This is a genomic window from Pedobacter sp. PACM 27299, from assembly GCF_001412655.1.
In the GTDB taxonomy this organism is placed as follows: Bacteria; Bacteroidota; Bacteroidia; order Sphingobacteriales; family Sphingobacteriaceae; genus Pedobacter.
The window spans coordinates 3,806,319-3,863,989 of record NZ_CP012996.1; the positions used below are offsets into that span (position 1 = coordinate 3,806,319).

The following is a 57,671-nucleotide window of genomic DNA, read 5'->3' on the forward strand; positions in this document are numbered from 1 at the left end:
ATCGGACTACCATAATCTACTGAAGAGCGTCCAAACTCAGATGTTGCACGTAAAGAATGGGCTACAGGAACACCATCTACCACAAAAAGCGGCTGGTTATCGGTTGCAATAGAAGATTGACCACGGATGGTAATGAAAGCAGAAGAACCAGGATCGGAACCTGTGCTCACTACATTTACTCCAGCCACTTTTCCGGCCAGCGAGTTGATGACATTTACTTCCGGAGCAGTGCTTACATCAGCACCTTTAACCGTTGCAATGGAGTAACCCAGCGCTTTTTCGGAACGCTTTATCCCTAGTGCCGTAACCACGACCTCTGAAAGCGCAGTTTGATCCGGTACCAGCTTAATATTAATCGGCAATTGCCCTTTAACTGCTATTTCCTGAGTCTGATAACCCATCATTTTAAATAACAGTACTGAGGATGCATCCTGTACATTTAAACTATACTCCCCGTTAAAATCAGTAACAGCGGTATTGCCTACTCCCTTTTCAATGATGTTCACACCAGGAACCGGCAGGCCCTTTTCGTCGGTTACCCTTCCTTTTACCCGGATTGCTTTCTTAATAATGACTTGGTTGTTTTGAACCTGGTAAGTCAGCTGCATCGGGGTTAATATCCGCTGAAGCAAGGTGCTGACCATTTCATTATCAACATTAACAGTTGGTACGTACCGGTTTAAGACGGCATCTTTATTCGTGTAAACGAATGAGAGATTGGTTTTCTTTTCGATGTTTTTAAGTAATTCGGTTAAGGTGCCGTGTTTAAAGCTGAAACTGATTCTGCTGTTGAGCTCCTGCGCTTTTAAAGGCGAGGCCTGCCCTGCGAAGAGCATTACAGAAAGAAAAATGTAGATCAGGGTAAAAAAACGCATTACTTTAAAAATTAATTGATTAGTCACTGCGGACTTTTTCATAACTTTGAGTGTTTTAATCGTGATGGGTTAAAATAAAATTGAATTCTTAGCCGAAAGCGTGCGTCAACATGCTTCGGCTATTTTTTTGTACATAGTCTAATTACATTTACCTCCTTTTATATAAATTGTCTGTTTGTTAATGGTGTAATGGATGTCTAATGTCATTTGAATGGTTTGTAAAACTTCCTTGATATTGACGTTGCCAAATTTGGCGGTCAGCTTGCAGTCTTTAAATGATCGGTCTGCAAGGACCTGTACTCCATAACGACGCGCTATGGTGGCAAAAACTTCTTCCATTGGGCTCTGATCAAATGACATTTTCCCTTCAGTCCAGCCAATTGCGGTACGGGCATCTTCCAGTTGCTTGCGATAAAGCAGTCCGGATTTCAAATCAACACCTGCTTTTTGATTGGGCAGCAACTGTATGGCTGTCGACTGTATTCCCGCAGAATCCCTGGATACCGCAACTTTACCAGTCAGCACAGTTACTTCAGGATTGGATTTCCCCCATGCAGCGATGTTAAAGCTGGTTCCCAAAACCAGGGTCTGGATGTTTGAGCTGCGTACCACAAAAGGATGATTTGGATCACGCTTTACTTTAAAGTAAGCCTCTCCTACCAGTTTCACCGTTCTCATGGAAGCTTGTCTGAAGTTATTTGGAAAGCTGATGCTGCTTCCTGCGTTTAATAGGATCTCCGTACTATCGGGTAGTATGATATTGGTGATTTGCCCTGGCGACGAAGTTTTAGTAGTCCAGGCCGTCTGAACCACTTCAGTCAGTACTGGTCTATTTTTATTAAATAAGATAAAGATGGACATGGCTGCAACTACAGCTGCTGCTGCGCCCAGCCAAATTTTAAATGTAGGTTTCTTCTGTACAGGTTTTTCAGTTTCCAGCGAATTTTGAATCGCTGCAAACCCAGATTTCCAGGCATCCGATTGCGGGACCACCGCCGTACTTTCCCAAAGCCAGATTGCCTGATCCAGTTCCTGCTGGTGCAATGGATCTTTACGAAGCCAGTCCTGTAAACGCTCCTCTAAATTTGCCGCCTCCTTCCATTCCCCCCGCTCTTTCGCAGCTAAATATTCGAGTACCAGTTTCCAGATTTCTTGTTCCATTGTGATGCTTTTTATAACTAGAAGACAAGATTCGAAGAAGGATTACGGGCCCAAAAACGTTAAGTATCCATTAAGAAATTGTTAACTGCAATTTATTGGAATTCGGCCCTGTTTTTCAAGACTTTTTCCTGTAAAAACTGAAAGCCTTTAACTAAATGATCTTCTACTGTACGAACAGAAATATCCAGCAGGGCTGCAATTTCTTTATAACTGAAACCCTCAATTCTATACATATAAAAGATCAGGCGTCTGCGCTCCGGCATTTGATCGATCAGGTCGTAAAGCATCCGTACTTTGTCTTTATGCTCATACGTTTGAAAAGGATCCGCTTTTAGATCTACAATTCCCTGGACTTCGTCTTCCTCAATTTGCTGATAGCTTAATTTCGAAGCTTTATGATAATTGCTGGCGCCATTTTTTACTGCCCGGAACAGATAAGCTTTTTCATTGACAAGCAGCACTTTGTTTTTCCAGATGGCGATAAACACATCATTTAAAATCAGCTGTGCATCTTCCACATCTTTGACCAGATATATCGCATACTTTTTAAGCGTAGGAAACATCCGACGGTAAAGATCCTCGAACGCTTTTCCATCGAAGTCATTGATAAGGTCCCCATTAAATCCGACAGTAGTGTTTTCGCCCATAGAATATGAAGCGAAATTAGACTAAGCAAATGACGCGGATATTAACAAAGTGTTAAATGAAACAGAGAAAAGTAATTGAAAAGATACCCGCATACTTTAAAAAAAACCGTTATTTTACGTCCGAATGGAACAAATCATCAATCAAATAAACGACCTGATCTGGTCAAACGCCCTTATTCTCCTATGTATGGGAGCAGGTATTTATTTTTCAGTAGTCACCCGTTTTGTACAGCTCCGCTACCTGAAAGAAATGATTGCACTCCTTTTTGGAGGCAGCAGTTCCGATAAAGGTGTGAGTTCTTTCCAGGCCTTTGCCATCGCTATTTCCGGTCGTATAGGAACTGGAAATATCGCCGGAGTGGCCACTGCCATTGCTATGGGAGGTCCTGGTGCCGTGTTTTGGATGTGGCTGATTGCTTTCTTAGGCAGTGCATCCGCTTTTATTGAAGCCACATTAGGTCAGATCTATAAACAGGTAAATAACGGACAATACCGTGGAGGCCCTGCTTTCTATATTGAAAAAGGATTAGGGGTAAAATGGTATGCCACCATCTTTGCTGTAGCAACCATATTGAGTACCGCCTTATTTTTACCAGGTGTTCAAAGCAATAGCATCGCCCTGAGTATCAACAATGCCTTTGATGTACCTGTTGCTTATACTGGTATCGGCGTTGCGGTATTATTGGGCCTGATCATTTTTGGTGGTGTAAAGCGAATTGGGAAAGTAGCAGAAATTGTCGTCCCTTTTATGGCTGGTGCCTATATTTTAATGGCGATTGTGATCATGGCCATGCACATTCAAGAGATTCCATCAGTGATGATGCTGATTGTAAAATCCGCATTTAAACTTGAACCTGCCTTTGCCGGTGTATTTGGGATGGCTATCGCCTGGGGCGTAAAACGAGGGATTTACTCCAATGAGGCTGGTCAGGGAACTGCACCGCATGCAGCCGCAGCAGCAGAAGTAAGTCACCCGGTGAAACAAGGTCTGGTACAAGCTTTTTCTGTATATGTAGATACCCTGTTTGTTTGTACCGCAACTGCTTTCATGATCCTCTTTACCGGAAAATACAACGTGATCAATCCTGATGGCGGCTTTATCGTAGAAAACTTACCAGGAGCCAAAATTGGCGCTGAATATACCCAGCATGCAGTAAATGCGCATTTCCCTAGTTTAGGCTCTGGATTTGTCGCGATCTCCCTTTTATTTTTCGCCTTTACCACCATCATGGCCTATTATTATATCGCAGAAACTAACTTAAGTTACCTGGACAAAAAAGGTCGGAAATGGGCTGTATGGACCTTGCGTATATTGATTCTTGTGGCTACATTTTATGGATCTATTAAAACTGCAGAAGCAGCCTGGACATTGGGCGATATTGGTGTAGGTGTGATGGCCTGGTTAAATGTTGTGGCCATACTTTTACTGAGAAAACCAGCTATGATCGCTTTTAAAGACTATCAGCAGCAGCGTAAAGCAGGTAAAGATCCGGTATTTAATGCCAAAGAATTGGGCATCAAAAACACTACTGAATGGTAAAAGCCCCCCAGATTGTATTATCTTGCAGACGTTTTTATTTACCCGGATGAATGCCAACCAAAACTCCAAAAAAAAGCGTTAAATAAGATGTCCAAAAAATGGGATTATACCAGTTCTGCACGAAAATTCACCGCTAAGTTTCCAGTCTTAAGTTATCTGGGCATACAAATTAACTTCTGGATCATTGCCAATGTTTTTCTGTGTGTGCTCATGCATTTACAGTCACTGTCCATCAGTGAAACTTATCAGATCCATAGGCCTGGTGGACTGGGCACCACCTTAATACTGGCGGTACTTTTCGGATTTCTTTATGGGGTGATCCTTGGCTTAACCGATCATTATCTGGATAAGAACATCCAGGAAAGACAATCTATGGGCAGGATAATTTTGATCAAATCCATCCTGTCCCTCGTACTGATTGTCTCGATGCTGGTTTTCATCAAGCGCATTTTCTTTGATCTATTTGTAGATCCAAGCCTATATGCGCCCAACTTTATGGTCAAAGATAAATCATGGGAGTACATCTTCTTTATCCTGGTGATCTACTATTTCTTCATGACACTCATCTTCAGTTTTATCAACCAGGTGAACAGGAAATATGGCCCCGGTGTATTGATTCCACTATTGCTTGGCAAGTATAAAACGCCAAAAGAAGAAGAACGGATTTTCATGTTTATGGACTTAAAATCCTCCACGGCTATCGCAGAAAAGCTGGGACACTTCAAATACAGTTCATTTATCAGAGATAGTTTTTTAGACATCAACAAGATTCTTTTATCTTTCAATGCAGACGTTTACCAATATGTAGGAGATGAAATTGTCGTCACCTGGAGGGTAGCTGATGGAGAGAGAGACCTCTCCTGCATTCGCTTCTTTTTTGGCTGTGAAAAACAGTTTCAAGACAATGCCGATTATTACCTTTCCAATTATGGAGTTTTACCGCATTTCAAAGCAGGTCTACACATGGGGAAAGTGACCGCTGTAGAGATTGGCGACATCAAAAGAGACATCGCTTATCACGGCGACACCTTAAATACAGCGGCAAGAATTCAAAGCGTCTGCAATGACTACCATAAAAACTTTCTAATCTCAGAATATGCTTTAGCCTCCTTAGATCCGCACCATCAACTGAAAACAGAAGCTATAGGGATGATTTTGCTCCGAGGTAAGTCCGTTGAGGTGGGGATTTTTAGTGTGGAGGGTATGGAATCAACTTAATCGTTTCTGTCTGACAAAACCGGCTCCATCCTTCTGATTCCTTTCTTCTGCAGCATTTCTGCAATTTCATTGACCATAAAGATCGATGCTTCAATCTCGTCTTTTCGGATCGCTACACTTTCAATATTGAATCCGAAAGGGACACAGCGTTCCGCACAAAATGCAGTAAGTTCAGCGGCAATATCCAGGCAGACATTCACTGATCTTTCCAGCATATTATCCGCAAGCTTAAGCTCTTCCTTTAGTGAAGCCGGAATGTGAATCCCCAGCCATTCCATAAAACACAAGGTTTTAGTAGATCCGCAGGCAGTCAGCGTAAAAATGATGGTGGGTGCAGTCTTTTGCTGCTCCAGACAAGTCCTGCAGAGGTCTTCTACCACTTTTTTCGCATAACTGACATCAAACACACATTGCGAGATAAAATAGCTCACCCCACAGCTGGCCTTGTCCAGAATCCGTTGGTCTTCGTCCTTTAATACCTCATGCCTTTCAGGAATGGTGACCGCTCCCATAACAGAAGTGTAGTTATATTTATTCCAAATCCCATAAGCCTCCGGCAAACTGATTTTAACCGGGAAATCTGGTGCGGGTACCCCCACAAAAACCGGGTAGAAATCATGCCGATGAAGGTCTTCCAGCCAATCCGACAGCTCTTCTCCAGAAAATTTCCCCGCAGGGCGATAGATAATCTTAGGAAGATCAAGCTGCTGAAGATAGCCTGCTGCAAAACTAAAAGGATCATGAGCTTTCAAAAAAGGAAATGGCCTTTCTTCACAGGTACGGGCAGATTCATCCTGGACATCGTACACAATTAAGGCATCAATATCCAAAGGGATTAATCTGGCAATCGTCTTTTCCGCGATTTCTGCAATTCGCTCCGCTGTAGTCTCTGATTTTGGAGGGGTAATTCCGTAGGTTAAAATTCCGGATGCTCCGGATTTGATTTTATTTAAGAACATTAATAACGAACGTTATGATTTATATAATGGGTTTTCTTCCATCATCCGTTCTACCTGCTCACGTACTTTCTTTAGTCCAACTTCATCTTCCGGATGGTTAATTACTTTATCAATTAGGGCTACAATCTCTTCCATATGGTTTTCTTTTAACCCACGGGTCGTGATGGCAGCAGTGCCAATTCTGATTCCTGAGGTCACAAATGGCGATTTATCATCGAAAGGCACCATGTTTTTATTCACCGTGATCCCTGCTGCGCCTAAGGCATTTTCGGCAGCTTTGCCACTAATATTTTTATTTCTCAAATCAATCAGCATCAGATGGTTGTCTGTCCCACCCGATATGATTTTATAATCCAGGTTCACAAAGGCCTGTGCCATGACCGCAGCATTCTTTTTCACCTGAATAATATAGTTCAGATAAGTATCGCTGAGCGCTTCCCCAAAGGCGATTGCTTTTGCGGCGATGATGTGCTCCAATGGCCCGCCCTGTGTACCAGGAAATACCGCCATATCCAGCAATGCCGACATCTTTTTAAGTTCACCTTTTGGTGTTTTCTGGCCAAATGGATTGTCAAAATCCTTAGCCATCATAATCAGTCCACCTCTAGGCCCTCTTAATGTCTTATGCGTGGTAGTGGTTACTACGTGGCAATGCGGCAAAGGATTGGCCAATAAACCTCTGGCAATAAGACCCGCAGGATGTGAAATATCAGCAACCACCAATGCAGCAATCTCATCGGCAACTGCCCTTATAAATTGATAATCCCAATCTCTGGAATAGGCCGAAGCTCCACAGATGATTACTTTTGGCTTTTCTCTCAAGGCTACTTCCTTCAATTGCTGATAATCGATCAAGCCCGTTTCGCGGTCTACACCATAAAAAAACGGCTGATAGATCTTTCCTGAAAAGTTTACCGGAGAACCATGCGTCAGGTGTCCACCATGGGAAAGGTCAAAACCAAGGATCTTATCTCCAGGCTGCAGCAAGGCCAGAAAAACCGCAGCATTTGCCTGCGCTCCTGAATGTGGCTGAACGTTTACCCATTCGGCACCAAACAATTCTTTTGCTCTGGCAATGGCTATCTTTTCAATCTCATCTACCACTTCACAACCACCATAATAACGCTTTCCAGGCAAGCCCTCCGCGTATTTATTGGTCAGTGCAGAGCCTGCAGCTTCCATCACCTGTATGCTGACAAAGTTTTCGGAAGCGATCAATTCAATTCCATTTTCCTGACGTTCCTGTTCTTCAGAGATCAGCTTAAAAATCAGTTCATCTCTTTCTATTGTTGCTTTCATTAAAATAATATAACCCGGTTTAACTATCGGATGGAGTAGGTAAAAATACTACGGGCTTTAACGCCCGTAGTGCTATGAATTAAAGTACACTTTCTACACTGATCTGTACCCTCGCCTGTTTAGCGGCGGCTACCATATTGATCAATGCAGCTTTAGTTTCCGGCCATTTACGTGTTTTAAGTCCGCAATCCGGGTTTACCCAAAGGTTGCGCGCTGGCAGCAAATCTGCTGCTTTTGCCAACAGGGAAGCCATTTCTTCTGTACTTGGTACTCGTGGAGAATGGATATCATATACCCCTGGGCCAATCTCATTTGGATATTCAAAGTTGGCAAAGGCTGCTAATAGCTCCATTTGTGAACGCGAAGTCTCAATGGTGATCACATCAGCATCCATAGCTGCAATGTGTTCAATGATGTTATTGAACTCGCTATAGCACATGTGCGTATGGATCTGCGTTTGATCCTGTACACCGCTTGCAGTGATGCGGAAAGCTTTCACTGCCCAGTCCAGGTAATGCGGGTGTCTGGCTTTTCTTAATGGCAATCCTTCACGAATCGCTGCTTCATCAATCTGAACAATTCCGATACCTGCTTTTTCAAGCGCGACCACTTCATCACGGATGGCAAAAGCAATCTGGTTGGTCGTCACATCTCTAGGCTGATCGTCACGCACGAATGACCATTGCAAAATGGTGACCGGGCCAGTCAGCATCCCTTTCATTGGTTTATCGGTTTGCGCAGCAGCAAATTCGCTCCAGCGTACCGTCATGTTTCCTGGGCGGCTTACATCACCATAAATTACAGGCGGCTTAACGCAGCGACTGCCATAACTCTGTACCCAGCCATTTTTAGTAAACAGGAAGCCATCCAGCTGCTCGCCGAAATATTCCACCATGTCATTACGCTCAAATTCGCCATGTACCAACACATCCAGGCCAATTTCTTCCTGCCAGCGGATGGTCTCTACAGTGGCTTGTTCAATCGCGGTTTCATACTGTTCAAGTGTTAAATCACCCTTTTTAAACCTTGCACGCAATTGTCTAATGTCGTCAGTCTGCGGAAAGGAACCAATGGTAGTTGTAGGGAAGAAAGGCAATTGGAAGCGATCATTGTGCAATTTCTGGCGTACAGGGAAAGCACTTATACGTGTGGCATCAGCTTCAGTGATCCCAGCAACGCGGTCTTTAACAGCTTGTTTGTGCACTTTTTGCGAAGATCTTCTGCTTTCAATCGCTGCCTGATTAGTGCTCAATAAGTCCTCATCTCCTGCGGCAATCTGTTTCAATTCTGCGACTTCAGTCAATTTCTGTTTGGCAAAAGCCATCCAGTTCTTGATTTCAGGATCGATAGCAGTTTCCAGATCCAGGTCAATTGGACTGTGCAGCAATGAGCAGGAAGCTGAAATAATGACCCTATCCTCCCCCAATTTCTCCACCGCTTTATAGATCAGGGCCAATGATTTATTATAATCATTTTTCCATACGTTACGGCCATCTACCACACCCAGGGAAAGTTGAAGTCCATCAGGAATCAAGGCCAGTACTTCCTCCAGCTGTTCCGGAGCACGTACCAGATCAATGTGCAACGCAGCAACAGGAAGGCTTACTGCCAGCTGTGTATTGTCTAACAAGGCATCAAAATACGTAGCTACTACGATTTTAATACCGCTCACACGGTTTGAAATCGCGCGATAAGCATAATCAAATGCTTCTTTCTCTTTTTTCGAAAGGTCAAGTACCAGGCAAGGCTCATCCAGCTGAATCCATTTCGCACCCTGCTGCCTCAGGCGATTGATGATGTCGACATATACCGGCACTAATTTTTTAATCAGGTCGATGCGCTCAAATCCCTGTTCTTTTTCTTTACCCTGCAAAAGGTAACTTACCGGACCTAAAAGTACAGGTTTAGCTTTTTCGCCAAGCTGCTGTTTTGCCGTATGGTATTCGCTAAAAATATGCTCATTAAAAATTCTGAACTCCTGATTGGCGGTAAATTCAGGTACGATATAATGGTAATTGGTGTCCAGCCATTTGGTCATTTCCATGGCGGTGATGTCCAATCCATCTTTTTGATAACCACGAGCCATCGCAAAATAAAGGTCAATTTCTTGGTTTGATTTCACTTGCGAAAGTACCGGCGAATAGCGCTGAGGGATTACGCCCAACAATAAGCTGGTATCCAATACCTGATCATAAAAGCTAAAATCATTGCAAGGGATCAGGTCAATTCCAGCATCCAATTGGGTCTGCCAATTTTCTTCCTTGATCTTGCGGGCCACCGCATTCAGTTCATCCTTACCTATTTTACCTGCCCAATATTGTTCAGAGGCTTTTTTTAGTTGTCTTTGGTTACCAATTCGCGGGTAGCCGAGGTTTTGTGTTAACATTTCTTAAAAAGATTTAATTAGAAAAACTTTTAAATTGCTTTTGCCAGACTTCAAAATGCTTCACAAAAAAAGGGCATACTGTGTCCTCCAAACCGGCTGATGGCCAGTCTTAAAAAATCATCAGATCATTTACTTTAATTCGCGAAAGCATTGTCTTTCCAGAATGGGTAGGTCTCCTGACTTATAACATTTCAGCCGCCCTTCCCATCTCTTTAGAAGACAGTGGACCTATTTTGGCAGAAACTTTTTGGTTACTTACAGTTGCGCGACAGTCCGTGATTTTAACACGGTTCCCTTTTAATTCCGATTTTCATCGAAAACCTTTTCCGGTAGATAAAGTATAGAAAAGAACTATTGTTTAGCATTCAGGCCCGCAGCGGGACTAAATGCTAAACAAATGTACATACGAAGATTATATATCTTTATAACTCCCATTAAATAAGCATAATCAGCTTTTTTGTAGAAACTTTAAAGCATAATATCCTTTTTAGTTACTATTTTTACTGTCCTAAAGGGAAAATATGCTATGGAAGAATTGGATGAAACAGATTTACTGCTACTAAAGATATTAGGCGACAACTCAAATTACACGGTAAAAGAGCTCGCCGCTAAGGTAAACCTCTCCACCTCACCAGTTTTTGAGCGCATAAAAAGGCTGGAAAGTACAGGGTTTATTAAAAAATATATTGCAGTATTGGATGCGGAGAAATTCAACCAGGGCTTTATTGTTTTCTGCAACATCAAACTCAAACAGCACGATAGAAAGATAGGTCACCGCTTTGTAGAAGACATTCTAAAGATTGATGAAGTGGTAGAGTGTTATAATATCTCTGGGGATTATGACTTTATATTAAAAGTCTATGCAAGAGATATGAAGCATTACCAGGATTTTGTTTTTAACAAATTGGGATCTGTTAAAAGTATAGGAAGTACGCACAGTACCTTCGCCATGGCAGAGATCAAGAACTCTTATAATATTAATTTTTAAACTTACAGCCCGGTATAAAAACCGGGCTGTAAGTTCTATGACAACTGGCCGTCAATCAACAAAACCGACTTAATCGACTGTTATTTAGTTAAATAACACCAACCTAACGTTTACCTGGTTCAGTATTCTTTAACGGATTGGAACTGGTTGCTGATCCTCTCCAATGGCGACTAAAGTAAAAGCGCCGCTCACTACTTTTTCCCTGAACTCTTCGCTCATTTTTTCCAAATAAACCTCCACCTGAATCGTAATACTGGTATTCCCGATTCGTTGAACCCGTCCAACCAATTCTACCAGCGTACCGGCAGGAATGGGTTTGCTGAAATCGATCTGACCACTGCTCACCAATACAAAGTTTTTCCGGCTAAATCGCGTCGCCGTCATGAAGGCAGTTTCAGTCATCATCATTAATATACGTCCGCCAAACATCGTATTGTGGTGGTTGGTCGTATCAGGAAACACAACTTTAAAAACATGTGTTTCCGATTTATTGATCTTTTCCGCTATCGTCATTTTAATTTCTGTTATTATTGATCTGCACCCTGCCATTTTCCATCCGCCACTTATCCCTATCATTACTGAATCAGACCAGTCCAGGTATTCCAATGTATAGGCTCCAGTATGGTTCAATATTAATGACTTACTTATAAAAATTTAAATCTCTCGTTTCTTCATAGTTGCAGGTCAGCAAATCTAAAGCACCGACAGCACCCATTGTAGGAACATATACTTTTACAAAATCGATGCCTGGTAAATGAACTTTTTTACCGTTCGCATCCACAGCCCAGCTGATGTCGATTGATGAATCCTTAATCCCGCCATAACCCCAGTCGAAAGTAGCTACGTTAAAGCTGGTGCCTGCGCCATCACTTACATCTTTAACCGGCACATACACTTTCGTTCCTTTCAAAGTATACGAATCCCCAAGCCACTGCGGGTAATAATTCCATCGTCTAAACTTTGTAGTCTTCGTAATGGCACCTGATCCGTTTTTATTGTCGGTATACTTAAGATAGCTCGTATCAAACTCCCATGCAGCCTTTCCCGCTACAGCAGGTTTAACCGGATCTGGTTTGTAATAAGTCATTTCATAATTTTTGACGGTAGTAGATTTATGGTATTCACTACCAGCGATCTCATACCATTCATTCTCATCGGCAATACCATTTTTATTCGCATCATAGGCCACAAATATGCCCGCAGGAGAAAATTTAATATTGTTATTAGTCTTACTCATCTGCACTATAAAATCACGTGCAGCATAAGCATTGATCACCGTGTGATCAAATTTAGTCACTACATAACCTCCAAAAGTTCCTAGAGTAATCGCATCTCCATTATCAAGATTCAATTGCATTTCTGATAAAACTGCTGATTTGTCCGTAAATTCCAGACCATCATTACTAAATCCTGGAGCAGGGAAAAAATCTACCAGTAATAATGCCTTTGAATTGTACGTTTTATTCGTTTCTGAAACCTTAACTTTCGTAGCAGCCTGCTTCGTCACTTTACCTGATGTTACCGTAAAATTTACCGCATAATTATTCGCCGTTGGTGCAATAAACTGTAAAGTCTTGGTATCGCAGATCACAGAATCCTTAACTACCCCGTCCTTACCCGTTACTTTTACCGTCCATTTATATTGCGGAACTAGGCCATTGCTATTTTCAATGGTCACTTCAGGATCGATCAGGACCACATTATACCTGGCTACGGCAAAATCTGCGGCTAATTTGATGGCAATAGTCTGTTCAGGATCATTAATTGCCTCTGGCTTTACCACATCTTTACTGCAGGAATATAGCGCTCCAAAAGCCGAAATACACAGGATATGTTTGATATATTTTTTCATCTTCTATACTTATCTTAAATTGTACTTTTTTAATAGGTGAAGGTCTCCGGCTCCAGAGAATTTAGTCGCCATAGCAGATTGCTGCTGACAAAGGCCCATAGGCTCAGACACACAGTTGACCACTTTGATAAAATCTACACCCGGAAGATTTGCCTTGTTTCCGTTTTTATCCACTGCCCAGTCGATGTCAATATCAGGATCTACCGAATTCACATAGCCCCATTGCGGTGCTGTAAAATTCCAAAGGGTAGTCTGTCCTGCACGTGCAGGCCCAAAACTCACATTTAACTTCATACCTTCAAAAACAGCGGTATTCTGAGTAGCCCAAAGTGGAAAATAGTCTTTTCTGGTCTTAGCTCTTGACAGATAGTAAGTTTCCGCTTGATTGTTTTCGCAGAAGATGTGCTCACGATCGGTAAAAGGATCGTTAGGACCAGCCACCACTACCGGTAATCCTGCTGCTTTTTTATGATAAGTAACCTTAAAATTCTTAATGGTATTTTCTTTTACATGCTGACTTCCGATAATTTCATACCATTCATCTTCATCAGGCTGACCGTTTTTATTTTTATCATAAGCCACATAGATCAATCCAGGTGCTGGCGGATCCAATCTATCGCTTAAATCACCTCCATAAACCCTGAAATCTTTTTGTCCAGCAACATTCACCACCGTATGGTCAAATCCGATGACAATCGAACCTCCAAATCCACCTAAATCCAAGGCATAACCCACACTGGTTTCATTTATCCTGCCCAATGCTCTGCGCACTACATCTGCCTTTACATTGCCTGCCACATACAAATCATTGGCAAACATTCCCGGTGCAGGGTTGAAGTCAAAAATACTGGTCACATAAGGATTGTAGTTTTTGGCCTCATTGATCACGTTAATGGTTGTTTTCTTCAGGCCTTTTTTACCGCCAGAAACCACATTTAAACTCAATTCATAGGTACCAGGATATACCGCGATAAATCGTAGGTCTTTGGTTTTTCCAACGATAGAATCTGTAACCTGGTTCACTGGATTTTTTGTCATCACCCACTCGTAAGCTGGGTTGGCAGTATTGGCATCAGCGGAAATGTTCAATACCGTAAATGTATTTACCTCATATTTTTCCTGAAGCGTAATGTCTTTTGGATTTAAAACCTCCTCCGGTTTCACATCATTTTTACTGCATCCCGCAAATACGCATGCGAGTAACAACAAATGAGTAAAGTTATTCTTCATAATTTATTTTAACATTTTAGTTTAGTTCACTATTTGGTTTCTTTCCTGGTCAGGATATTCTCCCCTAAAAGGTGTAAATCTGTGGCACCCATCACTTCTGTAGAAGTTTCGCCCAGCCATCCTGCCTGTTGGTTCAGACCGTTATAAATCTTCACAAAGTTGATTCCTGGAAGCTTTACTTTGTTTCCGTTTTTATCGATTGCCCAATCAATATCTATCGCAGAATCATCGTCGTTGTTAGGTGCATTATCCGCATAGCCATACAGAAAGGCATACTGCACGAAATAACTGCCGGTACCACTTTCATCAACCGCATTATCAGGCAATCTGGTCCCTTTAAAAGTGATCTTAGCCTGATCTTTCAGCCATTTTGGCCAGTAGTCTAAAGAATGGTTGAAGGCATTATTCTGTACCAGATAACCGTCCTTACCCTGGTTGTCTTTCCAGTATATATATTCCATATCTGTAAAGAGAACACTTCCTGTACCGCCACCTGGAACCGGCTTTTTATTTGGATCTGGCCTGTGATAGGTAATTTCATAGTTGCGGATGGTTTTTTCCATCTTATGGCCCGCTCCTTCTATTTCATACCATTCATCATCAGGCAATCCGTTTTTATTGGCATCATAAGAAACCATGATCACGCCTGCTTCACTGCTGCCACCACGCATGGTCACATCTGGATTAGGATTTGCTTCTGCCCAGAAAGCATTGCCCAATACCCTGAAATCACGTTTCCCTTTTACATTTAAAATGGTGTGGTCGAATCCGAAAACAATGTATCCGCCGAATGCGCCAAGCGAGATCAGGTCGCCGTTTTTCTTGGTCAGGTAAGAATTGGCCCTGCTTAAAATCCGGTCCGTGGTTTCTCCATCATTAGCGGCCGGCAAGTCATTGATAAACTGTCCGGGAGCAGGTTTAAATTCAAATACTTTATCGATAAAAGTTTTGTATTCCTTCGCTTCTTTAGTGACATATACTTTCACCTTTTGTGTGTGCACATTGCCCTTGTCATTGATCAATACGGCGAGTTCATAGGTGCCAACTTCTGCAGCGGCAAATAAGGCGTCTTTTGCTTCGGTATTGGACAAAGAATAATTGTCTGATGGCGCAGTGCTGACTGTCCAGCTATAAGTTGAACCTGCAGCACCCCCTACATAAGGAGCGATCGAAACAATTGTCGACCTGCTGACGCTGTATTCATTATTTTCAATCCTCCCTCCCTCAGGTTCAGTATTGTTTTTCTTGGAACAATGCAGCAATAAAACCGCCGAGAGCAGTAGCAATATGGAGCGGAAATACGTTAAAGATTTGTCATACATATTTTTAATCATTTAATTTTTATAGATAAAGGCAAAATGCGCAGGTATATTCCCCGCAGTGGTTTTCCATTTTAATTTGCCATCAGGCGTAAAGCAATAGATATAGCCAGTAACGACATAATTCTGTGCATCAGTGATATAGATCTCTTTTGTCTCCAGGTTTACCTGAAGCCCATAAGGAATCATGATTTTTTTATCGGTGCCATCGGTAATGATTTGATCACTGATGATTTTTTTAGTCCTGGTATCCAGTATGCCATAAGTGATTTTATTGCTATTGGTCAGGTAACTCCAGGCAACACTATAGAAATAAAGGGCATCATCCACCAGGCACATTCCTAAAACCGGAATGTCCAACTGCATTTTTTTCTCATCTGTATTGGTGTCAATCACGAAAAGGTTGGATGGAGTGCTGTAATAATCGCCTCTTGAGCTGACATAAATATCTCCCCTGCTGTCGACCTGCATACTGTAGAGGTTGATGCCTACATCTATCTTTTTTATTTCCCGAAAGGTTTCCAGGTCTATTACAGATACGGTTCTGTCGTAATTTGGCACTCTATACCCCCCGGAATTTGCCACATAAAGTTTCCCATTGCTAACCACCATCTGCTCCGGCTGATACCCCACAGTTACCTTTCTTTTGATTTCCAAAGTGGCCGTATCAATCTCTGCAACAAAGCCCAGCTCAGCATTAGGATCAATCGCTACCGGCCCTGAATAAGAGCTCACATAAGCCTTTCCCTTGTAAAAGGTAACATACCTGCAATTTGGAATGTCTATTTTCTTGATGCGTTTGGCAGTCCATTTGTCGATGACTTCCACCTTGTTAGAGCAGTTGATTACCGCATAAACTTTGTTGCCATAGATCTTGATGTCGTTGCCCACATCTCCCAGCTCTTTGACCACAGTAGGATTACGTTCTGAATAAATATCAGTAGTATAATTTCCTGTTCGATAATTGAACAGATCTATACTTGCCCTGTTCATCCCCATATTCCCCTCATTCAGCAGATAAAAACCTTCTATATTACCTTCAACCCTTGGCTGAGCCACGTTTTTAATCGATGATAGGAATATCGTCTCCTCCTTCCGGCAGGAAAGAAAAGTCAGGACTATAAATAAACTCCATACTAATTTTGCAGTTCCTTTTTTCATAGCTCCATACTGATTATAAATTTTAACGTCCGCCCCGGCATAGGATAATTGTAGACCACCTCGTACTGCTGATTGAGCACATTATTCAGTTCTACTGTTCCCTTTATTTTATAATGATTAACTGTAAAGCCTTTTTGAACAGATAAATCATGGGTATACCAGGGCTGTACTTCATTCACCTTAATGTTGTTCACATTCCCATTGTATCGCTTGCCTACATAGACAAAACTGTAGTTGAAATTCCAGGATTCATAACCGGCGTTTAGAATAGCGGATCCACTATGCCAAGGTGTATAAGGGATCTGATCGCCATAAGAAGACAATTCCAGACCTGCAAATTTCGTGTAATCCCTGCTTTCAGCATAAGTATAAGCCAGGTTTGCCGACAGGTTTAATTGGTTCAGATGTCCGGCTATATTGACCACAGACGCAATTCCTTTTCCCCGCACCTGACCCATATTCGTCATCATCCAACGGAATAAATTCCCTGTAGGTGCCGCCAGGATTTTGTCTTTTGTATGGGTATAATAAGCATCCGCCTGAAGTGAAAACTTGTCTAAAAACCCTTTTCCTACCGGCAGATTATAGGTAAAACCGACATCATACTGATTCATATATTCAGGCTTCAAAGTACTGGAACCCACCATCGTATAATACAAATCATTAAAAGTCGGCATCCTGAAGATGCGCTTGGCAAATGCCCTTAAATTGAAATCATAGGCTTTAAATGGTTTATACCCTAAAAATAATGCAGGTGTAAATTCTGTTTTATCAGGTGCCTTTGCATTGTAACGCACTTCTTCTTTCACATGCGTGCCCAATACATTGCCCATCACTTTAAATTCTCCAACTTTGAATGAACTGGCCAGGGAAACCAATGCTGTATAGCGCTGAGGATAGGAAAATTGTGTCTGGATTCCTTTTCTGATGGCGTCCAGCCTGTTGTACTGTAAATCTGTAGCCAGCGAGATATCCCAGTCAGGTAATATACTGTACATGTTTACTGCCGAAAAGTACAGCTCCTGCTGGTGGTAACTATCGTCTGATTGTGCCCCCTCAGTTACGGTTTCCCCCAATAGGCTGGTCGTATCTCTGGCCAGATAATGCGTACGATCGTCGGCATACTTTACCCTGACCTGGAATTTATATTTTGAACTCAGCTGTTTTACAAGAAAAGCCTGAGCGAAAAAATTCTTATCATTTTGTCGGAATCCATCTGCGAACTTGTTTTCTACAATAGCTCCCGGTGCGCCCCTTCTGGAATCATAATAATAAACTTTGGCATCCCAGGAACCATTATTCAGTTTTCCATAAAGTCCGGTCTCAATTCTTAAGGCCTGAATGTCACTGTTCCTGCGGATCGCTGTAGTATCGTAAGCCAGCGTTCCATCCTGGTTATTTCTTTTATAACGGAATTGATATTGACCGTTGGATTTGATGTACTCAGAGCTGAGGCTCATGCTCACCTTATCTGTTAACCGCTGTTCCCACCTAAAAGAAGGATCATGATAATTGATCGACATGGTTTTATAGCGCAGCAATAGATTTGAGCTTCTATTCTTCTCAAAAACCGGTCGTTTTGTTCTCATGTAAATGGCAGAAGCAGCAGCGAAATCCCTGGCCGACTGGAAGATCTCACTCTTTTGTCCATTGTACAAGGTTAAAGCTTCCATATCGTCCAGGGAATACTTCCCTAAATCCGTCACGCCATTCTGCGCATTACCCAGCTGGATGCCATCATAAAAAACACCCACATGGTGCGTCCCCATATTGCGAACATCCACCGTTTTTAAACCGCCAAGTCCACCATAATCTTTAATTTGAACTCCGGCAAAATACCGAAGCGCATCAGCAACCGTATGACTGGACAAGTTTTCTAATTGTTTTCCGGAAAGGCTTTGGACTGGGATGACTTCCTGGAAAGGCTTCGCTTTTATCGTGACACCCTTGAGTACTTTTGCAGTATCAGCTGCTGCAGTATCAATAACTGTCTGGGCGGAAAGCCAAAATGGGACAACGATCAGGAAGAGGAGGAAAAGCGTTTTTTTCTTATTATACATCACAAAATTAATTGTAAAAACTCCCTGAGGTGTAATAATAAAAAACGCGAAGAACCCCAATTATAAAATAACCGGGCAATTTTCTTGTTGTTCAACTTTATTCCTCGAAAGTCTTTAACTAATTAATCTTGGCAGGTATCCTGACTCGTTCCATCTTTAAACAACCTTCCCATTTCTTATCGAAACAGTGGTAAAATACCGTCTAAAGACTCAATAGAACTTACAGTAGCGGGCCTGTTCAGGATTTACACCTGATTCCCTTTTAACTATTTTCCTTTAAAATTAGAAAAACAGACCAAAATTTTTCCTAAATATAGGATCTATTTTCATAAAAAAAACAAATGTTATTGGAAAGGGAGTTAAACACGGCTCTTGAGGTGCTAAGAAAATGGCCTTTGGAAAATTAAAATCAAGCCGAAGGCACATTTTTAATGCAATTTTAGGCCAAGGTAAGGAGATCTCGAATCCCCCCTATACCTTGGCTACTGAATTAAATCAAAGTTCAACCTGCTGAAACCACAAGCGATTATAGCGCAGTTGCTGAGTAATTCTTTGTGTCATGACTATCCCTGAACATTAGGAAATCTTCCAGGGTATATTCAGGACAAGCGCCCTCACGTGCCGTAATAAAAGCGCCTAATGAAACTGCCTGCTGCATGATTTGCTGGGCAGAAGCACCCTTTACAAATCTTTTAGACAGGAATCCAGCCAGAAAGGAATCGCCGCTGCCTACGGTATCTTTGACCTCAATCGCTATCGCCGGACATAAATAGAAGTCAGTTCCATTGGCATAAAGCGCACCTTTACTCCCTTTAGAAATGATGATCTCCCGCAAATCAAAAGTATCTTGCAAATATTGAACAGCATCGCTTTCCGTGCTGTAGCTTTTGCCTAGAAAATCTAACATCATGCGCAATTCTGCTTTATTGAACTTGGCCAATTGAGTTTTATGCAATAAATCTTTGATCACATTTACATCGTAATGAGGTGGTCGCAGGTTGATGTCAAATACATTGTAAGCACTGGCCTCCATCAATTCAAATAAGGTATTCCTCGACTTTTCATTTCTAGTCACCAAACTTCCAAAAACCAGGGCATCTGCACTGCTTAGCATTTGCTGATCTTCCGGGCGGACTTTAATGAAGTCCCAGGCCACGTTTTCTACGATCTCATAATTTGCATCATTATTTTCGTCCAAAGAAGCAATCACCGTACTAGTCGGATGCAGGGGATCAACCTGAATCCCCTCCGTTGAAATGTTCCAGTTTTTAATTTTATGCAATAACTCCTCAGCAAGTGCATCCTGCCCAACACTACTGATCATGTTGACTTCAACGCCCATTTTGAAAAGGTGATACGCCACGTTAAATGGTGCTCCTCCTGCCCTGCGCTGACCTCCGGGAAAGATATCCCAAAGCACTTCTCCAAAACAAGCTATTTTTATTTTCTTTATTTCCATTTGATGATAGATTAATTGATAAGGTCTTTAGCTCTGATCCGGGATCCAAATAAAGCATAAGATAGCATTAACAACTCACAAATTACAGTGAGTGTCCAGGTCCACCTCCAGGAGCCAAAAGCATCGGCCAGGCCTCCTTGAACAAGGGTAAATACAGCACCACCAAACACTGCAGAGATAAATACGCCGGAAGCTTTTGAGGTGTACTTATTGAGTCCTTTTATAGCCAGTGAAAAAATACAGCTCCACATGGTAGAATGTAACAGCCCGATGGCCACCAGGAACCAGAGATTTTGTGTCATCATGGCTACAATAGCCAATATTGCAGATAAAATAGCGGTGGTCGCCAGCTGTGTTTTTGCGGAAATATTGCTGAAGAAACTGGAGATCGCCCGTCCGACAAGAAATCCACCCCAGTATAAAGTAGACAGCAAGGCATGGATTCCCAGATCTACCCCGCCAATAATGATGTCTGTTTTACCAAAAAAGGTGATTGGATGGCCAGAATCCATCAGTTCAAAAGCATGGAGGTTGATGTTGGCGCCAATAGACACTTCAGTGCCTACATAAAAGAAAATCGCCAGTACGCCCAGGGCAAAATGCCTGAAGGACCAGATACTTCTTTCCAGCTTTTCGCCAGCAGCAGCCCTGGTATTGGCAATATCCGGCAGATGAAGTTTTCTGGTGATCAAGGCCACCAGCACTACACAGCCGATCAAGGCTATCAGCGGCCACATCAGTTGTTTGATTTCAATGTCGGCGATGGAAATGCCGCTAAACATCACCACCGTAACAAAAAATGGCGCAGAGGTTGTTCCGATAGAATTGATCGCCGTAGTGATGTTTAAGCGCTGTACAGGCTGGGTTCCGGGCAATTCATAAGAAGCTACGTAAGGATTAACCACCACTTGGATGACCGCCGCAGCAGTACCCATTAAATAAGAACCGAGCACAAAAATCACAAAACCATAAGGCAGCACTGCTTTTCCAAAATGCATGGCCAGGTGTGGATATTGATCGCCAAACCAGGAAGAACATAAATACATCAGCAGCCCGGAAATCATAAACAGCAGACCGCGTATGATCGTGTTTTTATAACCAATCGCATTGACCCATTTACTGGCTAAAGTGCCATTTAATAAATAGCCAAGGAAGAAAAAGAAAGAAATTAAAGTGGTAAATGTATTCTTAAAACTTCCGGCTTCTGCTAAAAAAACAAACTTTAAAGGCGCCTGTAATTGTTCATTTATTGTCGTTAAGAAACCTACAATAAAGTAGATAAAAGTAACTATTGCAAATGGCAGAATGCCATTACGAATTTTTGTTTCCATAGTTTAGAGATGAGGTCAAATGAGCCAGATAGCTTTAAGCTACAACAGATTGCAATACTGCTTTAACCCCTTTGCTTTTAATACTGGCAGCAAATTGCGTGTATAATTCCACAAATCTGGCAGCAGCTTTCAGCTGGGTACTTTTAAAGGGAGATAAGCCTAGAAAGTCAATAGGGTCATCGCTGTCGATCAGCTGTTGATCTTCTGCCGTTAACCAGGGTTCTGCAATCTGATAAGTCACACCTTTATCGTCGATCTGATATTTTAGGTAATGTCGGTAAGCAGCAAACATAAAGGACACGCGAATAGGGTCCTGATCTGCCTGGATCATTTTAATCAGGTTCGGCATCAGGTATACTGGAAATTTTGAAACCCCATCGAAACATAATCGGCTAATCTGATCACTTACGGAGCGGTTGGCAAAACGTTCCAGGAGTGTATGTTTGTATCGCTCTAAATCCTGTCCTTCAGGAGCAGGCACGTGAGGTGTGATGTCCATATCCATAAAATCACGCAGGTATTTAACGACATCTTCGTCCTGCATGGCATCGTCTACTTTACGGTAACCTTTCAGAAATGAAGGATAAGACAGCATCACATGCGCCGCATTTAAAAGACTCAGTTTCATGTTTTCAAAATCGGTTACATCATCTGTAAATTCTACGCCTACGCGCTCCCATGCTGGTCTGCCGGCAATAAAATTATCTTCTATGACCCATTGGGCAAAATCTTCACAATAGACTGGTGCCAGGTCAGCGATTCCGCTTTCCTTATTCAGTCGCTGCAGATCATCAGCAGTGGTTGCTGGCGTAATTCTATCTACCATACTATTTGGGAAGCTCACATTTGTTTCCACCCAGTTGGCCAGTTCTTTATCCTGAGCCGCAATAAACGTACTGAAAGCAGTTTTAGCCGTGTTGCCATTGTGCTGCAGGTTATCACAGGAAAGAATGGTGATGGGACCATTGCCGTTATCCCTTCTCTGACGAAGTCCTTGGGCAATAAAGCCAAAAACAGTACCCGGCAGAGCAGGGTGTTTCAGGTCATGCTGCACCTTTTCATCTTCCAAAATAAACTTGTTTGTGGTTTTATCGAGGTTATACCCTCCCTCTGTAATGGTGAGGCTGATGATTTTAATCGCGCTATCTGCAATTTTATCCAACACTGCCTCTGGATTTTCTACTGCCCAAAGCAATTCCTGTATTGCACCGATCCGATATATTTTATCCTGACCAGCTCTTCCGCATACGGTCAAGGTATAATCGAGATTTTGGGATTTCAGGTTCTTGAAAATCTTTTCGTCAGATGGCAATAAGCATACCCCGCAAATGCCCCATTTGCTTTGGTCCTGCGCTGCTAATAATTGATCCGTGTAAAAGGCCTGATGTGCACGGTGAAAGTTCCCTACACCAATATGTAAAATACCCGACTGGATAGCTTTACGCGCGTAACTGTATTGCTCTACATTCATGTTTAATCTCCTATTTGGTGAATCAAATTTATACGACTAGCTCATCGTTACCGCATTTGTGCCCAGAAATCGTTCATGGGAACGTTACCAAAATTTTGGTAACGTTCCCATTTAGGTTTGTTTTCTTAATTTTGCCCCTCTAATCCAGCTAATCCTATGAAACGTATCACCATTAAAGATCTTGCCAAACATTTATTACTCTCCACCTCGACGATTTCCAGGGCTTTATTGAATGATACAAATATCCACCCGGATACTAAAAAGAAAGTGCTGGATGCAGCGGAGCAACTTGGATACCGGCCAAATCCTACCGCATTAAACTTAAAATACGGCCGATCTAAAAATATAGGTTTTGTTGTCCCAGAAATGATCACCCCCTTTGCTTCAAAAGTCCTGAGGGGGATACAAAGCATTTTATACCCTTTAGGATATCGGATCATCATCACAGAATCCGATGAAAACCCATTGATAGAAAGAAAAAACCTCTTGCTGCTGGAAGAGTTTAATGTGGATGGCATCATCATTAACCTCTGCCATGAAAGCCATAATCATGATTTATACCAGGAAATTATGGACCGGGGAACTCCCCTTGTTTTCTTTGACCGGATTCCTGATCCTTCATTAGCTGCGTCGAAAGTAATGGTGAACGATCAGATCAAGAGCTCTCTCATGATGGAGCATTTGCTGGATACCGGGCGAAAAAGAATTGCCCATATTATGGGACCTTCCAGCATCCGGAATTCGGCGGAGCGCGCAGCTGGCTATCAAAGGATTTTGACGAAGTATGGCATTTTTGATCCTGAGCTGATGATCAAGACTGAAGGCACCACCTTTGAGCATGGTAAAATTGCAGTTCAACAGCTGTTAGACAAAAAGATCTCATTTGATGGTATTTTCGCCTTCACCGATACGCTGGCCATTGGCGCAATGAATTATCTCCTGGAACAGCACATCAAAATCCCTGAAGAAGTTGCCATTGCAAGTTTCTCAGGAACTGAATTGGCAACCATTGTACACCCTCAACTAACGAGCGTAGAACAGCCACTGGTTCAAATGGGCGAAATTGCTGCCGGCTTGATTCTAGAAAAAATCAAAGACAGCGAAGCCCTAAGCAGAACAGTGGTGATGGATGCAGCATTAATTTATAGAGCCTCTACCAGGAAAATGATCTAGTGTTTTTTTTATAAACGATAACGAAGTTTAATGTTTCTTCCGATCGCTTTAAGTAGTCCAGGATGATTGTTTACAGTCTCATCAACCACATCCCAATCCCCTTTTGGATTGCAAACCAATTGATATTCCGTATCATTCAGGTTAATCTGGATGGCATTAGTTTCTTTCGTTATTCCCTTCGTTAACACAACGTAGGTATAGTCTCTTTCATCAAAAGTGATGCGCATTGGTAAATTCATAGTGCAATTATAGCGTAAGAAATGCGCTTTTATTGTGTTTACGGTCATTTACCTGAACATATTTCCTCTATTTTATTTCCGCAGAATCTTTTCCATAACTTTTCCCTTTGCCAATTCATTCACCAGCTTATCCAGATAACGGATCTTTTGCATCAGTGGATCCTCAATTTCCTCTACGCGGTAACCACAGATGACACCCCTGATTTTTGAAACATTCGGTTTTAATTGCGGTGCCTCGGCAAAAAAAGTTTCAAAGTCTGTTTTATTGTCGATGATCTGCTGGAGGCCTTGCTGATCATAGCCAGTCAGCCAAAATATGACCTGATCTAATTCCACCTTTGTGCGCCCCTTCTTCTCCGCTTTTTGAATATAATGAGGGTAAACACCCGCAAAAGACATTTTAAAAACTTTTGTATTGTTCATTTTGACTGGCTCTATAAATGATGACTGAATTTGATGCTGATGTTCCTATGTATTGCAAATGCTGCTTTACCCATTTAAAGATCATTATACCAATTTAATGACCATATTCCTTGAGCAACATTTCCCATTCCTGCTCTAATGACACCTCTGGCCTTTTCTTCCCTGCTCTTTTATACCAATAATCTGCGTTCCAAATGTCGCCCTCCTTGCGGTGCAGATAGGCATGAATATGCGCAAACCGAGGGTCTGTTAACTGGTCGATCAAATCGTGTGCAGTTTTCCAATCTCCAGTTCCGTCGTACCAAAGCGCCTTCAAATACGAGGGTAAATCGTCAGGTAAACGCTGATCAATTACCGACTGTTTGAAATTTATTATATCCATCATATCTCAAATATAAGGACAAAGCGTTAAAAACTTATGGAATCTAAAAAAGGATCTCCGCCACTCCTGCTATAGTTCAAAGCAGGAATACGTATATTTAACACTATGGATTCAAGCATTAGCATCATCAATCATGATCAGGGCGAAACGTTAGGAATAGCTGGGGGAAATTACAGAATCATTATCTCTGGAGATCAGACCAATGGCAGCTATGCAGTAATAGAAATGACTGTACCTCCCGGTGGTGGCCCTCCTCCTCACGCCCATCCTGATACTCAGGAAATGTTCCATGTACTGGAAGGAGCAGTAACGTTTAAAACGGAACAAGGACAGCATATCGTCGGTAAAGATGGTTTTGTAAACATCCCTCTTGGCGGAGCTATACATTGTTTTAAGAACAATTCTGAAAACTATGCACGCCTACTTTGTACCGTTGTCCCGGCAGGATTAGAAAATCTATTTAGGGAATTAGGCGAGCCCCTGGAACCTGGACAGATGCTTCCTATTCCTGAAATGACGGAGCAGCGGAAAGTCTTTTTAAAAGAAATAGACCTGAAATACAACCAAAAGACTTACCCTCCTGACTTTCTTGACTGAGGATGGGCTGAAAGTTGGCTCAAGATAGGCTGAAGATTGCTGGGTAAATATTTTATCGAAAAATAGTTATAGACCCCATTTCCCCCTGTTAATCAGCTAAAAGCCTGACGAAATTCCAGCGGCGATAAACTCGTCTTCTTTTAAAAAGCGTGCTGAAGGACTGCGCATGCTCAAAGCCCAGAGCGTAGGCGATCTCGCTGACCGAAAGACTGGTTGTAGAAAGTTTTTCTTTCGCTTTCGCGATCAGTTTTTCATGAATATGCTGCTGTGTGTTCTGCCCGGTATGCACCCGAAGCAAGTCACTCAGGTAATTCGGCGACAAGTTCATCTGCAAAGCAATATATTGTACCGTGAGCAAACCCTGAACGTCGTTTTTAAAGTAGTCATCGATCAACTGCTCAAACCTGGTCAGCAGTGCTGAATTGTTATTCTTACGGGTCAAAAACTGCCGCTCATAAAAACGGTTGGAATATTTTAGCAGGCTCTCAATCTGTGTCAAAATGATATCCTGGGTATGTTTATCAATATGCTGGCACTCCTTATCAATTTTATGGAGAATAGCGATCAGGTCATCTTCTTCCTCGGCCGACAGGTGCAGCGCTTCGTTAACCGCATAATCGAAAAAACCGTAATGATGGATGCTATTCGCCAAAGCATGCTGTAACAGGAAGTCCGGGTGAAAGATCAGGAGATAACCGGACCCGCATTCCATATTTTGCAGGTCCAGTTGCTGCACCTGGTTCGGCGCGGTAAAACTCAATACTCCTTTATCGTAATCATAATGCTGCTGTCCATACCTGATCTTGCCTTTGGCCTCGCGTTTGAGCGCCACGCAATAAAAGCGGTTAACAAAACCTTTCCAGACCTCATCTTCCAAGAAAACACTTTCTGCCAGATTGATCACGCTCACTAAGGGGTGGCGAGGTTCAGTTAAGGACAGCAAACGGTGAAATTCCGATATAGAGTTAATTGCGTTCATAAACAAAATTAATCAATTAAGCCCATACTAAACTCATCATAAGGCGCACCGGTATCTGTGCCTAAAGGAACGATACTTTCCAGCTGCATTAAATCCGCCTGACTGAACACAATTGTTGCTGCCGCAATGTTTTGCTCAAGGTACTTCCTGCGTTTCGTTCCCGGGATCGGCAGGATGCCTTTGATCATGATCCAGGCCAAAGCCAGCTGCGAAGAACTAACCTGTTTCGCTTCAGCCATTACTTCGATAGCTTTCACCAATTCAATATTCTTGTCGAACTGTACGCCCTGGAAACGAGGGATAGCCCTGCGAAAATCGTTTTCAGGCAGGTCGTCAATACTTTTGATTTGTCCAGATAAGAATCCACGGCCCAGCGGTGAATAAGCCACAAAACCAATACCCAGTTCCTTTAAGGTTGTCAAAACCCCACGTTCTTCTACACTGCGCTCGAATAAAGAATATTCGCTTTGTACGGCAGTGATTGGATGCACAGCATGTGCCCGCTTCACCGTTTCAGACGAAACTTCCGACAAGCCGAGGTATCCCACTTTACCTTCTTTAACAAGCTCAGCCATCGCCTCAACGGTTTCCTCGATCGGCGTATTTTTATCCAATCGGTGCAGGTAATACAGATCAATGTAATCCGTATTCAAGTTTTTAAGCGAACGCTCCAAAGATTTCTTTACGTAGTCTTTCTTCCCATTAATGGCCCAGGTTACCTTGTTGTCATCATCGATTTCCCAGCCAAACTTGCTTGCCAAAATATACTGATCACGCTTACCACTGATCGCTTTAGCGATCAACTGCTCATTCTTCAGCGGTCCGTACAGATCGGCAGTATCTAGAAAATTACCGCCCAACTCCAGCGAACGCTGGATCGTTGCAATGGCTTCCTGCTCATCAGCAGGGCCATACATGTGCGCCTTTTCAAAACCCGTCATGCCCATACATCCCAGGCCGATCACAGGTACAACCAAACCCTGGCTGCCCAATGCTATTTGTTTTATTTCCATAATCCAAAGGTCGGTAAGACAAATCGCGCAGATGTATGCAAAGCCCTGAAGCTTGTAAGCAAATCAAGGAAAGCTGGCAACAATAAAAAAAGAGGCTGATCATGATTATGATACAGCCTCCTCATCGGCTTTACAGCCTTTATGTTAGACAACTAGGGATTCAATAATTATTGAACTACTTTACCATCTTCTGCGATCTTGATAGAAGCCGCTTCTGCGTCTTTTTTCACATCGATTTGGTAATATTTAGTTTTGTCTGCATTCGTTACCAGGAAAGCGGCTACCGGAGTCCATGCTTTAACTGGTTCACTTTGCAATGTAGTTTTTACTGCTTCTGGAAGATCTTTCAATTCAACCGGAACTTTAGTGGTACTATCTTGTTTCAGGGTAATAGCTACTGGATTTTTTACTTCTGATGCGTTTACTGCTGTGATGGATGCGAATGCTAAAAATGCTGCTGATAAAATGATCTTTTTCATAACTTATATATTAGTGTTAATATTCTTGTGAATTATACTAACACTAAGGTTCATAATGGTGCCACGAATCACCATCTTTAGCACAGCACTGAAAAAGAGGTAGTTATGAAATCAGCTCAAATTTTAACTGTAGAGATCCGACACAGTTTGCGGAGTAAAGAAGCAACCTACAGCTATTTTCCTAAAAGCAACCTCGCCTGTGTTCCCCATTGGCCAATAAAAAGATCAGCTATGCCATCCCCATTGACATCGCCAACAGCAATTCCCCAGCTCCTTCCTACCGTAACTCCTGGAATCACTTGTTTGGTGACCAGTTTAAAATTCCCTTTACCATCGTTCTGCAAGGCCTGAACCTGCATCGCTTCAAAAGGGGGAGTTTTAATGGCACTTAAGATGAGGTCTGGATGTCCGTCATGGTTGAAATCTACCACTGCACCAGCGTAAGTGGAATACTCCTGTTTAGGAATTCTTTTAGCCGTTTCGTCTTTGAAATTCCCTTTGCCATCATTGATCAGTAAACGTGCCGTAGGATCTTTTTCAAATGCACCGCCATTGCTCGTTAAGTTAAGAAACAAAATATCCGGATGCTGGTCTCCATTGGCATCAAAGGTCAACACTTCCCGGGTATGCAGCGGAACTTTTAATTCCAGCCTTTCCGACTGTTCGGTAAAATGTCCCTTTCCATCATTAAAGAACAAACGATTTGGAGGAACTTCATTTCCGGTAATCAGATCCACAATTCCATCATTGTTTAAATCAACCAATTTTACCGATTGTGTTTCCAATCTGAGTGCCGGCAATCCTTCTTTGGTGTAATCAATAAAATGTCCCGGTTTTTGCGGGTTGTTGAGCCATAAAAAACTCTGCGGTGTAAGCCCCGTATTCCCAACAATAATATCCAGTAAACCATCTCCGTTTACATCACCAATATCAAGACCATTCGCTTCGCTTTTTGCAGGTAAGCGATCACTGACATTTCTAAAAGTTCCATCCCCATTCCCTAAATAGAACTCATGGTTCCTATCGTCTTCCGCAACAAAAATGGCATCTAAGTATCCATCATTGTCAAAATCTCCTATGCACACATGTTCAGTATCATAAGAAGCTGCTAAAAACACGTCTTTCTTCCAATTGAATTTACCAGTGCCGTCGTTAAGATACAATCGATTAGGAGCTTTTTCTACAGCCAATATGGCGTCTAAATGCCCATCTCCATTCACATCGGCCAATGCCACATCTAATATATGTGCATTCGCATCTATGGGTAAATGACTGCCCGTTACATCTTTGAAATATTGAGTTTCTATGCTTTGCGGAGCGGAATAATGTGCTGAGCTGAAGATCATTACTGGGATCATCAGATAAGATTTTCCATTGGGAGATAGCTGCATCATATCACTTGATTAGGTTTTGAAAAATATGAATCTATAAGATAAGCGCTTCGCTTAGAAATCACAAGAAAAACACTAATCACCTACCTATTAACACATTATCTTTACACAGCAACAAAAAAAAAACCATTCCAAAACTAAGAAATGAGTCTGTCTGAGGTTCAACATGAATGAGCAAGCGAGGCGAAAAGTGCTTTTCCAACCGCAATGCCGACTGTAGATTTTGTCCAGGTTCCATCAGCTGATCTGCCAATAAGTTTTACTTGTGCCGGCAAGAAACAAAACATCCTGGTCATTTCTCTACTTACGATGGTGCTGGAAGAGGTTCTGTTGCTTTATTCCTTAAAAGTCAGCACAAACTTCACCCCTTCATTCACCTTACTTTCGACTTCAATATGGCCTCCTAAACTATTAATATGGTTATAGATCAAGAAAAGACCCACACCTTTACTCTCTGCGTGACTGTGAAATGTCTGATGCAGGCCAAACACCTTATGTTTAACGCTTTCCATGTCAAAACCCAGCCCCTGATCAGTAAAAATCAATTGCCGGTTGCCATCTGCTCTTTTTGTCGCAATAGAAATATCAGGATAGGCACCTGGCTTCGCATACTTGATTGAATTAGTGATCAAATTCAGGAATATACTGTCCATGTAAACCTTATTAAAATTGATAGTATCGAATTCAGAAAAATCAACATTAATGAGCGCCTTCGAGTCTGATATTAATGAATTAATAGAATAAAAAACACCTTTCAATGAGTGGTGAAGATTCAAATTTTCTGTCGGCACATGCACACTCTTTTTTGAGAGGCCGCATCCAGATAATAATTTAAACGGCCCTTCAGGTCCTCTGTTGTTGATTTTAATACATTGATGAGCTCGACGGTCTCCATATCTTCAACTTTAGAAACATCTAAAAGATGGAATAAGGAAATCAAATTATTTACAGGTGCCCTCAAATCATGCGAGGCCATTTGTGTCAAATGCTGCAGCTCTTCATTGATCTTGGAAAGACTGATCAAAAGGTGGTTGCGTTCTTCTTCAATTTTCTTTTTGTGCGTTATATTCTTAGCAACTGCATAGACCAGCTTAGATTCCGTAACAGGAATTGATGTCCAGGATAACCATATCACTTCCCCCTTCTTGGTGACATAACGATTTTCGAAATTTAATAATGGAATATTTTCCCTGAGATCGGTTCGATGGTCTTCTGTCCTATGCCGATCTTCCACATAGACAAAATCATTAATTGGTCTTGAAAATAACTCTTCATCTGAGTAGCCCAGCAGTTTAGATACTGCAGGATTAATTCTCCTAAAGTAGCCATCAAAGCCGGCAATGCACATCAAATCCTGGCAAACTTCAAAAAAAGGCTCAGTATCAAACCTTTCTTCAAAAGCTCCATTTTGATGATTTACTTTAGATGTCATACCCTATTGTGCTTGCTTATTTGCGATTTATTACGCTCCCTAGCACTAAATTTACTAAAGTTTGGTCACTTATTCATTTTGTTCAGTGCATAATTAATCATTCCTCCCACTATTCCTAGAGAAATTGTGCTTATACAACTGATGACCAATTGGCTTTAATTTGAAAAGCTCTTTTATAATTAAACCGAACGCTGTTCCTCTTTTTCCAATTTATCCTAAATCGAAAGATCGGCAGCGTCCGGCTTTAAAAATGGACTAAAGACATCGTTATTTTATCGTGTCTTTTTTCATGGAAGGTTTCATTGATTTTTTCATCTTCATAGGCATCATTTTGCCCATCATGTTTATTGAATTACCATTTTTCATCATCATGGTATTTCCGTCCTTCATTTTCACTGTACCATCAGTCATGACCATCGTTCCATTGTCCAGGGTCATTGGTTCCTTCATTTCGGTATGCGTACCATTTTTCATCACCCACATCTTACCGTCTTTCATCATGATGTGGTCTTTAGGAGGACTCATTTTATGAGTTTTCATTTTTTTGTGCATGGTAGTATCCTGTGCCACCACAGCACTGCAGGTCAACATGCCCAACGCTGTAATCATTAAAAATAACTTTTTCATAATCTTGGTTTTGATATGTTTTGTTTGAAGCAACCAACCAACACCTTAAATTTCAGCCGATTACTCAACTACAAAAACAACGCAGCAATCATTATTGTTCTAATCTAAATACTAAAAAACATGAGAAAAGTGATTTATGGTATCAACCTGACTGCAGATGGCTGCTGCGACCATACCAAATTTAGTGGCAGTGAAGAGATCCAGGAGTATTTTGCGGATTTAATGAAAGATGTTGACCTCATCGTTTACGGTCGTAAAACTTATCAGCTGATGGGTCCGTATTGGCCTGAAATTGCAAAAGATCAGTCGGCCACAAAATCAGAACAAGATTTTGCACAAACATTCAATGCCATTCACAAGGTGGTTTTTTCCAGATCATTAGCGCAGGTGGAAGAAAATACGACGCTTATTTCTGCGAACCTTAGGGAGGAATTCTTAAAACTGAAGCAGGCCACAGGAAAAAACATATCAGTTGGCGGGCTAAACTTGCCTGCCCAATTGATCGCCCTTGGCCTGGTAGATGAATTTTATTTTGTCGTTCACCCGATCATTGTCGGGCCAGGAAGAAGGTTATTTGAGGATATAAGCCTTGCCAACTCGCTAAATTTAACGCTGCAAGACTCGAAAACATTGCAATCTGGATGTGTGGCACTTCATTACTTGAAAATTATTCCGAAACAGTAATCATTCCCTGTTTTTTATATCACAAAACGGATCCAGCAAGCTTACTTACTTTCTAAACTCTCCATAAAAGCAATGATGTCCTTTTTCTCCTGATCGCTGAGCTGCAGATTTTCCTCCGGAAGTGTTTGATTGCTCAGTTTTATTCCTAGTCCAGCAGCTCCCCCTTTATTATAAAACTCCATGACCTCGTCTAAAGTCGAGTAAGCGCCATTGTGCATATAAGGTGCTGTTTTTTTGATATTCCGGATGCTGGGAATTTTAAACGCATGTTTATAGGAATCAATCCCAATCACGCCATAATAACCTACATCCGCGTCCAGCGTCTTATCTGTTACTGACACCGGCACGCCTAAAACTTCAGATTCACTTGTGATGTATTTAGGTGGCGTAACGCCATTAAACAAAGGGGCAAAATGACAGGTGGCACATTTCGCTTTTCCCATAAATAAGTTAAAGCCTTTCAATTCTTCCGCTGACAAGGCATTTTCATTACCTCTCATATATTCATCAAACCGGCTATTGAGTTTAACCAGGCTGCGAACATAAGCAGCAAGGGCATTCGTCACCTGATCGGAGCTGATGCCTTTCTCTGTATTTCCAGGAAAAGTCTTTGCAAATAGCGACTGGTATGATTGATCCGCAGTAACATGCTTTATAATCGCATCCATCGAACCATCCATTTCCTGTTTGCTGCTGATCACATCACGCACCTGATCCTCCAGCGTTAGGGCCCTCATGTCATAGAAATAGTTGGATTGTAAAGCAGCATTCAGCAAGGTTGGCGCATTTCTCGTCAACAGTTTTACAGGGTCATTAATTTCTGTCTGCCTGGCTAATCCGTCCGTAAAAGCCAGATTAGGATGGTGACAAGAGGCACAGCTTCTGCTGCCATTACCAGATAATGCGGCATCAAAAAACAGTTTTTCACCTAAGCTTGCTTTTGCTACTGTAAACTGAAATTCAGGGCCCGGAGCAAATGCATCTGCATTAAATACATTGGTGTCAAACAATGTTTTTGCATCCTGCCTCAGCATTCGGTTATATTTAATCTTAGGACCTGGCAGGGCCTGTTCCAATTCTGCGATTCCCGCACTCACCTTATTTCCGAACTGTGTAATAAATACGGCTCTGTCGAAGGAGTTAAAATCAGGATGATGGTTAAGGTAATTGATGGCAGCATCGAGATCATTTAACAAAGCCGTGTTTCCTTTTTTATTTGCATACAAAGAAAGGATATTCCTTAAGCTTTTTAAGGACTCAGCAGCCTCTGGAATACTGTTTAAAGCGATAGAATTGTCAAATCCAGTAATCCCCAAAGTAATGACCCTGAATACGGCTAACTTACTCGCATCTAAAATCCGCCAATCGGCAAACTGTTGGTCATGAAAATAAGAAATCAGGTAGTCTGTATTTGAGATTAAATGCCTGACTTCGGTGAGGAGTTTCACTTTACTTGCCTGATCATATTCCGGATAAATCATTTCCTCTATCACCTGTAAGCCAATCGGATCAATGGAACGCGCTAAAGAAGGGTCTAATAAATCCGCATTTTCAATTTCCTCTACAGGAGGGCCATTTAACCTCCTACTCAGATCGGCAGTAAAATATTCTGACGCCCATTCAAACTTTTTGAACAGTAACCTTGATTTTAAAAAGGCCTGACGAACATGCTGTTCGTCAAGCCTATCTTTACTGACCTCCATTAAGAGGGTATCTTTTACATAATTCTGGAAGGATACCAGCTGACTGTAAACTTCTTTTTGAATCTTTATTTCCCGGGAACTGGCCGGTCTATCTTGAGTAGCATTCGAATCAGCGGAGGTAAAACTGGCAACAAATAGCCCGGCAAACAGCAATGCTATTATTCCGCTGGTCTTAACATATCCTACTTTCTTCCTGATCAATTTTACTTATTTAAATGTCAAAGCGTTCCTGAATGGGTTCGCATTTTTATCTCTTTCTGCCAATGGCTTAATTCCCCATCTCTGTTCGATAAAAGAAAGAATACTCAGGGTCTCATATTGCGTATGGTCTACAAAACCCTTTTTTGCGAATGGGCCGATCAAAATTGCAGGAATACGGCTTCCCGGCCCCCATCTGTCGATAACTGGTGGCGCTACGTGGTCAAAAAATCCACCAAACTCATCATAAGTTAAGATTACTAAGGCATCGTTTCCATTAGGACCGTCTAATACCGCATTGATTAGGTTTACCGCAAGCTGCTCTGAAGAATATACAGCAGAGCCACCTGGATGTTCGTCATTTCCACCGCCTGGTTTCACAAAAGAAACACTTGGCAGGGCACCTTCTTTCGCGGCTTTAATGAAGTCATTTTGATCCTTCATGTGTGTTCTGCCCTCTTTACCCTCTTGAAAATTAGTGAAATAAAGGAAAGGCTCGTGGTTATAAGCAAAGTTATTTTTTCTTCCAGCCACAGCATCATCCCATCCCTCAGAATACCAGGTCCAGGATACATTTTTTTCTGTTAGCTTGTCGCCAATAGTCGGCATAGTTTGAGATGGCAATAACTGAGTCGTATCTGATTTTGCAGGATAAGGTGCATTTCTTGAATAAACATGGTTCACCACATAACCATCAGGCGTAACGATACCATCTTTGATTATTTTACCATCAGCATCTAATTTCGCAACCAATGATTCTGGTGCATTCGGCCAAACCGGTGCAGTAGCAGAGATCAGATAGACGTGGTTAAAATACGATCCGCCGAATACACTCTGAAAGAAATTATCACATAGGGTATATTTCTGGGCAAATGGGAACAAGGGTATTTTTTCCGTGTTGTAATAACCCATTGCCAGTCCTTTTGAATCGTTATATGCTGCAAACTTATCCATCTTTCCGCCGTTAATCTGCAGTTTATTGTGGAAGAAGCGGTGCGTCACATCAGGCGTCGCCTTATCCGAAGGAACATATTGGTCTATATTAAACATTGCATTCGGCAAGTTTGTAGGGAAAGAATTGTTTCTAGGGATTTCAGGCAAGTATTGATAAGGCTTCCCATTCTCGTCTACTTGTATAAAGTTGCCTTTTTTAGCGTTTTTAATACCATTTGCCCCTTTGAACTCTCCATATAGGTTATCGAAACTGCGGTTTTCCATATAGATCACCACTAAGTGTTTTACCTGCCCGATACCATTATCAAATGAGGTCGTCTGCTGCTGGGCTTTTTTGCTGAGGCCGCAACTGCTGATCAGCAAAATGATCATAAACATATAAAAAAATCGCTGTAAATTCATTCCGTTTTGTTTTTAAGACTCCATTAAATCACCTCCTTCGCATTTTTCATCGCATTCGGTTTTCTATTTAGCTTACAAACATAAGGTATTATGCGACAAAGTTTCCGTCAAAATTTCGTTAGGAAAGTCCTGTTTGAGCAATTAGCTTCGCTACGTATTTGTCACTATTTTGATTTGAGCTCCTATTTGCTGCACTACATCCTGCTGTAAGAGAATTTCAGCATGCCCAGAGGTTTCATCATATTCATAAATTGGATGAGGGGGGGGGCCAGTTTCTCATTTCCGGTGCTGATCATTATATTGAATGGATCCATGATGTTATTTTTAGTACTAGAAAAACAATCTCAGCTGCAAGTGGTTTCAGCAGTTCAAAATTAAACACGCAGGGAACCGTCAGCGAACTAACAATTTAGCTTGCAGGTTGTTTATTTGATAAAACAACACGTTCGTCATGGATTATCAGGAAAAAAGTTTTAACATATCGGTAGAAATCAACCAGGGATTGGAGCCATTAACATTCACTATTATTCCCGTGGATGATGCTTCGCTCAGTACTGAAGGCGCATTAATCTTTAAAGTCACCAGAGACAAAGAAACACTGGCGATCCTTAAATTCGATCAGCCTCATTCCTGGCAGCAGCTGGAAGGCAAATTGGATCAAAATGATGTCAACGCAATTGGCCAAGCTATTGACACACATAATGGATAATTTAAAGGTTATCCACCGATCCTTTTAAGCTGAATATACATTGCGGAACATTCTCCAATTTTGAGATAAGCATTCATGGAATTACCCGAATTTTGGATGGTAATTTCTCCATCACTTAATAGGCCCCCCACAGATGTAGGCAGGTTCAAAGTTTCTTTAGGCTCGGCATCAAGGTCGCCATCGCTGATTGCGCCGGTATTGTCTGCCCATTCAATTCCGTTTAAATTTATATAAACCAATTTTTCATCCAGGCTCCTGCTAAAGGTAACTTTACCTTTTAAGGTCCTGACTGAACTATTAAAACTGTAAACATAAGTTCCCTTAATTTTTGAGATCTTTAGAGTTAAACGACAGCCGGTCTTAGTATCAAATTTATAAGTACCCAACAGTTTTTTAGGCAAGCTGGGAATGCTTTTATTGGTTTCCTCTAATTGGATTGGAAAGTTCTTTTTTGTGGACAGGTCTTCCCATCTGCCAAGAAAACTGTTCTTGAGGAGTTTCCCTGTAATTTTCGCTTTTTTAATATTCTGGTCATCTAATTCATACAGCAGCAATTCGCCATTATCAATAATTCCTGTCAGGTTGATCTCTATCCCGATTTTATGGTAATAATAAAAGCCTGTTATTTTACCATTTATATTTTTCAAGTTAAAAACAACATCAATTTTATGGTTGATGCTGCCCACAAAAGTTTTATTAAAATCAACCGCTATCAAACTGGTTTTATCCATGCGGTGCGATGCTTTCCCTGTGTTCAAAATACTGAGGAAAGCGACTAAAAAAAACAATCTCTTCATGATTTTAATCTTTAAATTCTACCCAGTTTTTCTGAAAAAAATGGGCGTTAATATAACCTCATTCTTTATTAAATTTGCTTCTATAAAGTCGCCAGTCTTTCTAACATATTGTAGGCGTGTATTTTCCATTGCATTAGAAGAATAATAGGCCCCATATTCGCAGTGATAAGGATTGTCTTTTACATCATTTGTAAAAATGGAAACCAATAGCAGTTTTTTAGAATTTGTATCTGGCTTTTGATAGCCGAAAATCCTGTAATCAGCCCTAATATTTTCGAACATATTTAACGAACTGTCACTTCTGTAGACAATCGCTTTTTGAATAGACTCCTCGTTAATTTCATTTTGAACCACCGCTTCAGAATTTTCTGTTTTGGTTGGACTAGGCTTAAGGGAATCTTTTTGTATGGATTCCACTTTATTTGATGAGCTGGATGTATCTGCTAATGTAATGTTGTTCTTTTTTTGAGTATCCCCACAGCCAAAAATTAAAACCAGGAAAAGAGGTAAGAGCAGTTTGTTCATATTAATAGTTTTTTGTCGATTTGTGTGTTTTAAAACTCGTTCCTGAGTATATTTTTGTCAGTAATCTATAAAAAGATCCTCTAAATTCTGAGCTAGGTTCTATTTTTAAAATATTGAGAGATTTCAAAAGACCAATCTCCACCGTAGCCAAATAATACAGAAACAATGAACAGGATGATGAAATAAACGATGATTTGTTTGAGCAGTTTATAACGTTTGAGATCCTTCAAAAAGTAGAAATTAACGATCATAAATAGGATCGCAGTCACCACACCAGAAGGCACCCCCAGCCAAACGGCGATAAAGCTTGCAAATGTAACAGGAGGATAAGCCACATAAAAACAAACGCCACCAAAAATAGTGCTAAAGAAAAGGAACAGGAGCCCTTTGAAAAAATCTTTGCCCAACAAGCCAATCATCAGCAGCAACAGCGCCAGAAACAGGCCGAGAAAGGTATAAGTGAAATCCTCCAGGAAATTACTTTCTTCTTTTTGAATGGGAAAAATTACGCAGGTGCTGATCAAAAGGGTTAAAATCCCTGCCATCAGTATCACCTTTCTCGGAGTAGAAAGATTTGTTAATAATTTGGTGTTTATCATCAGTTAAGAGGTAATTTTATAGAATCATCCATTTGATTTCTAGCCTATATTTTATTTAAATAATTACTAAAGATGATCTAAATACAAGATTAAAAAAAACAGTAAGGCTAAAACTGCGGCGACATAAACACTGGTTAATCCATCACTAATTCGCTGTTTTACGAAAAGATAAACAGCTTCGACGATTAGCAATCCAATCCAGCCAACTACTAAAATAACGGGTAAAAACTTCTCCATATTTGGAGACATTCCACTATTACCGCTCTGTCTGTCGCCAAACATCGCTCCTGCGAAAAAAGCTAGTGGTAGTCCACCAATAAAAAGTCTTAAAAAAAAGCGTTTTGCGAGTTCGGTTCTTAATTGCATTTCATCATTCTCAATTTAGCTCGTGCAATAGGTATGCCACAGCTTACACCCATACTTTCTGAAATGTGCTGTTCATGAAAAAAACCACTCCGTAAAACGATGCAGAGCAGCGTTACTGGCTTGCATGACTCCGTATTGACCCCTTATTTATCAGGATTCTTGTGGCTTATTGCTTGGAGGTTGATAGGGTCTAAATGGGCCTATATCCCTATCAAGCCCTTTAAAAACCCTCAAAAACTTTCTTTTAATACTTTAAATAATATAGCCTCAATGGCCAAATACCCCAAACATTATACCTACATCGACTGAGCTACACAAAACTGAATATCAGCCACTTACATGTAGCTAACCACCAAAATACTCAGCAGAATGGGCAGTTTTATCAAACTCGGTTATGGTTTACAGGCCAAGGGAACAGTGTATAATGCACATAACTTAGCAACCTCCTACCATAAAAAACAAACTTTAAAAGGCGAATATCCCAATATTAAGGTTGATTACTCCAAAGTAAAACTGAGCCAGGGTGTCATGTTAGAGACTGCGGATCTAAAGATCAGCAAGGTTACCGGCGGACTAGAAATTAGCTGGGATCCTAGCTATAACGAGGATTTACAACCTAACGACAGTGTGATGGTGATGCTCTGCTCGGAAACCGGAGCTGATAAAGAATACCTGAACATTGCCATAAGATCGAAAGGAAAATGCTTCATTACTCTGCGGGAAGAGGTCCTGAATCAACAGATAGAGCCTTATATTGCCTTTATTTCTGCGGATGGCACAAGGGTGTCCGACAGTGTTTACCTGGGCAACCTGAACGGTCAGGGTAAAAATGATGCACAAAAACAGGAAGAAGAGAAATACCAGCAGGTGAAAACAAGGTTTGATCAGGTGGCAGGCAGTTATTCCGCACAAATGGAAGCGCATTACGGCAATCCTCCAAGAACTAAAGCTATTAAATATTTGGAAAAAGAATGATACCCTTAAAAAGCAAATGGAACATTTACCTGGAAAACCAAGTTAGCCAAAGCTAATCAGATTCATTCATAAAGTACTATTTATTATAGATTTTATACCTGAATTCAAGGTTAAAATAGAAATAACTTCGCACTCTTATAAAACGGAGATTTTTGAATGAATGAAAGACTATGGATACATCAGGAGATTGACCTTCCTGATGAATTCGATGTAAAAGAAGATAAATTATTTTATAGAAATATAGATCTACTAAAACTAGCTAAAGATTACGGCAGCCCATTGCGGTTTACCTATCTACCTGTCATTTCTAATCAAATTGAAATGATGAAAATGTATTTTCAAAAGGCAATAGAAAGGACGGATTATCAAGGTAAATACAGTTATTATTATTGTACCAAAAGTTCTCATTTCGAACATATACTGAAGAAGGCAATTCAATCCGATATCGGCATTGAAATCTCCTCAGCTTATGATATAGATCTGATCAGATCCTTGATAAAGGCGGGAAATATAACCTCTCGAACACCAATTATTTGCAACGGATACAAAACTCCAGAATATCAGGCAGGCATTACAGCCATGATCCAACAAGGATATTGCTCGGTAATGCCCATCATAGACAGTAAAGCTGAGCTTCTTTATTATCTCCAGGAATCAAAAGGCTTAGCCCCTATTCGAATAGGCATCCGGTTAAATTTAAGTTTTATCGCTGGATATGATAGAAAATCAAGGTTTGGTTTGTCAGCAGAAGACATTCTCAGTTTTTATCAGCAGGAGATCAGCAAAAATGAAAAATTGGAGCTGAGTACATTGCATTTCTTTAATGAAAAAGGGATGGACAATAGCGATGATTATTGGAATGTGCTGGAAGAGATTGTACGGTTCTATTGTCAATTGAAAAGATTGAATCCTAAACTGACCACCTTAGATATTGGCGGTGGAATGCCATTTCGAAGCCATATCAGTTCCGACTTTGACCTTTCCTTTTTAGTTTACCGAATCATTTCAACGGTGCAAACCATCTGCCATGAAGCAACTGTGCTGGAGCCAAATATCATTACTGAATTTGGGAAATATACGGTTGCTGAAGCAACTGGTACAATTTTCCGGATTTGTGAGAAAAAGACAGCTGATGAGTTCAACTGGGCGATCATTGACGGATCCTTTATTACCCATCTTCCAGACACCTGGGCCATTCATCAGGAATATCCGGTTTTACCGATCAATAACTGGGCTAAAAACCTTAAACCATTTATCCTTGGTGGCCTCACCTGCGACAGTGCCGATTATTATCCTAATGTTCCGGAGAATGAATTTATCATGCTGCCTGACACGGAAGAAGAACAATTTATTGCTTTTCTACATACAGGGGCCTATCAGGAAGCACTAAGTGGCTTTGGAGGTGTAAATCATTGCCTGATTCCATCCCCGAAACATCTAATTATTGATCGTAACCCGAATAGTATCCTGGAATATACTGTCTTTTCTGAAAAACAAAACAGCGAGCAGCTTTTAAATATATTGGGTTACCATTAAGTCTAGTTCAGCCAATGATGGATGAACTAAATTCAAATAAAAAAACCTTGTTGAAATATATTTCAACGAGGTTTTAAATCAATGACGTATGGCTACATTTTCCAGTTTATCTCTGAGCTCATCGGGATAAAAAGGTTTCAGCATAAAATCATCGAGATACTGAGATTCAGGCTGCAGCTCCACAGAAATATCAATTGAAGCCGTTAAAGCGATGATGTAAATGCGGCTTTTGACCGGATCGCTTAATTGCCGGATTCTTCTGGAAGCTTCAAACCCATCCATTACCGGCATATTAATATCCATGAATACCACATCATAATTCCCGTTTTCCACAGCCCTTAAAGCAAGCTGGCCATCCTCGGCAACATCACCTTTCAAATTCCATCTGGCCAGTGTTTTTTGCAAAACCATCACATTGATTTCATTGTCTTCTGCAATTAAAATCCGTAAATGACTGATGTCGATATCCGCAGGTTGCAAACCTTGATCTTCCTGCGCTTTTGAATTTTCAACTTTCATCATACTGAGCTGAAATTTGAAAGTAGTTCCGTGTCCTTCCCTACTTTGAAAAGTCAATTCTCCACCATGTAGGAACACCAGTCTGCGGGCAATACTTAAACCAAGTCCGGTGCCATGGTATTGCCTGTTATGTTCATGTTTCGCACGAAAATAAGGTTCAAAAACATACTCAGTTTGGGTCTTTGGAATACCAATACCAGAATCACTCAATTCAAATTTAATCGTATAGATCTCCTGGATCAGTTCTTCGAGGTGCACATTTATTTTAACGAATCCATGAGCAGTAAATTTAATGGCATTGCCGGCAAGATTAAACAGGATCTGCGTTAATCGGCCTTGATCACCCAAAAGCATTACTCCCTTCAAACGATCATCTACCACCAATGAAAAGTCAAGGCCTTTTGCAGAAGACTTATATTTTAATGCCCCATAAACATTTGTCAATAGCTGATCCAGACGAAAAGGATTCAGCTCCAGCTTTTCCATTCCTGCATCCAGCCGATTAAAACTCAGAATATCATTTATGGTTGACATCAGGTTTTCAGCGGAAAAATGCAGGATGTCAAGGTTTTCCTTTTGATCGGCTTTTGGGTCATTTTCTAAAAGCACATTGGTGATTCCAATCACTGCATTTAAAGGCGTACGGAGTTCATGAGACATGGTGGAGAGAAAGTTGGTTTTATCTTCCGCAATTTTCTGCGCTGACACCAAGGAATTTTTCAGGTTGGCAGTCAACAGCTGCTCTTTCTGACTGGTACTTTTAAATGATCTAAAAAAAAAGTAATGAATAAAAATCAGCATCAGGAAATTAATGATGATCGAAAAATTATAAGCGTAAATATTTATGGATTGTGTAGCAAAGGGAAGTTCAAGCCTATAAAATTGCTGAACTGTAAATAGCAGTACCAGCGGCAAAGTATTTACTAGTGAATAAAACAGCCCCCAGCCTCCACCAAGGATATAATAGCCCCCAGTAACAATCATCATCACATATTGTACAGTCACGATATTGATCCCATTTTTAAGCAGCATCAGGTTCGACAAAATGAAACATGTTAAACAAAAAATGAAATAATGTCCGACCTTTTTCCAGGGAACTTTCATAAAGATCATCACCAGTCCTGAAATGAAAAGAACCATTAAAATACTGATCCTATATAGCAGGATATTGTGCTCCTGGAAGAAATACAGGCCAAAAAGAAGTACACTTATAATGGAGAAGGCAAACAGTAACTGCACCAAAATCGCAATCCTTGCCCTGTTGAGCAATGTGTGCTCCATTCTTAAAATTGCGTAATATCTTTTAAAAAAGAAGCTGAACATGTGCTGAGAATTTCTTTTATAACAGGCTGTATGATATTTTGTTCTAACTACATTTTCCCAGTCCTGGACAATTCAATCCAAACTGGTGCATGATCGCTTGACTTTTCCCAGCCACGTACTTCTTTATCCACACCAGCTGACAATAGTCGGCTGGCGACTTCCGGACTTAATAAAAAATGATCGAGTCTTAATCCGGCATCTCGTCCATAAGCATTCCTCATGTAGTCCCAAAAGGTGTAAATCCTTTCTGTTGGGTACATTTCCCGAAGCGCATCTGTCCAGCCTTGGGCAACAATCCTGGCAAAAGCAGCTCTGATCTCCTTCCTGAATAATGCATTGTCAACATATTTTTCTGGCTTATAAGTATCCAGTTCAGTAGGAATGACATTGTAATCCCCTATTAACATCACCGGCAACCTGGTACCCAATAAGGTTTTACCATGCGCAGCAAGGCGTTTAAACCATCGCAGCTTGTACTCAAACTTAGGTCCGGGGTAAGGATTTCCATTGGGCAGATATAAACAGCCGATGACCATCCCGAATGTGAATCCTTCCAGATAACGACTGTGCGTAAAGGAATTATCCTCGCCAGGTAAATCATCCCGCAATTGGCGAATCGGTTCTTTTGATAAAATTGCGACGCCATTCCAGCTTTTCTCCCCCTTCCAAATCGAATGATAGCCAGCCTCCTGAATCGCCTGCTCCGGAAAATGCTGATGTTCACATTTCAATTCCTGTAGACATACCACATCTGGCTGCGCCTGAGCCAGCCAACTGAGTAAATTATTCAGGCGCCCCTTAATGCCATTGATGTTATAAGTTGCGATTTTCATTTCTAAATTAGCGCTACAATCCCCGGTTATTGATCAGGTATTCCTTGATCTTTAACTCATCATCGCCAACTACCTCACGGGCTTCGGCAATCGCTTGTTCGTCGACATTTTCTTTTTGCATCAATTCCGCTATGATTTCTCCTGGTCGTTTATTCTCATCAGGGATTCCTGGTGTGTTGGCCTTATTTTTTTGCTCTTCCATATCCTATTTGTTTAACCTGTAACATCCGATGGGAAACAATAGTTTTTTCATTCACCATTAAACTAAGATCAATGCCTGAACACCTTGCAAAAAATCAAATAAGCTATCCACCTGGGCATCAAGCAAATCCGTAACAGAGCTGCATTTTGAAAAACAAGTCCAGTATTTAGCTGTTATTAGTCAGCCAACATTCAGAGCATTAAAATGAGCGTAATCCTTGGAATAGAAAAACTTAAAAGTCAGTTAAATGAGCAGCAGGTTGATTTGTTAGAACAGGCTGCTGAAACTCACAAAAAGCAGTCAAATATTACTTTCTGCATTCTTGTTATGGAAGCAGATTCGATACAAATTGAAACTAGTCAGGCAGAAAATAGATCTGGAAAATACGCCACTGAGGCTTCACTGGTGAAAAGAACCCATGAAGTTTTCGACAAATGGCTTCCTAAATTTGACATCCAGGTCATTCCAGCAACCTATTTACCTTCCCCAACTAGTGTAGTCAATCCTAAATGGCTGGAACAAAAGATGGACGAAAAAGGTCTACGGATCAAACAGATCGCTTTTGATACCGGTGTTGACCGCGAAAGTATTGCAGATTGGGTATCAGGAAAAAGATCAATGAGCCAGATCGTAAAGGCCATGTTATTCTTTTACCTCAGCAAATAAAGATACATTCACCATCCAACAGTTTTGATAATTATTACAGACAAATCGATCATATCTAATGAAAATTATTAATAGTTTCGAAGACTACAAGTCCTACCTGGGCAAAGAAATAGGTGTTTCCAACTGGCATACGATCGATCAGCAGCAGATTAATAAGTTCGCTGATGCCACGCTTGATCATCAGTGGATCCACGTAGATCCGGAAAGGGCGGCCAAAGAAGGGCCATTTGGGGGTACTATCGCCCATGGCTATTTAACCTTATCCTTAATACCTTACCTCTGGAAGCAGATTGCTGATGTGCGCAACATCAAAATGGAAATCAATTATGGCATTGAGAATTTCAAGTTCGGGCAGCCAGTTTTGGTAAATAGTGAGGTACAATTAAAGGCAAAATTAATTTCAATTGTAGATTTAAGAGGCGTAACCAAGGTAGTGATTGAGGCTACTTTAAAGATAAATGGGCAGGATAAACCCGCTTACAACGGTAATGTTGTTTTTCTTTATCACTTTATCTAGGCAGGCGTTTAAAATGTAACAAGCCTCGCTGAAATGTGTTTCAGCGAGGCTTTTCTTTGTTTTGCAATTCATTAATCCAGTGTCTTCTGAAAAGGTATTTTCAGCTTAAAACAAGCGCCTGATCCTTCCAGATTGCAAATATGCATGGTGCATCTTCCTTAAGAATTTCATCGGCTAACTCCAGCAGTGATTTGCTGCTTTTATGAATCAATTGAATAAATTCCAGTACTTCGCTCAGGTTGTTTTCATTCCCTTGCTGTAAGATGATACTAGAGAGGCCGATAATGCCTGCCAATGATCTGCGAATATCATGGGCAACTTTACTTTTTATTTCATTCGCATTTTTCACCTGACCTTTCAATTCCTTAATTGCCTGATAAGTTTGAATGCGGTTGATCACCTGATCGGCAATAATTTTCAGCATTTCAATCTTCTCCGGGCTCATATGTTTAGGGTTGATCAAAGAAATTCCGGTTCCCGCTAATTTAGCAGCAAGACACCTAAAAAAACAAATTTTGCTGAGGTAGACCAGAGGACTCATTATTGAAGCATCTGCCACAATTGGGGAATCAATACAGCGCGCGATTTTTCAAGGGTTGCCATGCCAATCAGACTAAGCTATAGTAGATGTGCGATAAAGGCTCTTTTATCAAAAAGATACACCGAGGAGAATTCAGATTCCAAACTCAATAGGTGTTCAGTAAAGGGGAATGTTTCGGGATTATCTGCATTATCAGCAAAAACAATAGCACCGGGACCTAGCTTTGCACGTAACATTTCAAACACTGGCAGGTAAAGCTCTTTCGCGCCATCCAGAAACAGGAAATCAATGGGCTCATCTATGGAGGCGAGGGTTTTCATGGCATCGCCCTGACGGATTTCTACCAAATCTGATAAACCAGCCTCCTGAAGATTTTGCTTTGTTCCCTCCACCTTCGTAGTTTCCAGATCCGAAGTGATCACATGGCCACCATTATCCTTAGCCGCAGCCGCCAGATAAATCGTAGAAATACCAAAAGAACAACCGAATTCAATGATGTTTTTAGCCTTGGCCACAGTAGCCAGGAAATAAAGGAATTCTCCTTCTTCAGGCCCTACTGCAAGATAGGCAGTGGTCCAGTCTGATTTGTAGTTTTCATTTCGCAGCGCGGCCTGTGCGCTTAGCTCCTGACGTAATATTTGATCAGCTGCTGCTTTCTGATGTAATACCTCCAGAACGGATAAGGCTTGTTTGTGTTGTAATTTGTTCATTTTATTGAAAATCTAGGAGTAAATCTTTTATCGATGGATACCCTATCTAACAAAAGCAGCGGATTTTTGGTTTGAACAAATAAAGATTGAAATGAGTTTGCGTTCCCTAAAAAACCTCAGTGATTAAATAATTTTATTTAAAAACCCTCTGTATTTTATCATATGACACAAAACAGGTCATGAAACAAGAAGGCCCAATACTTTTAACAGTATTGGGCCTTCCTTCTTAAAATTCAAGGCCGGGATCAACCGGGCTCGAGGTTTTAAATTCTTTAATACCCAAACAGCGTTTCTAAAGATAAGCTTTCCACTTTCCCATATTTCGAAAGCTGAGTAAGTGGTAGGTTTTTCTGCGAACCTACGATACAATACGTATAAGCCTGGTTTGCAAAATAATCTTGGTGCAGCTTTTTAATATCCGAGAAGGATATCTTAGGAATTGCTGCATAAGCGTCTTTCCTTAAATCATAATCCAGACCTTTGCGCTTTGCATCAATATAACTGAATATAATTCGATCTTCCATGATTCTTTCTGTTTCCAGATTCGTAGAAAGGCTTATTTTGGCAGATTGAAATGCCTTTTCATTATAAGGTAAATCGTTCAATAAAGCATTCATTCCTTGGATCGCATCATCTACCTTATCGGCCTGACAACCAATAAATGCAGTCACATAAAACTGGTCTTCTTTTTTCCTTGGTTTTCCATAAATAGCACTGGTACTGTAAGCCAAAGCTTTCGATTCCCTTAAAGTTTGAAAAACGACAGAGCCCATACCAAAACCGAAGTAATTATTGAACAAATCGGCAGTGACTTCCTGCGCTGGTGCATATACATTCGCATTGCGATACCAGCTCACATCAGCCTGCAGCATGTTATAATCTGTAAATAGCACCTTGTTTTCATTTTGTTCCAGCTTTTTAAAGAAGGTAGCTTCAGGATAGGCCTTGAATTGCGTTGGCACCTGATGATTTGCTTGAAGCAGCACGTTATATTCCGGCAATCCTGTCGGTCCATAATAAATGACGCTGTACTTGTATTGAAAAAGATCCCGAAGTACGGCGATCAGTACTTCTGGTTTCAAGTTGTTAATTTCAGCATCCGTCAGGGTAAAATTATAAGGATTGTTTTTGCCATAAGCCGCATAGCTTAACATGGCCTGCATCATACTTCCCTTGTTTAGCTTGTTGTTCTGGCGGTTTTTTAACAGGTTTTCTTTCATCGCGATAAAAGCAGACTGATCTACCTGACCATTTGATAAAACTTCTTTCAGCAATTGCATGGCTTTGCTATAGTTTTCCTGTAATCCAGTCAGGCCGATGGTAGTCACCTGGTTGTCCACATTCAGGAAGAAATTACAAGCCAGTTCATAGAACTTTTTATCGTGACTGAGGAAGCTGAGGTAAGCTGCCGCTACCGGCAAAAGCTTACTATTCCATTTTCCCATTTCGAATTGAAAATACTGACGAAATAACTGGTTGTTTTTGTTTTGTACAGCATAAATTTCAGCCGCTCCAAATTTTCCATGCTGAATGTCTTTTTGGAAATCCAGCCATTTCGGAGCAATGGTTTCGGCTGGAATCTGTCCTACCATTTTAAGGAAATCTGATTGTGAACCCGCATTAGTTTCTACTGCAGTAATCGGTGGTTTTTCTACTTTATCCACCTGAGGTCCCTCTCCCTTGTACTTGTTTAATACCACATAGTTGTGTGCAAAAAATGTCTTTGAAAAACTAACGATTTCCGCCTTGGTTACTTTCTCTAAATCATCAATTCTGGAAACTTCCTGAATCCAGTTTTTGCTATTCGACTTGATGTAGTCACTCATCAAATCTTCTGCTCTGGAAGCATTGTCCGTGATATTGTTTAAAGCAGTCAGCTTCTGATTGGCTACGATCGCTTTCAGCAATACCTCAGAGAAATCTCCGGTTTTCAGCAGCTCAATTTGTGCCAAGACTAAATCTTTGACATCTTTTAGGCTCTGGCCTTCTTTTGGTGCTGCATAAATTGAGAATATACCGTAATCTTTATACTGTCGGGTGTAAGCTCCTGCCTGTAATACCTTTTGTGGCTGCGACAAGTTTAAGTCCAGCAAACCTGCCTTTCCATTGGAAAGAATTTCAGCCACCAAACCCGCCATTAACGCATTTCTTGTTCCGTTTGCACTAATTCGATAGCCCAAAGCCAGGCTTTCAGAAGTAGGCCCATAAATATCCTGTACAATGGGTCCTGCCAAAGGCTTTTCTGCTGCCGGCTGATAAGCTTTCACTGGCGCTGCTTTCATATAGCCCATTTGCTGATCGATCTTTTTCACCAGCTCATCGGAATTGAAATCACCCACCATAATCACGGCCATATTATTAGGCACATAATAATCGTTGTAATATTTCCTAATCGCTTTCAAAGAAGGATTTTTCAAATGTTCAATCGTACCGATAGTGCTTTGCTGACCGTAATTATGTGTTGGGAACAAATAATGGTGCATGGCCTGCTGGATTTTCCATCCATCATTATCCAGGGATTCATTCTTCTCCTCATAAACTGCTTCCAGCTCGGTATGAAACAACCTAAACACCGGATTGCGGAAACGCTCCGCCTGAACGGTCAGGAATTTATCTACCGCACTGGCAGGGATATCCTCTTCGTAAACAGTTTCCTCTACCCAGGTATGTGCATTTGTACCCTGGCCACCCATTGCCCCCATCAACTTATCATATTCATTGGCGATGGCATATTTTGAGGCCATTACAGACAGGGAATCTATCCCTCTATACATGGCTTTTCTTTCCGCCACATCTGTTGTTTTATTGTATTGTTCGTAGCGTTCTTCGATTTCCTGAACCAGAGGCTGCTCTTTTGCCCAGTCTAAAGAACCATATTTATCCGTCCCTTTAAACAGCAAATGCTCCAGATAATGTGCTAAACCAGTATGTTCTTTCGGATCTGTATTACTTCCTGCCCGGACTGCAATCTTAGAAGTGATCCTTGGTTCTTTTTTGTGCTCACTGAGGATGACGGTAAGGCCATTTTTTAAGGTATAAAATCTGGCTTTAGCAGGATCGTTAGTGATGTATCTATACAAATAGCCAGCCGATACCGCTGTTTTCCATTGGTATTTACTTTGTTTGTTTGGCTTGTTTTGCGCGCCGGCAGATACAGCCGTAAAAAAAATTAGCCCGATAATCAGGCTAATTTTAAAGTTAGGTGTGTTCATGTAAATTTTAGGTTTACCTATCGGGTACTAGTGTTTAAATATTTCCAATAATTTTCTTTCTAAATCTTCCGCACGAAGATCATAAGCAATGATTTTTCCTTCTGGATTGATCAGGATACTGGAAGGAATACCCTGTATATCATACAGTTCGGCTGCTTCATTCTGAAAACCTTTCAGCACAGAAATCTGCGTCCATGGCATTTTATCCTCTTCTATCGCTTTCAGCCAGGCTTCTTTTTTATCATCAAATGAAACCCCTAAAATCTCCAGTCCGTCTTGCTTATAGTTGTTGTAGGCGCGCAGTACATTAGGGTTTTCCCCACGACAAGGGCCGCACCATGACGCCCAGAAATCCACAAACAGGTACTTCCCTTTGAAGTCGTCTAAGCTGACAGACTTCCCTTCCGGTGTAAATTGGCTGAAGTTTTTATAGGTAATATTCACCGGTCTTTTTTCCAGTTCACTGATATAATATTGAACCCCAGCGAAAACCTGATATTGCTTTGCTTTTGGCGTTAAAACCTTTACCAGTTCCTTTACAAACACCAGATCTTCTGTCTTTTGCTGATCTACAGCACTTACTTGTGTCCCTGCCGAAAGGATTTTGGTCAGCGCAACCGCACTGAAATAATCATCAGGATTGGCGCGAACAAAATCTGCTAACTTTAATTTATAAGCACGCTCTAAATCCTTTCTTTTTTCTAATGAGGCCAAGTAAGCTTTCTCCTCGATCGGCTTGTTTTGAGTTCTTAACTCAGCCATCGCTGTCCAGCTCTGCTCCTCTTCCATTAATGGCGTTAAAACCGGTTTAATAAAGGATTCAAATTTCCTGCGCTGTAATTCAATCTGACTGCCGCCAATCACACTGTTCTTTAAGGAATCTTTCGAGCTGATTTCATTTTTTCCAGACTGCACTAACATCCTGAATTTATCCATATGTTCCAGGTCATTGTGAAGCTTATAAGACTCCATCGCCAGCTTATTTCTGCTGTAACCTTTAGGGCTGAACTGAAGCTCTATTGATTTAGGTTCTTTAATCGCAGGGCCTTTGATGATAAATACGCCATTAGTTAATACTGCAGAGTCTCTTACCAATTGGTTCCCCGAAGGTCCTCCAGCATAGCTGACAAATACTTTGGCAGGCGCTGAATAGTTACCGATTTTTCCTTTGAGCGTGAATGGAGCCTGTGCTACCGAGATTACTGGCAGCAGGCATAGGCTATATATGATTAGTTTTTTCATTTTATTATCTTGGATTTAATTTCATGTTTGGATTAAACAGTTGGGTTTGTAAAGGAATCTGGAAAGTATATTTCAAACTTCCTGGTGTTAGCGTTTCGAATACCATAGTTCCATTTGGCGCATAGCGAACCACTGGCTGCATTCTCTTTTCTTTATCGAGGCGTTTCATATCACTCCACCTTAAACCTTTAAAAGCCAGTTCTCTTCTGCGTTCCAATAAAATCAGACTGACTGCATCTTCCTGATCTGCTGCTTCCAAAGGCTCATAGGCATCTGCTGCAATTCTATTGATACGAATGGTATTGTTCAGCACATCCATTGCTTGGTCAACAGCTCCGCTTCTGGCCAGACATTCTGCTTTATTCAAATAAATTTCAGCGTAAGTAATGCCTCGGTTTGGATTATAATTGGCATTCTGAAAACTGACCACACCAGCATCAGTTGCAGTAAACAGCTTCATACGCAAGTCGACAGCAGGATCGAATTTTGCAAGCAGCTCATTTGAAAACCTATATCTGGAATTCGTGGAGTAGCGCAAAAACAACTCTTCCGGACTCACATTGGTTTGTGGGAGGTCATTAGAAGAGGCGTAATCATTATAATTCAGCAATACTGCATTTCCACTGGCAATCACCAGTTCCGCATATTTTAAGGCATTTGGATAATCGCGCATGCTCATATAAATGCGCGACAGCATTCCGTAGGCTACGTTTTTCGTAATCCTGCTTTTATTGATATTCTGAGTTGGTAAATCCGGAATCGCTGTTAGAATGTCTGCAATTAGCTGCTCATAATTCGCCTTTAAGGTCAGGCGATCTGGCAATGGAACATTCTGATCTGTAGAGACTACAAATGGCAATCCCAAATCAGCAGTTGCGGTCAAAGGATCATAAGCCGGTGCAAAGAGGCTCAGCAAATGAAAATATGGGAAAGTTCTTGCCACTAATGCTTCGGCATAAATCTGCTTGCGTTTTTGCGGAGTACCGTCGGCAGCGCTTAGTACGCCTTCCAAAATCACGTTTAAATTACTGATGTTGTTGTAGTAATCTGCCCAGGCTGCTGGCCTGCTTTGTGAGTTTACATCTAAATAGGTCTTCCAGAAATAAAGATTCGCATCTATTGAAGTTTCCGTCTGCGGGCTAAAGGTCACATTGCTGATGTCATCATACGTAAAAATCGTACTCGAATAAAACGACCTGGTGATGTTGATGTCATCCAGCAATAGCTCATAATCATTGGTTTTCTCTGGAATAATAATTCCTACAGGCTTTACTTCAAGAAACTTGCTGCAAGAGGCGCTGATCATCACAGTACAAAAGAGCATTAAAGTATATATCTTTCTCATAGCGATCATTAAAAATTAGTGGTTAAAGAAAAAGTGTAAGCAGGGACCACACCAAAGCTTCGGATGCCACTTCTAAAGTCGATGGTTTCCGGATCTACATCATTCCCACTAAACACATATTTGTAGGGATTCTGAACCTGAATAGACAGCTTTGTTTGGTCTAAGCCTAGTTTTTTAGAAAATTCCGACTTCAGTTTATAAGTCAGGGTTACATTGCGCAGGGCGATGAAATCCATTTTTCTCACAAACTCAGTAGCATAGGTATAGCCATTAATTGCCGCATAATCGAAATAGTTATCGGTGCCATAAACAGGAATACCTGGCATACGGGTATTTAGTTCATCCCCTGATTGCTTCCAGAAATCCTGTGCGCCATTGATTGGCCTGAATGCATTGTAGTTTGGTGGAGCAATTCTGGATACATGGCCACCATAATACATGAACAGCATCGACAGGTCAAAATTGCCCATCTTAAACTGGTTGGTTAAACCTAAAACATACTTAGGATCGGTTGTTCCTGCATAATGAAGTGCCGATAAAGGAATGTCCACCACATCTCCGAAATTGTTTCTCAGGATTACGTTATTGCCATTTCCATCATCTACCATCGGCTGCCCCAGTTCATTCAATCCTTTATAGTTATAGGTGAAGATGGCGTTTAATGGATATCCTTCTACACTTTGTCCGCCGTTTACCTGATTGAAGGTAGTTGGAGCAGTATTTACTCTATATTTCAACACCTCATTCTTGTTGAAAGAAGCGGTTAGCTGCGTACTCCAGGAGAAATGGTCGTTCAATATATTTACACTTCTCAGGTTCAATTCTAAGCCTTTATTCATGATTTCCGCATTGTTCACCAACTGGTTCGAGAAACCTTTCGTAGCATCGGTAGCGAGGTAAGAAAACACATCTTCCGCGTGTTTGATATAGTAATCAACGCTTCCAGAAATGCGGTTCATCCCCAATCCGAAATCTAGTCCGAAGTTATAGTTTACCGTCTTTTCCCATCTTAAACCACTGTTTGCAGGGGTTTGTACATAGTAACCTATGATTGGTTCCGGCTGCGCCTGACTATTAATTCTGTTATTCAGAATGTTGTAAGGGCCGCTTAATTTGATAATGTTACCATTGTAACCAGTCGCCACTCTTAATTTAAGTTCGTCTAACCAAGATACATTTTGCAGGAAATCTTCTCCTTTAATGTTCCATGCAGCTCCTGCCGACCATAATGGCGTATATCTGAATTTTGGATCAGAACCAAATAAATTGGATTGATCGATCCTTAAACTACCGGTCACACTATATTTTTTGTTAAAAGTATAAGCGCCATTTGCATAAGCAGACACGAAACGATCGTCGCGGTAAGTTTGGTTGAAAAAGTCACTGTAAGAAGAGTAGTCGCTCAGGTAACCAGAAAGTGGAACCAGTTCATACATATAATCCGGTGCAAAATTGTAGTTTCCTAAAAGTCCGGCATCAAAGGGCTTAGAGGTTAAAGAGCGGTCATCATAACCAAATAAGGTATTGCGCTCGGTACGGTAAGTCAATTTACGCTGTTCCACACCTGCCAGGAACGATAAATCATGGTTATCATTGATCAGCTTGTTATAAGTTGCCTGTGCCCTGATGGTGTAAGCCTCGGTTGTATAGTTATTGCTTTGTTTTGAACCACCTTTAGGAATTCTAAATTCTGGTCCGTTCTGTCCGGCTTTAGCAAAATAGTTTAGGCGCATTCTATTTTCGTAAGCAGATTCAGAAGAAATGAAATTATTGGTACTTAAACCTTTTTCAAAGGCACCACCGATCTCCACATTCAGGTCTTTGGTAATTTTCGCTTTAAGGTTTCCCTGAAAGCGGAAGTTATTGCCTTTGGTTTCATTCTTATAATCTACAAAGTCGTTATAAGGGTAATAGTTACCGTCGTACAGCCCCATGGCGATGTTCTGCTGGTTTTTTTCTGCATTTATACTGCCGTAACTGCCATCATATCCAAAATATGGACTGTTGCTGTAAGGCCTCAAAAAAGTGGCGATTGCAGTTCCATTTGCATCTAAGAATCCTTCATAAGGTTTTATCGCCATATAATCAGGGGCAGTCGGACTATGGTCATTGGTGTTGGAATATACCCCCTGAACATCCAGGCTCAGCACTTTCAGGAAATCCATCGAACCACGGTAGGTTAAGGTGGTTTTATTAAAGGCTGCACCTTTTACCAGCTGGTCATTGTCTACACGATTGACACCGAAAAAATAGGTAGCATTTTTTGTTCCGCCGCTGGCATTTAAATCCAATGCTCTTAGGTAACGGTTTTGCTGGAATAGCTTTTGGTAGTCTTTGGTATTGTCGTACGCGGCGTACTGATTAAAGATCGCATCTGCTTCCTCCTGGCTGATGACTCCATTCAATAAATCATCTACAGCAGCATACACTGGGGTGTAAGTTCCACCTTCCAGGTCAAAACTCTCCTTGGTCATGAAGTTATTGACGATGTTATTCTTCGCCAGACTGGCTTCTAAATCAACAAATCCGCGGCCAGTCAATAAATCCAGCTTTTTAAAATTAGGCTTTGGTTTAAAGGAAACTGTTGAATTGATCTGAAACTTTGGCGCACCTTCTGTTCCTTTTTTGGTCATGATAATGATCACCCCATTGGAGGCACGCACCCCATAAATAGCCGCAGCGGCGGCATCTTTTAATACTGTTACCGACACGACGTCGTAAGGATTGATCGACTCCAGGCTGATTTCAGTCGGAAAGCCGTTCAACACAATTAAAGGAGATTTTACCGCATTAAAAGTAGAGACCCCACGAATGCTGATCGGACTGCTGTCTTCGCTGCCAGAGGCATTTACATTCATCACTAATCCAGCCAGTTTACCTTCCATGTTTTCCAGCACATTGCTGTTTACCGGAATGCTCTGTTTGTAATCATCGCCAGATAAAGTCGCAAAAGCACCTGTTAACTGCTGACGTTTAATCGTCTGGTAACCATTACTGACTACCTGTACCTGATCTAAATTCACCATGCTCGGTTTTAGCGAGACCTGAATGTACTTTGAGCCTTCCACTTTTACTTCCTGGCTTTGATAACCGATATAAGAAATGAAAAGGAAGGAATTTTCAGAAACGCCTTTCAGCATAAAGGAACCGTCTGTACCAGCGCTTGAGCCGATGCTGCTGTTTTTCACGCGAATTACAGCGCCTGGTAAGGGATTACCGGACTCATCCGTTACCTTGCCTTTTATTTCTAAAAGCACTGCCGTAAGTTCAGGTTTCCCGCCATTTTTAGACTTAATCACTATGGTTTTCTGGTCAATTACATAGGTCAGCCCATAGTTTTTAAGCGATTTCTCCAGCACTTCTTCTATTGGCGTACTGTTAAAATTGGCGTTCATTTTCCATTGCTGATCTACTTGTTCCACAGACCACAGCACGTTGTAACCGGTCTGTTTTCTAATCTCGCTAAACAGCTGTTCCAGCGAGATGTTGTTCTTTGTTAATGATACCTTTTGCGCAAAACCATTGGCACTCACCTGCATAAAAGTGGCCAGCAGAATTACGCTCATCAGCTTCAATCGCATAATTATTTGTGTTTTATCTGCCTCCATTAGCCGCCGGAAAACCGGCGCAAAGGGCAGTATGATTTTAGTATAAATTTTATACATTTATAATCTTGTTTTTCGTGAAAAATTCTTCAGTAATTTTTTCCGGCGCGTAGCCATCAGGCTAAACAAGCATCAGAACGGAGGCGTCGGAAGCGCCTCTGTTTCTATTTAGCTGTTTATCCTCGACCATTTAAGGCCCAGATTCGCTAATTTCTTCTGTCATTTGTTGTTTGGTTTGGTTAATAATTATTTATAAGCGGTAACAGTTCTTCCTTCGATTTTAAACTTCACATTTCCGGTGAGCTCCAGCATTCTTAATACATCGGCCAGGTTTTGAAAGCGGTCTACAGTTCCTGCAAAACATAAGCGTCTGAGCTCCTCATTTTTAAATTTAGTTTCAATATTGTACCAGCGGGATAGTTTTCGCATGATACTGCCGAGTTCTTCATGTTCAAATAGGAAATAGCCATCTTTCCAGGCCACTGCTGCTTCGATCTGGGCCGCTGCCAGCGAAAGACCGTTACTGTTCGCATTGTTGTTGTTGTCATGAGCATGGTCATCGGTATTGGCATTGGCGTTGGCCAGCAAAGCGCGCTGTCCGGGTTTGAGCATCAGGTGTTTTCCTGATTTTAGATCAGTCACCCCAACCGATCCTTCCAGCAATGTGGTGACCACCCTGGCTTCATCGGGATAGCTGTTAATGTTAAAATGTGTACCATATACTTCTACCACCTGGTTCAGACTGCGCACCTTAAAGGCTTTATTTTTGTCTTTCGCCACTTCAAAATAGGCCTCTCCTTCTAATTCTACCATGCGTACTCCCCCATCAAAAGTCAAAGGAAAAGTTAGGGCACTGGCTGCATTCATCCATACTTTTGTCCCATCTGGCAGCATGATTTTATATTGACCACCTCTGGGGGTGACCAGTACATTTGAGCCTTTGATCCGGGAATTGAGCTGCTGTTTTACAGGTTTGTATAAGAGAAAACCATCTTTGGTTTTAGAAATCCCATTGGACCGATATTTTGCTTCATCTCCGGTTTCCAGCTCTGCCAGGCTAAACCTGGTGCCATTTGCCATGGTCAGAAATGCCTTTTCAGTTCCAGGCTTCAAATCGGACACCAGCTCTGGTTTTTGAGCCTGATTTGAAGAATTTACGTAAACAAACAGGATGGTGGACAAGCTGATCAGCACTACGGCAGCACTTATTTTTAGCCATAACGGTCTTGAATTCGGCTTCAGTCTGACTATTTTTTGCAGTTCTATAGGGGCTGTCCTCACTGCTGACAGTATATTGCTGAGCATCTGCTGACTTTCTTCCGCTTTAAAAACAGGTGTTGTTTCTTCGGGATTTTCCCAGGTTTCTGCCGCTAATCCCTCAAAAGAGGATTCATTGGCTGGATCTGCCATTAAGCTGAATAGTTCTTTTTTCTGTAGATCGCTCAGCGTATTAGCGCGTTGCCGCGCCCTTAAATAGACGATTCGTAAATTCATTATTTGTCGGTATCTAAACATAAAGACACCGAAATTATAGAAAAGTGGATGTCAGGTCAGAGAATTATTTTTGCATGAGCCCCATCATCACCCAAAGTGCAAGATAGGAAAGGTGCATTTTGACAAAAGTGGACACACTTTTTAAAGCCAATTGCTGGTATTTTTTCACAGAATCCGGACTGATCATCAATTGATCAGCAATTTCATGGTTTTTGAGTCCTTCCATGCGAAGTCGGAATACGCGTTGCTGCTGAGGGGGCAGCGTTGAGGTGGCTTTTTCAATCAGCTGCAAGTAATCATCATCATGGGCTATATCGCTCTGC

At 41.3% G+C, this 57,671-nt stretch carries 53 protein-coding genes and 2 riboswitches (2 of these 55 cut by a window edge); of the genes, 11 read left to right on the forward strand and 42 right to left on the reverse strand.

Annotated features, from left to right (window positions below; all coding sequences use genetic code 11):
* The 3 genes from AQ505_RS15880 to AQ505_RS15890 form a co-directional block, all read right to left on the reverse strand.
* Positions 1 to 917, reverse strand: partial view of a SusC/RagA family TonB-linked outer membrane protein gene (locus tag AQ505_RS15880; protein ID WP_062549077.1) — the beginning only. It extends 2,536 nt beyond the left edge of the window; the window shows 917 of its 3,453 coding nt (coding positions 1–917); its start codon is at positions 915 to 917; its stop codon lies off the left edge, out of view.
* A 96-nt stretch (positions 918 to 1,013) separates the two neighbouring features.
* Entirely contained in the window at positions 1,014 to 2,036 is a 1,023-nt protein-coding gene (locus tag AQ505_RS15885; protein WP_062549078.1) for a FecR family protein, read from the reverse strand.
* Positions 2,037 to 2,128: 92 nt separating this feature from the next.
* Positions 2,129 to 2,683 carry a sigma-70 family RNA polymerase sigma factor gene (locus tag AQ505_RS15890; RefSeq protein ID WP_062549079.1) on the reverse strand — a complete coding sequence of 185 codons (555 nt, stop codon included), beginning with the start codon at positions 2,681 to 2,683 and terminating at the stop codon, positions 2,129 to 2,131.
* Positions 2,684 to 2,807: 124 nt separating this feature from the next.
* Between AQ505_RS15890 and AQ505_RS15895 the strand changes: the two genes are divergently transcribed.
* The gene (locus AQ505_RS15895) at positions 2,808 to 4,223 is read left to right on the forward strand and encodes an alanine/glycine:cation symporter family protein (protein WP_062549080.1); all 1,416 of its coding nucleotides are present in this window, start codon (positions 2,808 to 2,810) and stop codon (positions 4,221 to 4,223) included.
* An 87-nt stretch (positions 4,224 to 4,310) separates the two neighbouring features.
* Positions 4,311 to 5,441, forward strand: a complete 1,131-nt coding sequence (locus AQ505_RS15900; RefSeq protein WP_062549081.1) for an adenylate/guanylate cyclase domain-containing protein — start codon at positions 4,311 to 4,313, stop codon at positions 5,439 to 5,441.
* Here the strand turns inward: AQ505_RS15900 and AQ505_RS15905 are convergent.
* From AQ505_RS15905 to metE, 3 genes are all read right to left on the reverse strand, one after another.
* Positions 5,438 to 6,400, reverse strand: coding sequence for a methylenetetrahydrofolate reductase (locus tag AQ505_RS15905; protein WP_062549082.1), 963 nt, complete (start codon positions 6,398 to 6,400; stop codon positions 5,438 to 5,440). The genes AQ505_RS15900 and AQ505_RS15905 overlap by 4 nt on opposite strands.
* A gap of 12 nt (positions 6,401 to 6,412) precedes the next feature.
* Positions 6,413 to 7,687, reverse strand: a complete 1,275-nt coding sequence (gene glyA, locus AQ505_RS15910; RefSeq protein ID WP_062551065.1) for a serine hydroxymethyltransferase — start codon at positions 7,685 to 7,687, stop codon at positions 6,413 to 6,415.
* A gap of 91 nt (positions 7,688 to 7,778) precedes the next feature.
* Positions 7,779 to 10,085 carry a 5-methyltetrahydropteroyltriglutamate--homocysteine S-methyltransferase gene (gene metE / locus AQ505_RS15915; protein ID WP_062549083.1) on the reverse strand — a complete coding sequence of 769 codons (2,307 nt, stop codon included), beginning with the start codon at positions 10,083 to 10,085 and terminating at the stop codon, positions 7,779 to 7,781.
* 149 nt (positions 10,086 to 10,234) lie between these two features.
* Positions 10,235 to 10,425: riboswitch (cobalamin riboswitch) on the reverse strand.
* Between the two features lie 186 nt (positions 10,426 to 10,611).
* Here metE and AQ505_RS15920 point away from each other — a divergent pair.
* A complete protein-coding gene (locus AQ505_RS15920) occupies positions 10,612 to 11,073 on the forward strand; it encodes an Lrp/AsnC family transcriptional regulator (protein ID WP_062549084.1) in 462 nt (153 codons plus the stop codon).
* 129 nt (positions 11,074 to 11,202) lie between these two features.
* Here AQ505_RS15920 and AQ505_RS15925 read toward each other — a convergent pair whose 3' ends face one another.
* The 9 genes from AQ505_RS15925 to AQ505_RS15965 all read right to left on the reverse strand — a co-directional run bounded on the left by AQ505_RS15925 (position 11,203) and on the right by AQ505_RS15965 (position 22,956).
* Positions 11,203 to 11,586, reverse strand: a complete 384-nt coding sequence (locus tag AQ505_RS15925; RefSeq protein ID WP_062551066.1) for an acyl-CoA thioesterase — start codon at positions 11,584 to 11,586, stop codon at positions 11,203 to 11,205.
* Between the two features lie 127 nt (positions 11,587 to 11,713).
* Complete coding sequence (locus AQ505_RS15930) at positions 11,714 to 12,925, reverse strand: hypothetical protein (RefSeq protein WP_062549085.1); 1,212 nt, start codon at positions 12,923 to 12,925, stop codon at positions 11,714 to 11,716.
* A 9-nt stretch (positions 12,926 to 12,934) separates the two neighbouring features.
* Entirely contained in the window at positions 12,935 to 14,155 is a 1,221-nt protein-coding gene (locus tag AQ505_RS15935; RefSeq protein WP_157262415.1) for a hypothetical protein, read from the reverse strand.
* A 29-nt stretch (positions 14,156 to 14,184) separates the two neighbouring features.
* Entirely contained in the window at positions 14,185 to 15,477 is a 1,293-nt protein-coding gene (locus tag AQ505_RS15940) for a hypothetical protein (RefSeq protein ID WP_082461848.1), read from the reverse strand.
* A gap of 12 nt (positions 15,478 to 15,489) precedes the next feature.
* Complete coding sequence (locus AQ505_RS15945; RefSeq protein WP_062549088.1) at positions 15,490 to 16,635, reverse strand: YncE family protein; 1,146 nt, start codon at positions 16,633 to 16,635, stop codon at positions 15,490 to 15,492.
* Positions 16,632 to 18,695: a TonB-dependent receptor gene (locus AQ505_RS15950; RefSeq protein WP_062549089.1), complete on the reverse strand. Its 2,064-nt coding sequence runs from the start codon at positions 18,693 to 18,695 to the stop codon at positions 16,632 to 16,634. Before AQ505_RS15950 ends, AQ505_RS15945 begins: the two co-directional genes overlap by 4 nt.
* Positions 18,696 to 18,808: 113 nt before the next feature.
* Positions 18,809 to 19,010: riboswitch (cobalamin riboswitch) on the reverse strand.
* Between the two features lie 211 nt (positions 19,011 to 19,221).
* The gene (locus tag AQ505_RS15955; RefSeq protein WP_062549090.1) at positions 19,222 to 20,154 is read right to left on the reverse strand and encodes a carbohydrate kinase family protein; all 933 of its coding nucleotides are present in this window, start codon (positions 20,152 to 20,154) and stop codon (positions 19,222 to 19,224) included.
* An 11-nt stretch (positions 20,155 to 20,165) separates the two neighbouring features.
* Entirely contained in the window at positions 20,166 to 21,485 is a 1,320-nt protein-coding gene (locus tag AQ505_RS15960) for a hypothetical protein (protein ID WP_062549091.1), read from the reverse strand.
* A gap of 34 nt (positions 21,486 to 21,519) precedes the next feature.
* Positions 21,520 to 22,956: a mannitol dehydrogenase family protein gene (locus AQ505_RS15965; protein ID WP_062549092.1), complete on the reverse strand. Its 1,437-nt coding sequence runs from the start codon at positions 22,954 to 22,956 to the stop codon at positions 21,520 to 21,522.
* A gap of 156 nt (positions 22,957 to 23,112) precedes the next feature.
* Between AQ505_RS15965 and AQ505_RS15970 the strand changes: the two genes are divergently transcribed.
* Entirely contained in the window at positions 23,113 to 24,129 is a 1,017-nt protein-coding gene (locus AQ505_RS15970) for a LacI family DNA-binding transcriptional regulator (RefSeq protein ID WP_062549093.1), read from the forward strand.
* A gap of 8 nt (positions 24,130 to 24,137) precedes the next feature.
* Here the strand turns inward: AQ505_RS15970 and AQ505_RS15975 are convergent, their stop codons facing one another.
* The 3 genes from AQ505_RS15975 to AQ505_RS15985 all read right to left on the reverse strand — a co-directional run bounded on the left by AQ505_RS15975 (position 24,138) and on the right by AQ505_RS15985 (position 25,176).
* Positions 24,138 to 24,368: a hypothetical protein gene (locus AQ505_RS15975; protein ID WP_062549094.1), complete on the reverse strand. Its 231-nt coding sequence runs from the start codon at positions 24,366 to 24,368 to the stop codon at positions 24,138 to 24,140.
* Between the two features lie 72 nt (positions 24,369 to 24,440).
* Complete coding sequence (locus AQ505_RS15980; RefSeq protein WP_062549095.1) at positions 24,441 to 24,791, reverse strand: DUF2200 domain-containing protein; 351 nt, start codon at positions 24,789 to 24,791, stop codon at positions 24,441 to 24,443.
* A 94-nt stretch (positions 24,792 to 24,885) separates the two neighbouring features.
* Positions 24,886 to 25,176, reverse strand: coding sequence for a hypothetical protein (locus AQ505_RS15985; protein ID WP_082461578.1), 291 nt, complete (start codon positions 25,174 to 25,176; stop codon positions 24,886 to 24,888).
* A gap of 102 nt (positions 25,177 to 25,278) precedes the next feature.
* On the opposite strand from AQ505_RS15985, the gene AQ505_RS15990 reads away from it, so the two are divergent.
* On the forward strand, positions 25,279 to 25,770 hold the full coding sequence (locus tag AQ505_RS15990; protein ID WP_062549096.1) for a cupin domain-containing protein: 492 nt from the start codon (positions 25,279 to 25,281) through the stop codon (positions 25,768 to 25,770).
* An 88-nt stretch (positions 25,771 to 25,858) separates the two neighbouring features.
* Here AQ505_RS15990 and AQ505_RS15995 read toward each other — a convergent pair whose 3' ends face one another.
* The 7 genes from AQ505_RS15995 to AQ505_RS16020 form a co-directional block, all read right to left on the reverse strand.
* Positions 25,859 to 26,749 (reverse strand): helix-turn-helix domain-containing protein, encoded by an 891-nt coding sequence (locus tag AQ505_RS15995; protein WP_335337967.1) that lies wholly within the window; start codon positions 26,747 to 26,749, stop codon positions 25,859 to 25,861.
* 8 nt (positions 26,750 to 26,757) lie between these two features.
* Positions 26,758 to 27,762: an aldo/keto reductase gene (locus AQ505_RS16000; protein WP_062549097.1), complete on the reverse strand. Its 1,005-nt coding sequence runs from the start codon at positions 27,760 to 27,762 to the stop codon at positions 26,758 to 26,760.
* 167 nt (positions 27,763 to 27,929) lie between these two features.
* Entirely contained in the window at positions 27,930 to 28,241 is a 312-nt protein-coding gene (locus AQ505_RS16005) for a hypothetical protein (RefSeq protein WP_062549098.1), read from the reverse strand.
* 173 nt (positions 28,242 to 28,414) lie between these two features.
* A complete protein-coding gene (locus AQ505_RS16010; protein WP_062549099.1) occupies positions 28,415 to 29,635 on the reverse strand; it encodes an FG-GAP repeat domain-containing protein in 1,221 nt (406 codons plus the stop codon).
* 332 nt (positions 29,636 to 29,967) lie between these two features.
* Complete coding sequence (locus tag AQ505_RS26670) at positions 29,968 to 30,285, reverse strand: ATP-binding protein (RefSeq protein ID WP_197286195.1); 318 nt, start codon at positions 30,283 to 30,285, stop codon at positions 29,968 to 29,970.
* Positions 30,286 to 30,404: 119 nt separating this feature from the next.
* Positions 30,405 to 31,064 carry a PAS domain S-box protein gene (locus AQ505_RS26675; protein ID WP_197286196.1) on the reverse strand — a complete coding sequence of 220 codons (660 nt, stop codon included), beginning with the start codon at positions 31,062 to 31,064 and terminating at the stop codon, positions 30,405 to 30,407.
* A 267-nt stretch (positions 31,065 to 31,331) separates the two neighbouring features.
* Entirely contained in the window at positions 31,332 to 31,691 is a 360-nt protein-coding gene (locus AQ505_RS16020) for a DUF6799 domain-containing protein (protein ID WP_157262417.1), read from the reverse strand.
* Between the two features lie 120 nt (positions 31,692 to 31,811).
* Between AQ505_RS16020 and AQ505_RS16025 the strand changes: the two genes are divergently transcribed.
* Positions 31,812 to 32,375 carry a dihydrofolate reductase family protein gene (locus AQ505_RS16025; protein WP_062549101.1) on the forward strand — a complete coding sequence of 188 codons (564 nt, stop codon included), beginning with the start codon at positions 31,812 to 31,814 and terminating at the stop codon, positions 32,373 to 32,375.
* A 41-nt stretch (positions 32,376 to 32,416) separates the two neighbouring features.
* On the opposite strand, the gene AQ505_RS16030 is transcribed toward AQ505_RS16025, so the two are convergent.
* Both AQ505_RS16030 and AQ505_RS16035 read right to left on the reverse strand, forming a co-directional pair.
* Entirely contained in the window at positions 32,417 to 34,279 is a 1,863-nt protein-coding gene (locus AQ505_RS16030) for a cytochrome-c peroxidase (RefSeq protein WP_197286197.1), read from the reverse strand.
* Between the two features lie 6 nt (positions 34,280 to 34,285).
* Positions 34,286 to 35,632, reverse strand: coding sequence for an alkaline phosphatase family protein (locus AQ505_RS16035; protein ID WP_062549102.1), 1,347 nt, complete (start codon positions 35,630 to 35,632; stop codon positions 34,286 to 34,288).
* Positions 35,633 to 36,083: 451 nt separating this feature from the next.
* On the opposite strand from AQ505_RS16035, the gene AQ505_RS16040 reads away from it, so the two are divergent.
* The gene (locus AQ505_RS16040; RefSeq protein ID WP_062549103.1) at positions 36,084 to 36,341 is read left to right on the forward strand and encodes a hypothetical protein; all 258 of its coding nucleotides are present in this window, start codon (positions 36,084 to 36,086) and stop codon (positions 36,339 to 36,341) included.
* Positions 36,342 to 36,349: 8 nt separating this feature from the next.
* On the opposite strand, the gene AQ505_RS16045 is transcribed toward AQ505_RS16040, so the two are convergent.
* The 4 genes from AQ505_RS16045 to AQ505_RS16060 all read right to left on the reverse strand — a co-directional run bounded on the left by AQ505_RS16045 (position 36,350) and on the right by AQ505_RS16060 (position 38,628).
* On the reverse strand, positions 36,350 to 37,138 hold the full coding sequence (locus tag AQ505_RS16045) for a hypothetical protein (RefSeq protein WP_062549104.1): 789 nt from the start codon (positions 37,136 to 37,138) through the stop codon (positions 36,350 to 36,352).
* Between the two features lie 18 nt (positions 37,139 to 37,156).
* Positions 37,157 to 37,663 carry a hypothetical protein gene (locus AQ505_RS16050; RefSeq protein ID WP_062549105.1) on the reverse strand — a complete coding sequence of 169 codons (507 nt, stop codon included), beginning with the start codon at positions 37,661 to 37,663 and terminating at the stop codon, positions 37,157 to 37,159.
* Between the two features lie 92 nt (positions 37,664 to 37,755).
* The gene (locus AQ505_RS16055; protein WP_062549106.1) at positions 37,756 to 38,262 is read right to left on the reverse strand and encodes a hypothetical protein; all 507 of its coding nucleotides are present in this window, start codon (positions 38,260 to 38,262) and stop codon (positions 37,756 to 37,758) included.
* A gap of 66 nt (positions 38,263 to 38,328) precedes the next feature.
* Complete coding sequence (locus AQ505_RS16060) at positions 38,329 to 38,628, reverse strand: hypothetical protein (protein ID WP_062549107.1); 300 nt, start codon at positions 38,626 to 38,628, stop codon at positions 38,329 to 38,331.
* A gap of 369 nt (positions 38,629 to 38,997) precedes the next feature.
* Between AQ505_RS16060 and AQ505_RS16065 the strand changes: the two genes are divergently transcribed.
* Together AQ505_RS16065 and AQ505_RS16070 are read left to right on the forward strand one after the other, a co-directional pair.
* A complete protein-coding gene (locus tag AQ505_RS16065) occupies positions 38,998 to 39,603 on the forward strand; it encodes a DUF6266 family protein (RefSeq protein ID WP_062549108.1) in 606 nt (201 codons plus the stop codon).
* A 156-nt stretch (positions 39,604 to 39,759) separates the two neighbouring features.
* Entirely contained in the window at positions 39,760 to 41,139 is a 1,380-nt protein-coding gene (locus AQ505_RS16070; RefSeq protein WP_062549109.1) for a hypothetical protein, read from the forward strand.
* 78 nt (positions 41,140 to 41,217) lie between these two features.
* Here AQ505_RS16070 and AQ505_RS16075 read toward each other — a convergent pair whose 3' ends face one another.
* The 3 genes from AQ505_RS16075 to AQ505_RS16085 form a co-directional block, all read right to left on the reverse strand.
* Positions 41,218 to 42,939 carry an ATP-binding protein gene (locus tag AQ505_RS16075; protein WP_062549110.1) on the reverse strand — a complete coding sequence of 574 codons (1,722 nt, stop codon included), beginning with the start codon at positions 42,937 to 42,939 and terminating at the stop codon, positions 41,218 to 41,220.
* Between the two features lie 89 nt (positions 42,940 to 43,028).
* Positions 43,029 to 43,814 (reverse strand): exodeoxyribonuclease III, encoded by a 786-nt coding sequence (gene xth, locus AQ505_RS16080; protein ID WP_062549111.1) that lies wholly within the window; start codon positions 43,812 to 43,814, stop codon positions 43,029 to 43,031.
* A 13-nt stretch (positions 43,815 to 43,827) separates the two neighbouring features.
* The gene (locus tag AQ505_RS16085; RefSeq protein ID WP_062549112.1) at positions 43,828 to 44,016 is read right to left on the reverse strand and encodes a hypothetical protein; all 189 of its coding nucleotides are present in this window, start codon (positions 44,014 to 44,016) and stop codon (positions 43,828 to 43,830) included.
* Positions 44,017 to 44,220: 204 nt separating this feature from the next.
* Between AQ505_RS16085 and AQ505_RS16090 the strand changes: the two genes are divergently transcribed.
* Complete coding sequence (locus AQ505_RS16090; protein ID WP_062549113.1) at positions 44,221 to 44,682, forward strand: helix-turn-helix domain-containing protein; 462 nt, start codon at positions 44,221 to 44,223, stop codon at positions 44,680 to 44,682.
* 58 nt (positions 44,683 to 44,740) lie between these two features.
* A complete protein-coding gene (locus AQ505_RS16095; RefSeq protein WP_062549114.1) occupies positions 44,741 to 45,199 on the forward strand; it encodes a MaoC family dehydratase in 459 nt (152 codons plus the stop codon).
* A 100-nt stretch (positions 45,200 to 45,299) separates the two neighbouring features.
* Here AQ505_RS16095 and AQ505_RS16100 read toward each other — a convergent pair whose 3' ends face one another.
* From AQ505_RS16100 to AQ505_RS16135, 8 genes are all read right to left on the reverse strand, one after another.
* Positions 45,300 to 45,644, reverse strand: a complete 345-nt coding sequence (locus AQ505_RS16100; RefSeq protein WP_157262419.1) for a histidine kinase dimerization/phospho-acceptor domain-containing protein — start codon at positions 45,642 to 45,644, stop codon at positions 45,300 to 45,302.
* A gap of 173 nt (positions 45,645 to 45,817) precedes the next feature.
* Positions 45,818 to 46,450: an O-methyltransferase gene (locus AQ505_RS16105; protein WP_062549116.1), complete on the reverse strand. Its 633-nt coding sequence runs from the start codon at positions 46,448 to 46,450 to the stop codon at positions 45,818 to 45,820.
* Positions 46,451 to 46,722: 272 nt separating this feature from the next.
* Positions 46,723 to 49,662: a M16 family metallopeptidase gene (locus AQ505_RS16110; RefSeq protein ID WP_062549117.1), complete on the reverse strand. Its 2,940-nt coding sequence runs from the start codon at positions 49,660 to 49,662 to the stop codon at positions 46,723 to 46,725.
* A gap of 27 nt (positions 49,663 to 49,689) precedes the next feature.
* Positions 49,690 to 50,904, reverse strand: a complete 1,215-nt coding sequence (locus tag AQ505_RS16115; protein WP_062549118.1) for a TlpA disulfide reductase family protein — start codon at positions 50,902 to 50,904, stop codon at positions 49,690 to 49,692.
* Between the two features lie 4 nt (positions 50,905 to 50,908).
* Entirely contained in the window at positions 50,909 to 52,249 is a 1,341-nt protein-coding gene (locus AQ505_RS16120; protein WP_197286198.1) for a RagB/SusD family nutrient uptake outer membrane protein, read from the reverse strand.
* Positions 52,250 to 52,257: 8 nt separating this feature from the next.
* Complete coding sequence (locus AQ505_RS16125) at positions 52,258 to 55,914, reverse strand: SusC/RagA family TonB-linked outer membrane protein (protein ID WP_062549120.1); 3,657 nt, start codon at positions 55,912 to 55,914, stop codon at positions 52,258 to 52,260.
* Positions 55,915 to 56,100: 186 nt separating this feature from the next.
* Positions 56,101 to 57,348 (reverse strand): FecR family protein, encoded by a 1,248-nt coding sequence (locus AQ505_RS16130; RefSeq protein ID WP_062549121.1) that lies wholly within the window; start codon positions 57,346 to 57,348, stop codon positions 56,101 to 56,103.
* Positions 57,349 to 57,412: 64 nt separating this feature from the next.
* Positions 57,413 to 57,671, reverse strand: the end of a protein-coding gene (locus tag AQ505_RS16135; RefSeq protein WP_082461582.1) for an RNA polymerase sigma factor. The gene runs 335 nt beyond the window's last position; 259 of the gene's 594 nt are visible here — the last part of the coding sequence; the start codon falls outside the window, past its right edge; its stop codon occupies positions 57,413 to 57,415.

Bases quoted from the DNA above. Each gene is read 5' to 3' on its own strand.
- AQ505_RS15920 (WP_062549084.1), top strand. From the start codon at position 10,612: ATGGAAGAATTGGATGAAACAGATTTACTGCTACTAAAGATATTAGGC.
- AQ505_RS16130 (WP_062549121.1), bottom strand. From the start codon at position 57,348: ATGAATTTACGAATCGTCTATTTAAGGGCGCGGCAACGCGCTAATACG.
- AQ505_RS15945 (WP_062549088.1), bottom strand. From the start codon at position 16,635: ATGAAAAAAGGAACTGCAAAATTAGTATGGAGTTTATTTATAGTCCTG.
- AQ505_RS15985 (WP_082461578.1), bottom strand. From the start codon at position 25,176: ATGATGGATATAATAAATTTCAAACAGTCGGTAATTGATCAGCGTTTA.
- AQ505_RS15975 (WP_062549094.1), bottom strand. From the start codon at position 24,368: ATGAATTTACCAATGCGCATCACTTTTGATGAAAGAGACTATACCTAC.
- AQ505_RS16125 (WP_062549120.1), bottom strand. From the start codon at position 55,914: ATGTATAAAATTTATACTAAAATCATACTGCCCTTTGCGCCGGTTTTC.
- AQ505_RS16025 (WP_062549101.1), top strand. From the start codon at position 31,812: ATGAGAAAAGTGATTTATGGTATCAACCTGACTGCAGATGGCTGCTGC.
- AQ505_RS16085 (WP_062549112.1), bottom strand. From the start codon at position 44,016: ATGGAAGAGCAAAAAAATAAGGCCAACACACCAGGAATCCCTGATGAG.
- AQ505_RS16095 (WP_062549114.1), top strand. From the start codon at position 44,741: ATGAAAATTATTAATAGTTTCGAAGACTACAAGTCCTACCTGGGCAAA.
- AQ505_RS16070 (WP_062549109.1), top strand. From the start codon at position 39,760: ATGAATGAAAGACTATGGATACATCAGGAGATTGACCTTCCTGATGAA.
- AQ505_RS15995 (WP_335337967.1), bottom strand. From the start codon at position 26,749: ATGAACGCAATTAACTCTATATCGGAATTTCACCGTTTGCTGTCCTTA.
- AQ505_RS16005 (WP_062549098.1), bottom strand. From the start codon at position 28,241: ATGAAAAAGATCATTTTATCAGCAGCATTTTTAGCATTCGCATCCATC.
- AQ505_RS15970 (WP_062549093.1), top strand. From the start codon at position 23,113: ATGAAACGTATCACCATTAAAGATCTTGCCAAACATTTATTACTCTCC.
- AQ505_RS15890 (WP_062549079.1), bottom strand. From the start codon at position 2,683: ATGGGCGAAAACACTACTGTCGGATTTAATGGGGACCTTATCAATGAC.
- AQ505_RS15990 (WP_062549096.1), top strand. From the start codon at position 25,279: ATGGATTCAAGCATTAGCATCATCAATCATGATCAGGGCGAAACGTTA.
- AQ505_RS16020 (WP_157262417.1), bottom strand. From the start codon at position 31,691: ATGAAAAAGTTATTTTTAATGATTACAGCGTTGGGCATGTTGACCTGC.
- AQ505_RS16110 (WP_062549117.1), bottom strand. From the start codon at position 49,662: ATGAACACACCTAACTTTAAAATTAGCCTGATTATCGGGCTAATTTTT.
- metE (WP_062549083.1), bottom strand. From the start codon at position 10,085: ATGTTAACACAAAACCTCGGCTACCCGCGAATTGGTAACCAAAGACAA.
- AQ505_RS15955 (WP_062549090.1), bottom strand. From the start codon at position 20,154: ATGGAAATAAAGAAAATAAAAATAGCTTGTTTTGGAGAAGTGCTTTGG.
- AQ505_RS16115 (WP_062549118.1), bottom strand. From the start codon at position 50,904: ATGAAAAAACTAATCATATATAGCCTATGCCTGCTGCCAGTAATCTCG.
- AQ505_RS16040 (WP_062549103.1), top strand. From the start codon at position 36,084: ATGGATTATCAGGAAAAAAGTTTTAACATATCGGTAGAAATCAACCAG.
- AQ505_RS15885 (WP_062549078.1), bottom strand. From the start codon at position 2,036: ATGGAACAAGAAATCTGGAAACTGGTACTCGAATATTTAGCTGCGAAA.
- AQ505_RS16100 (WP_157262419.1), bottom strand. From the start codon at position 45,644: ATGAGCCCGGAGAAGATTGAAATGCTGAAAATTATTGCCGATCAGGTG.
- AQ505_RS16045 (WP_062549104.1), bottom strand. From the start codon at position 37,138: ATGAAGAGATTGTTTTTTTTAGTCGCTTTCCTCAGTATTTTGAACACA.
- AQ505_RS15940 (WP_082461848.1), bottom strand. From the start codon at position 15,477: ATGTATGACAAATCTTTAACGTATTTCCGCTCCATATTGCTACTGCTC.
- AQ505_RS15965 (WP_062549092.1), bottom strand. From the start codon at position 22,956: ATGAATGTAGAGCAATACAGTTACGCGCGTAAAGCTATCCAGTCGGGT.
- AQ505_RS16000 (WP_062549097.1), bottom strand. From the start codon at position 27,762: ATGGAAATAAAACAAATAGCATTGGGCAGCCAGGGTTTGGTTGTACCT.
- AQ505_RS16075 (WP_062549110.1), bottom strand. From the start codon at position 42,939: ATGGAGCACACATTGCTCAACAGGGCAAGGATTGCGATTTTGGTGCAG.
- AQ505_RS16090 (WP_062549113.1), top strand. From the start codon at position 44,221: ATGAGCGTAATCCTTGGAATAGAAAAACTTAAAAGTCAGTTAAATGAG.
- AQ505_RS15960 (WP_062549091.1), bottom strand. From the start codon at position 21,485: ATGGAAACAAAAATTCGTAATGGCATTCTGCCATTTGCAATAGTTACT.
- AQ505_RS26670 (WP_197286195.1), bottom strand. From the start codon at position 30,285: ATGGACAGTATATTCCTGAATTTGATCACTAATTCAATCAAGTATGCG.
- AQ505_RS16065 (WP_062549108.1), top strand. From the start codon at position 38,998: ATGGGCAGTTTTATCAAACTCGGTTATGGTTTACAGGCCAAGGGAACA.
- AQ505_RS15900 (WP_062549081.1), top strand. From the start codon at position 4,311: ATGTCCAAAAAATGGGATTATACCAGTTCTGCACGAAAATTCACCGCT.
- AQ505_RS16055 (WP_062549106.1), bottom strand. From the start codon at position 38,262: ATGATAAACACCAAATTATTAACAAATCTTTCTACTCCGAGAAAGGTG.
- AQ505_RS16105 (WP_062549116.1), bottom strand. From the start codon at position 46,450: ATGAACAAATTACAACACAAACAAGCCTTATCCGTTCTGGAGGTATTA.
- AQ505_RS16120 (WP_197286198.1), bottom strand. From the start codon at position 52,249: ATGAGAAAGATATATACTTTAATGCTCTTTTGTACTGTGATGATCAGC.
- AQ505_RS15935 (WP_157262415.1), bottom strand. From the start codon at position 14,155: ATGAAGAATAACTTTACTCATTTGTTGTTACTCGCATGCGTATTTGCG.
- AQ505_RS15895 (WP_062549080.1), top strand. From the start codon at position 2,808: ATGGAACAAATCATCAATCAAATAAACGACCTGATCTGGTCAAACGCC.
- AQ505_RS16060 (WP_062549107.1), bottom strand. From the start codon at position 38,628: ATGCAATTAAGAACCGAACTCGCAAAACGCTTTTTTTTAAGACTTTTT.
- AQ505_RS16010 (WP_062549099.1), bottom strand. From the start codon at position 29,635: ATGATGCAGCTATCTCCCAATGGAAAATCTTATCTGATGATCCCAGTA.
- AQ505_RS15925 (WP_062551066.1), bottom strand. From the start codon at position 11,586: ATGACGATAGCGGAAAAGATCAATAAATCGGAAACACATGTTTTTAAA.
- AQ505_RS15980 (WP_062549095.1), bottom strand. From the start codon at position 24,791: ATGAACAATACAAAAGTTTTTAAAATGTCTTTTGCGGGTGTTTACCCT.
- xth (WP_062549111.1), bottom strand. From the start codon at position 43,814: ATGAAAATCGCAACTTATAACATCAATGGCATTAAGGGGCGCCTGAAT.
- AQ505_RS15950 (WP_062549089.1), bottom strand. From the start codon at position 18,695: ATGTATAATAAGAAAAAAACGCTTTTCCTCCTCTTCCTGATCGTTGTC.
- AQ505_RS26675 (WP_197286196.1), bottom strand. From the start codon at position 31,064: ATGACATCTAAAGTAAATCATCAAAATGGAGCTTTTGAAGAAAGGTTT.
- AQ505_RS15905 (WP_062549082.1), bottom strand. From the start codon at position 6,400: ATGTTCTTAAATAAAATCAAATCCGGAGCATCCGGAATTTTAACCTAC.
- AQ505_RS16035 (WP_062549102.1), bottom strand. From the start codon at position 35,632: ATGAATTTACAGCGATTTTTTTATATGTTTATGATCATTTTGCTGATC.
- AQ505_RS15930 (WP_062549085.1), bottom strand. From the start codon at position 12,925: ATGAAAAAATATATCAAACATATCCTGTGTATTTCGGCTTTTGGAGCG.
- AQ505_RS16050 (WP_062549105.1), bottom strand. From the start codon at position 37,663: ATGAACAAACTGCTCTTACCTCTTTTCCTGGTTTTAATTTTTGGCTGT.